This is a genomic window from Bacteroides sp. L10-4, from assembly GCF_013373675.1.
In the GTDB taxonomy this organism is placed as follows: domain Bacteria; phylum Bacteroidota; class Bacteroidia; order Bacteroidales; family Bacteroidaceae; genus Bacteroides; species Bacteroides muris.
On the sequence record NZ_JABXJH010000020.1, the window covers coordinates 1 to 52,413 of the forward strand.

Annotated in this window: 61 protein-coding genes; 34 read left to right on the plus strand and 27 right to left on the minus strand. The window is 44.2% G+C overall.

Annotated features, from left to right (window positions below; genetic code table 11):
* The first annotated feature begins 371 nt into the window (after window positions 1–371).
* The 5 genes from HU824_RS20020 (at window position 372) to HU824_RS08335 (ending at window position 2,432) form a co-directional block, all read left to right on the plus strand.
* Window positions 372–482, plus strand: a complete 111-nt coding sequence (locus tag HU824_RS20020; protein WP_118940807.1) for an HNH endonuclease — start codon at window positions 372–374, stop codon at window positions 480–482.
* Window positions 483–619: 137 nt separating this feature from the next.
* Complete coding sequence (locus tag HU824_RS08320; protein ID WP_176468603.1) at window positions 620–850, plus strand: hypothetical protein; 231 nt, start codon at window positions 620–622, stop codon at window positions 848–850.
* Window positions 847–1,395 carry an ASCH domain-containing protein gene (locus HU824_RS08325; RefSeq protein WP_118940809.1) on the plus strand — a complete coding sequence of 183 codons (549 nt, stop codon included), beginning with the start codon at window positions 847–849 and terminating at the stop codon, window positions 1,393–1,395. Before HU824_RS08320 ends, HU824_RS08325 begins: the two co-directional genes overlap by 4 nt.
* 330 nt (window positions 1,396–1,725) lie before the next feature.
* Window positions 1,726–1,905, plus strand: a complete 180-nt coding sequence (locus HU824_RS08330) for a hypothetical protein (RefSeq protein ID WP_118940810.1) — start codon at window positions 1,726–1,728, stop codon at window positions 1,903–1,905.
* An 89-nt stretch (window positions 1,906–1,994) separates the two neighbouring features.
* On the plus strand, window positions 1,995–2,432 hold the full coding sequence (locus tag HU824_RS08335; RefSeq protein ID WP_118940811.1) for a hypothetical protein: 438 nt from the start codon (window positions 1,995–1,997) through the stop codon (window positions 2,430–2,432).
* Between the two features lie 11 nt (window positions 2,433–2,443).
* Here the strand turns inward: HU824_RS08335 and HU824_RS08340 are convergent, their stop codons facing one another.
* The gene (locus HU824_RS08340; protein WP_118940812.1) at window positions 2,444–3,142 is read right to left on the minus strand and encodes a hypothetical protein; all 699 of its coding nucleotides are present in this window, start codon (window positions 3,140–3,142) and stop codon (window positions 2,444–2,446) included.
* Between the two features lie 2 nt (window positions 3,143–3,144).
* Window positions 3,145–3,510 carry a helix-turn-helix domain-containing protein gene (locus HU824_RS08345; RefSeq protein ID WP_243635067.1) on the minus strand — a complete coding sequence of 122 codons (366 nt, stop codon included), beginning with the start codon at window positions 3,508–3,510 and terminating at the stop codon, window positions 3,145–3,147.
* Window positions 3,511–3,578: 68 nt separating this feature from the next.
* Between HU824_RS08345 and HU824_RS08350 the strand changes: the two genes are divergently transcribed.
* From HU824_RS08350 to HU824_RS08480, 27 genes are all read left to right on the plus strand, one after another.
* A complete protein-coding gene (locus tag HU824_RS08350) occupies window positions 3,579–3,827 on the plus strand; it encodes a hypothetical protein (protein ID WP_061412738.1) in 249 nt (82 codons plus the stop codon).
* Between the two features lie 286 nt (window positions 3,828–4,113).
* Entirely contained in the window at window positions 4,114–4,311 is a 198-nt protein-coding gene (locus HU824_RS08355) for a hypothetical protein (protein ID WP_176468604.1), read from the plus strand.
* Between the two features lie 12 nt (window positions 4,312–4,323).
* A complete protein-coding gene (locus HU824_RS08360; RefSeq protein ID WP_176468605.1) occupies window positions 4,324–4,674 on the plus strand; it encodes a hypothetical protein in 351 nt (116 codons plus the stop codon).
* On the plus strand, window positions 4,671–4,853 hold the full coding sequence (locus tag HU824_RS08365; RefSeq protein ID WP_176468613.1) for a DUF3873 family protein: 183 nt from the start codon (window positions 4,671–4,673) through the stop codon (window positions 4,851–4,853). The genes HU824_RS08360 and HU824_RS08365 overlap by 4 nt, the downstream gene beginning before the upstream one ends.
* Before the next feature lie 108 nt (window positions 4,854–4,961).
* Window positions 4,962–5,414: a hypothetical protein gene (locus HU824_RS08370; RefSeq protein ID WP_117880698.1), complete on the plus strand. Its 453-nt coding sequence runs from the start codon at window positions 4,962–4,964 to the stop codon at window positions 5,412–5,414.
* 207 nt (window positions 5,415–5,621) lie between these two features.
* A complete protein-coding gene (locus HU824_RS08375) occupies window positions 5,622–6,314 on the plus strand; it encodes a phosphoadenosine phosphosulfate reductase family protein (protein WP_229095578.1) in 693 nt (230 codons plus the stop codon).
* Window positions 6,292–7,008: a ParB N-terminal domain-containing protein gene (locus tag HU824_RS08380; protein ID WP_117880694.1), complete on the plus strand. Its 717-nt coding sequence runs from the start codon at window positions 6,292–6,294 to the stop codon at window positions 7,006–7,008. Before HU824_RS08375 ends, HU824_RS08380 begins: the two co-directional genes overlap by 23 nt.
* 36 nt (window positions 7,009–7,044) lie before the next feature.
* Window positions 7,045–7,446 (plus strand): hypothetical protein, encoded by a 402-nt coding sequence (locus HU824_RS08385; RefSeq protein WP_117880693.1) that lies wholly within the window; start codon window positions 7,045–7,047, stop codon window positions 7,444–7,446.
* The gene (locus tag HU824_RS08390; RefSeq protein ID WP_176468606.1) at window positions 7,443–8,711 is read left to right on the plus strand and encodes a PBSX family phage terminase large subunit; all 1,269 of its coding nucleotides are present in this window, start codon (window positions 7,443–7,445) and stop codon (window positions 8,709–8,711) included. Before HU824_RS08385 ends, HU824_RS08390 begins: the two co-directional genes overlap by 4 nt.
* Before the next feature lie 11 nt (window positions 8,712–8,722).
* Window positions 8,723–10,216, plus strand: coding sequence for a phage portal protein (locus HU824_RS08395; protein ID WP_136010976.1), 1,494 nt, complete (start codon window positions 8,723–8,725; stop codon window positions 10,214–10,216).
* Between the two features lie 149 nt (window positions 10,217–10,365).
* Window positions 10,366–10,605, plus strand: coding sequence for a DUF4160 domain-containing protein (locus HU824_RS08400; RefSeq protein ID WP_005824559.1), 240 nt, complete (start codon window positions 10,366–10,368; stop codon window positions 10,603–10,605).
* A gap of 6 nt (window positions 10,606–10,611) precedes the next feature.
* Entirely contained in the window at window positions 10,612–11,025 is a 414-nt protein-coding gene (locus tag HU824_RS08405; protein WP_005837049.1) for a DUF2442 domain-containing protein, read from the plus strand.
* A 164-nt stretch (window positions 11,026–11,189) separates the two neighbouring features.
* On the plus strand, window positions 11,190–11,843 hold the full coding sequence (locus tag HU824_RS08410) for a hypothetical protein (RefSeq protein WP_005837051.1): 654 nt from the start codon (window positions 11,190–11,192) through the stop codon (window positions 11,841–11,843).
* Between the two features lie 2 nt (window positions 11,844–11,845).
* Window positions 11,846–12,442 carry a head fiber protein gene (locus tag HU824_RS08415; protein WP_176468607.1) on the plus strand — a complete coding sequence of 199 codons (597 nt, stop codon included), beginning with the start codon at window positions 11,846–11,848 and terminating at the stop codon, window positions 12,440–12,442.
* An 11-nt stretch (window positions 12,443–12,453) separates the two neighbouring features.
* Window positions 12,454–13,575 carry a hypothetical protein gene (locus HU824_RS08420; protein ID WP_176468608.1) on the plus strand — a complete coding sequence of 374 codons (1,122 nt, stop codon included), beginning with the start codon at window positions 12,454–12,456 and terminating at the stop codon, window positions 13,573–13,575.
* Window positions 13,576–13,589: 14 nt separating this feature from the next.
* Entirely contained in the window at window positions 13,590–13,940 is a 351-nt protein-coding gene (locus tag HU824_RS08425) for a hypothetical protein (RefSeq protein WP_118357982.1), read from the plus strand.
* A 57-nt stretch (window positions 13,941–13,997) separates the two neighbouring features.
* Window positions 13,998–14,222: a hypothetical protein gene (locus HU824_RS19730; protein ID WP_255260488.1), complete on the plus strand. Its 225-nt coding sequence runs from the start codon at window positions 13,998–14,000 to the stop codon at window positions 14,220–14,222.
* 140 nt (window positions 14,223–14,362) lie between these two features.
* Complete coding sequence (locus tag HU824_RS08435; RefSeq protein ID WP_176468609.1) at window positions 14,363–14,689, plus strand: DUF6706 family protein; 327 nt, start codon at window positions 14,363–14,365, stop codon at window positions 14,687–14,689.
* Complete coding sequence (locus HU824_RS08440; RefSeq protein ID WP_005837060.1) at window positions 14,686–15,015, plus strand: hypothetical protein; 330 nt, start codon at window positions 14,686–14,688, stop codon at window positions 15,013–15,015. The genes HU824_RS08435 and HU824_RS08440 overlap by 4 nt, the downstream gene beginning before the upstream one ends.
* On the plus strand, window positions 15,003–15,305 hold the full coding sequence (locus HU824_RS08445) for a hypothetical protein (protein ID WP_005837061.1): 303 nt from the start codon (window positions 15,003–15,005) through the stop codon (window positions 15,303–15,305). Before HU824_RS08440 ends, HU824_RS08445 begins: the two co-directional genes overlap by 13 nt.
* Window positions 15,302–15,694, plus strand: coding sequence for a hypothetical protein (locus HU824_RS08450; protein ID WP_005837063.1), 393 nt, complete (start codon window positions 15,302–15,304; stop codon window positions 15,692–15,694). The genes HU824_RS08445 and HU824_RS08450 overlap by 4 nt, the downstream gene beginning before the upstream one ends.
* A gap of 1 nt (window position 15,695) precedes the next feature.
* The gene (locus HU824_RS08455; protein WP_005837065.1) at window positions 15,696–16,238 is read left to right on the plus strand and encodes a hypothetical protein; all 543 of its coding nucleotides are present in this window, start codon (window positions 15,696–15,698) and stop codon (window positions 16,236–16,238) included.
* Between the two features lie 71 nt (window positions 16,239–16,309).
* Window positions 16,310–16,699: a hypothetical protein gene (locus tag HU824_RS08460; RefSeq protein ID WP_005837066.1), complete on the plus strand. Its 390-nt coding sequence runs from the start codon at window positions 16,310–16,312 to the stop codon at window positions 16,697–16,699.
* 196 nt (window positions 16,700–16,895) lie between these two features.
* The gene (locus tag HU824_RS08465; protein WP_176468610.1) at window positions 16,896–17,147 is read left to right on the plus strand and encodes a hypothetical protein; all 252 of its coding nucleotides are present in this window, start codon (window positions 16,896–16,898) and stop codon (window positions 17,145–17,147) included.
* Window positions 17,148–17,233: 86 nt separating this feature from the next.
* Window positions 17,234–21,919 carry a hypothetical protein gene (locus HU824_RS08470; RefSeq protein ID WP_176468611.1) on the plus strand — a complete coding sequence of 1,562 codons (4,686 nt, stop codon included), beginning with the start codon at window positions 17,234–17,236 and terminating at the stop codon, window positions 21,917–21,919.
* Window positions 21,920–22,301: 382 nt separating this feature from the next.
* Window positions 22,302–23,525: a site-specific integrase gene (locus tag HU824_RS08475; protein ID WP_008766703.1), complete on the plus strand. Its 1,224-nt coding sequence runs from the start codon at window positions 22,302–22,304 to the stop codon at window positions 23,523–23,525.
* 22 nt (window positions 23,526–23,547) lie between these two features.
* Window positions 23,548–24,855, plus strand: a complete 1,308-nt coding sequence (locus tag HU824_RS08480) for a site-specific integrase (RefSeq protein ID WP_008766702.1) — start codon at window positions 23,548–23,550, stop codon at window positions 24,853–24,855.
* A 59-nt stretch (window positions 24,856–24,914) separates the two neighbouring features.
* On the opposite strand, the gene HU824_RS08485 is transcribed toward HU824_RS08480, so the two are convergent.
* The 19 genes from HU824_RS08485 to HU824_RS08575 all read right to left on the minus strand — a co-directional run bounded on the left by HU824_RS08485 (window position 24,915) and on the right by HU824_RS08575 (window position 45,861).
* The gene (locus HU824_RS08485) at window positions 24,915–25,226 is read right to left on the minus strand and encodes a helix-turn-helix domain-containing protein (protein WP_008766701.1); all 312 of its coding nucleotides are present in this window, start codon (window positions 25,224–25,226) and stop codon (window positions 24,915–24,917) included.
* Window positions 25,223–25,516, minus strand: coding sequence for a helix-turn-helix domain-containing protein (locus tag HU824_RS08490; protein WP_008766700.1), 294 nt, complete (start codon window positions 25,514–25,516; stop codon window positions 25,223–25,225). The genes HU824_RS08485 and HU824_RS08490 overlap by 4 nt, the downstream gene beginning before the upstream one ends.
* Window positions 25,517–25,521: 5 nt before the next feature.
* A complete protein-coding gene (locus HU824_RS08495; protein ID WP_008766699.1) occupies window positions 25,522–25,851 on the minus strand; it encodes a helix-turn-helix domain-containing protein in 330 nt (109 codons plus the stop codon).
* A gap of 214 nt (window positions 25,852–26,065) precedes the next feature.
* Window positions 26,066–26,482 carry a hypothetical protein gene (locus HU824_RS08500; protein ID WP_008766698.1) on the minus strand — a complete coding sequence of 139 codons (417 nt, stop codon included), beginning with the start codon at window positions 26,480–26,482 and terminating at the stop codon, window positions 26,066–26,068.
* 304 nt (window positions 26,483–26,786) lie between these two features.
* Entirely contained in the window at window positions 26,787–28,103 is a 1,317-nt protein-coding gene (locus HU824_RS08505; protein WP_008766697.1) for a sigma-54 dependent transcriptional regulator, read from the minus strand.
* Window positions 28,078–30,402, minus strand: coding sequence for an ATP-binding protein (locus HU824_RS08510; protein WP_008766696.1), 2,325 nt, complete (start codon window positions 30,400–30,402; stop codon window positions 28,078–28,080). Before HU824_RS08510 ends, HU824_RS08505 begins: the two co-directional genes overlap by 26 nt.
* Before the next feature lie 121 nt (window positions 30,403–30,523).
* A complete protein-coding gene (locus tag HU824_RS08515; protein ID WP_005809240.1) occupies window positions 30,524–31,882 on the minus strand; it encodes an efflux transporter outer membrane subunit in 1,359 nt (452 codons plus the stop codon).
* A complete protein-coding gene (locus HU824_RS08520) occupies window positions 31,883–34,996 on the minus strand; it encodes an efflux RND transporter permease subunit (protein ID WP_122350854.1) in 3,114 nt (1,037 codons plus the stop codon).
* On the minus strand, window positions 34,993–36,114 hold the full coding sequence (locus HU824_RS08525; protein ID WP_005809248.1) for an efflux RND transporter periplasmic adaptor subunit: 1,122 nt from the start codon (window positions 36,112–36,114) through the stop codon (window positions 34,993–34,995). Before HU824_RS08525 ends, HU824_RS08520 begins: the two co-directional genes overlap by 4 nt.
* A gap of 43 nt (window positions 36,115–36,157) precedes the next feature.
* A complete protein-coding gene (locus HU824_RS08530) occupies window positions 36,158–36,697 on the minus strand; it encodes a GNAT family N-acetyltransferase (RefSeq protein ID WP_084081210.1) in 540 nt (179 codons plus the stop codon).
* A 261-nt stretch (window positions 36,698–36,958) separates the two neighbouring features.
* The gene (locus HU824_RS08535; RefSeq protein ID WP_032560190.1) at window positions 36,959–38,752 is read right to left on the minus strand and encodes an LTA synthase family protein; all 1,794 of its coding nucleotides are present in this window, start codon (window positions 38,750–38,752) and stop codon (window positions 36,959–36,961) included.
* A gap of 155 nt (window positions 38,753–38,907) precedes the next feature.
* The gene (locus HU824_RS08540; protein WP_065539544.1) at window positions 38,908–41,193 is read right to left on the minus strand and encodes an outer membrane beta-barrel family protein; all 2,286 of its coding nucleotides are present in this window, start codon (window positions 41,191–41,193) and stop codon (window positions 38,908–38,910) included.
* Between the two features lie 266 nt (window positions 41,194–41,459).
* Entirely contained in the window at window positions 41,460–41,735 is a 276-nt protein-coding gene (locus HU824_RS08545) for a hypothetical protein (RefSeq protein ID WP_007655485.1), read from the minus strand.
* Window positions 41,736–42,029: 294 nt separating this feature from the next.
* The gene (locus HU824_RS08550; protein WP_007655484.1) at window positions 42,030–42,602 is read right to left on the minus strand and encodes an Ig-like domain-containing protein; all 573 of its coding nucleotides are present in this window, start codon (window positions 42,600–42,602) and stop codon (window positions 42,030–42,032) included.
* Between the two features lie 205 nt (window positions 42,603–42,807).
* Complete coding sequence (locus HU824_RS08555; RefSeq protein ID WP_016270804.1) at window positions 42,808–42,960, minus strand: hypothetical protein; 153 nt, start codon at window positions 42,958–42,960, stop codon at window positions 42,808–42,810.
* Between the two features lie 5 nt (window positions 42,961–42,965).
* Window positions 42,966–43,784, minus strand: coding sequence for a hypothetical protein (locus tag HU824_RS08560; RefSeq protein ID WP_016270803.1), 819 nt, complete (start codon window positions 43,782–43,784; stop codon window positions 42,966–42,968).
* A 43-nt stretch (window positions 43,785–43,827) separates the two neighbouring features.
* Entirely contained in the window at window positions 43,828–44,493 is a 666-nt protein-coding gene (locus HU824_RS08565) for a DUF5034 domain-containing protein (RefSeq protein WP_032934843.1), read from the minus strand.
* 15 nt (window positions 44,494–44,508) lie between these two features.
* Complete coding sequence (locus HU824_RS08570; RefSeq protein WP_016270801.1) at window positions 44,509–45,183, minus strand: porin family protein; 675 nt, start codon at window positions 45,181–45,183, stop codon at window positions 44,509–44,511.
* A 30-nt stretch (window positions 45,184–45,213) separates the two neighbouring features.
* Window positions 45,214–45,861, minus strand: coding sequence for a hypothetical protein (locus tag HU824_RS08575; protein WP_032934842.1), 648 nt, complete (start codon window positions 45,859–45,861; stop codon window positions 45,214–45,216).
* A gap of 325 nt (window positions 45,862–46,186) precedes the next feature.
* On the opposite strand from HU824_RS08575, the gene HU824_RS08580 reads away from it, so the two are divergent.
* Both HU824_RS08580 and HU824_RS08585 read left to right on the plus strand, forming a co-directional pair.
* Window positions 46,187–47,278 (plus strand): sensor histidine kinase, encoded by a 1,092-nt coding sequence (locus HU824_RS08580; RefSeq protein ID WP_176468612.1) that lies wholly within the window; start codon window positions 46,187–46,189, stop codon window positions 47,276–47,278.
* Window positions 47,259–48,014: a LytTR family DNA-binding domain-containing protein gene (locus HU824_RS08585; RefSeq protein WP_008766690.1), complete on the plus strand. Its 756-nt coding sequence runs from the start codon at window positions 47,259–47,261 to the stop codon at window positions 48,012–48,014. Before HU824_RS08580 ends, HU824_RS08585 begins: the two co-directional genes overlap by 20 nt.
* A gap of 87 nt (window positions 48,015–48,101) precedes the next feature.
* Here HU824_RS08585 and HU824_RS08590 read toward each other — a convergent pair whose 3' ends face one another.
* From HU824_RS08590 to HU824_RS08615, 6 genes are read right to left on the minus strand one after another with little or no spacing between them, the layout of a single operon-like run.
* Window positions 48,102–48,890, minus strand: coding sequence for a PRTRC system ThiF family protein (locus HU824_RS08590; protein ID WP_008766689.1), 789 nt, complete (start codon window positions 48,888–48,890; stop codon window positions 48,102–48,104).
* Window positions 48,887–49,606, minus strand: a complete 720-nt coding sequence (locus HU824_RS08595; RefSeq protein WP_008766688.1) for a prokaryotic E2 ligase family D protein — start codon at window positions 49,604–49,606, stop codon at window positions 48,887–48,889. The genes HU824_RS08590 and HU824_RS08595 overlap by 4 nt, the downstream gene beginning before the upstream one ends.
* A 3-nt stretch (window positions 49,607–49,609) precedes the next feature.
* On the minus strand, window positions 49,610–50,698 hold the full coding sequence (locus tag HU824_RS08600) for a hypothetical protein (protein ID WP_008766687.1): 1,089 nt from the start codon (window positions 50,696–50,698) through the stop codon (window positions 49,610–49,612).
* A 49-nt stretch (window positions 50,699–50,747) separates the two neighbouring features.
* Window positions 50,748–50,969, minus strand: coding sequence for a PRTRC system protein C (locus HU824_RS08605; protein ID WP_008766686.1), 222 nt, complete (start codon window positions 50,967–50,969; stop codon window positions 50,748–50,750).
* Window positions 50,970–50,973: 4 nt separating this feature from the next.
* Complete coding sequence (locus HU824_RS08610; RefSeq protein ID WP_008766685.1) at window positions 50,974–51,954, minus strand: PRTRC system protein E; 981 nt, start codon at window positions 51,952–51,954, stop codon at window positions 50,974–50,976.
* A gap of 31 nt (window positions 51,955–51,985) precedes the next feature.
* Window positions 51,986–52,207 (minus strand): hypothetical protein, encoded by a 222-nt coding sequence (locus tag HU824_RS08615; protein WP_025076690.1) that lies wholly within the window; start codon window positions 52,205–52,207, stop codon window positions 51,986–51,988.
* Window positions 52,208–52,413 lie beyond the last annotated feature (206 nt).

Consider the following 52,413-nt stretch of genomic DNA (forward strand, 5'->3'; position numbering starts at 1 on the left):
CATAAGCGGCCTTCAATTTGACCGCTAAGCTACGAATTCAAATCCGTTTCATTCTAAAGGACTGCTTAAAAGACTGTATTTCAATAATTTCAAAGACCGATTAGCTAACTTTTATTGGACAGTAGTGTGTTAAAAGCATTATAGACCGATTTTATACGGACTATACAACACGCGATATAATCACTTATAAGAGGGATTATGCTTTGGAGCAGGTCAAGTTCTGCGAGCAGGCATTATCCGAATTTGATAAGGAGGGTAAAATATGATACTTACTACTGATAAGATGGTATTTGTTACCAATCAAGATAATTCAGACGAATACATTGAGAATCTTATAACTGAGTATGGGACTAATCAATATCGCATAAAGATTGACCGTACACTTAGTCCACCATATTATCAATTATTCCACGAATGGAAAGAGGGCAAGCGACAACTTAATAATTGCTTGTTTGCTTCAAGCAAGTTGGAAAAGATTGTGAATTACATAAATCAGAACATTCAATAAGGATAAATTATGAAACAGACAGTAGAAGAAGCAGCAAAACAATAACTTACGTCAAGTTATGCAATAATAGTTGAAGGTGAATTAGCCTATCAGAGACAAGCAATGTTGAATATGTTCAGAAAAGGTGCCGAATGGCAGGCAAAGCAATCCCCGTGGATAAGCGTAGAAATGGCTATTCCGAAAGATGATTCTCCCGGAGTAGTGCAAGTCATAACAGTAGACGGAAAAGAAGGTGAAATGGCGGCTCGTAGAGTGATGTATAATATTTATCCATACATCAAAACTGGATATGTCACACATTGGAGGCCGATACCAGCACTACCGAAAGGAGGCGAAGGATGAAAGCAATAACCATCAAACAGCCATGGGCCAGTCTGATAGTCCACGGCATCAAAGACATCGAGAATCGCACTTGGCCGTGTCCTAAGAAATACTTAGGGCAGAGGGTGCTGATTCATTCAAGCGCCGTCCCCATGGAAATGATTAATCCTAATAGTGTATTTACGAAAAGGCAATGGGATAGCTTTTCACTTGGATTCCAGAGTGAGATTATTTGCGGCAATGGATATGTAAATTCTGCTATCATTGGAAGTGTCGAAATTGTGGATTGTGTTGTGAATCACTCTTCCATCTGGGCAGAGAAAGGAGTTTATAACTGGGTACTGGCTAATCCTATCCTTTACTCCAAACCTATCGAGAACGTGAAAGGGAAACCGTCTTTCTGGGACTATTCCGGTATTAAAGAGGTAAAAATTGAGTGTCCGGAATGTGGCAGTATAGAAATTGCTGTCGAAGATTATACGACAGCTCCGTTTCCGACTTACCTGCATAGGTGTAATAAGTGTGAACATGTGATTATGGAAAGTGAGTGGAATGTAATAAAGTAGGATATGGAATTTGATTGGGGAGGGTTTGTTGTAACAGTTTTGATAATTTGCGTTACTGTATATAATTGTTTAAATAGCTATTGGAAGCATAAGTATAGGGACGAGAACAAAGGTGACTGATAGATACAAAAAAAGGCTATCTATCCCAGACAGCCAATCTTTTTTATTAACCTTAAATCTAATACTATGAAAAACACATTGCAAAGGTACGGATTTGTGGGAGTTATGCAAATTATGAGCCTTTGTTCAGCCATCTTATAACATGGTTTAGCAAGTGGATATATGTGTTAACCATTAACGTAATAGATTTATAAAATTAACAAATAGCCAATGAATAGAAATGAAAATGTCTGGACTGATGCGAAATGTGCAGCCCTTCGAGTTGAGTTCCTTACCAGTCGTGAGGAACTCTTTTTGTATGCAAAAGCCATCTATTCCGCTATGATATGGGGTAGGGAGGTGAACGAGAAAAATCGGGTTATTCAGGAAAAGGATAAGTCTGTTAAATAAAAGAAAGAGCCAACCCACGCACGACCATGAATCAGCTCCTCACACGATTATGATGCAAATATACTATTTACTTTTAAAATAATCGTGTTATGGAGCTGGATTTTAATAAAATCATTCGTCTTAAAAAGATTCGTATCGAGAAATCAGAACTTTCAGAGGAAGAAAATGCCTTGACCGCCCCGATTTTGAAAGACAAAAGCCTTATCCATGAAATCTACAAAATATTCGTTGAGTTGCTGAATGAGAGAGGATGTCCACCGAATATTGACAGTGTAACCCAGCGGAAGAAGTTCATTTTCATTATCCTGTATCTGTTTTCTCCAAGCTCGCTCGCCGGTGGGAAAATGACAGCAGGGTTACGACCTGAATTAGCAAGGGTTCTTGGAGTTCAATCAGAATGTACCATTTCCGACAATTGTGCTGATGTCGTGTTTCTCTATCAGAATTATGGGGACTTTAGTGGAGATATAGAGTATCTTTACACCGAAATCGTAAATCGGTTGAAATTCAAAGGGCTAATCAATTAATGAGCCGGAGTTTAGTGCTCCGGCTTTAAAATTTTATATATTTGCTCTTTGCTTTTTTCTCTAAATTCATTAATCATTGGGGCAATTGTAGTGTATTCTTCGAGCACTTTTTCTGAGATGTTTTCTAAAGCAGTTTTTCTTTCTTCTATTTTTCTTTGTAGTTTCTCTCTCTTTTCTTTTGATGGTGTTTCTGGTTTGATGTCATCTATTTCATTATTTATTTTAATTATTTCATGACATTTTAGTTGCTTTTCGGCTTGTATTTTAAGAAAAGCCAAAATTATCTTATGAAGAATATTGTGGATGTTATCGCTTTTGACAAATAGTCTTAATACTATTTCATCTTGTTGTACATTTTTATATAATTGATTCTGAGCATTAATATAATTATTTATTTGAATTGAATTATTGACATTTGGTATATTTAAAACAGAATCTATCCACATAAACAAGCTTTTGTTAACCTCAATAATAGCCTGACGTTCCATTGAAGTTATGTCAGTTTGCGCATTTGCCAAAATTGCTAATTTATTTTTAAGCTTCTCTGTTTCATTAATAAATTGACTTTCAACGGATTTTATTTCTTTAGTAATTTCACCTATGTCTTCTTTAGTTGCAAGATTCTTTCCTTTTTCCTTGAAGTAAGTGATGATGTATTGCACTAATCCTGCTATAATAGCAAATATTGTAAACTGTAACCAATAAGGCATAGTTATTCTCCTTTCTCTAATTTAATTTTCTTCCCACAATGAGGGCAAGTGATAGTGTTTTCCTCCTTGTCTTCATTCAGCAAATCAGTTATCCCTACACCTAAAGCCTTTGCTATTTCTCCTAACTTCCCAATGGTAGGGTTGCCGGACACAGCGGCATACAGGGCTTGATATGTCACTCCCATTCTTTTAGCAAGGTCTTGCATGGTAATACCCTGCTGTTTGCAGATTTCTTGTACTCTTAGCATGATATTCAAATTATAATTTGACGCAAAGATAGGAATAGTTTTCAAATTATACATAGAATACAGAAGAATAGTATCAAAAAATAATTTGAAAATTTTTCTATCAAAATTTGTTTTATTCAAAATAAAGTTTGATATTTGCAGTGTGACAATCAAAACATAGTTTGAATAATAATTTAAATATATAAGATATGGCAACAAAGAAAATTGATGAGAAGAAAACATTGAAGTATGCGGTAGCATTCTACTTCTGTACATCAGGTAAGATAAACTTCATGTTAGGCAATAAAATGTATCAGCATATAAATACTGTTTATGACCAAAGAGAAGATGGTAGAGGTTTCAATACCTGTGAAGTCGTTTATAATTACAAGGCTCAAAAGTACGAGGTTCTGAATGTAGATACAGAGATAGGCAACAAAGAGATTACGATATTATAAGTTTAACCAGCAGGGTAAAAGCCCTGCGCAATATATAAGATTATGAACGTAAATGAAGTTACAGTAGGTTTGAGATATAGAGTATCAGGTGATTTGTCTAATGGCTGTCATGCAGACGGTACGCCACGCATATCGCACGATGATGTAGTAAGAGTAATCAAACGAATTACAGATACACATGTGATTTTAGAGTGTGGACGTATGTTTATCATTAACGACAATCTCAAAATCGAGAAGTTCTAAGTTTTAATCCGGTAGCCTTCGGGCTACCACAATACACACGATTATGAAAGCGGATTTAGTTTTAGTTATCAGCCCCGAAGCCCCACTGATGAAACAACTGGGCAAGGTATTGGGTAAGTTATGTAGTATGTGCGATTTTACCACCATAGAAAGGGGTGAAAAGTACATCACCATACAGCATGATGAAACAGGGCTTGTAGTGGCTTATACGAGTGAAGAAAGATTGAATGTGAAACATTAAATATTGATTATTATGGGTGAAATAGCAGATAGTTTAATTAATGGTGAATTTGATTGCATCACAGGTGAATATTTAGGTGAAGAAGTTGGCTATCCAAGAACGCACGCTTATGACAGACATGAATACATGCCACCAGTTGAAAAGAAGCCTACCAGCAAGGCGAATGTCTGTATAACTAACATGTGCAAAGACAGAGGATTTAGTAACCGTGCAAAAATTGAGCTTGTAGCCAAATTCTTGTATAGCAAAGGTTACAAACAATTGCCTAACCTATCCCACCAGTATAAAATCATTCACAGCCAGTACAAGAATGATTTTAAAAAGTTTTTGGTTGAACAAGTAAAACAAAGAAAGGATGAATAATATATTCACAATATGCTATTCAGAACTATTGCACTTACACTACCAAATTGAAAGGTAAGAGAGTAAGAATGTACCAATATGACTATCGTACTGAAAGTGGCGAACTGTTTGCTTGTTGTGCGCCTACCTTAGAGGCATGCAGAGAAAGACGGGATAAATGGCTTAGTTCACGACAATAAGCCGATTGTCGTGTATAACGATTGAAGATATTTCGTTATCTTTGGTTGTGGTAGTACCTTTGGGGTACTATCTTTTTTATAGTATAAATTTAAAAATGATAGAATAGTATGAAGATTAATTATAAAGGTCAAGAGATAGAAGCGTATTCGCTTGTAATGAATAGAAACAACGCTTTAGATATTCTGAACGGTAAAAAGTGTATAGAAACTCGTATGCTCAGCTCTAAATATGAGAAAATGTTCACGGACTTCAATCAGATTGAGGAAAATGAAAAATTGAGAAAGGCTGGGCGTGAAGATGAATGTCAGTCTATTTTGAGAACGGATATAGAAGCTATTCATTTTTATAGTACCGGTGCACCGTGGACACTTGATGTAGCAATTGACGAGATAGGTATAGGTGAAGTGACAGAAGAAGGTATTAAGTTCATGCATGATGAATTTGATTTCCATGATTTTGATGAACAATTAAAAGAGTTCAAGAAGAATCCACCGAAAGAGTTGCCATTATTTTACTACTTACATATTTGTGAAATCATAAGCCATTCAGGTTTGAAATAATATAAGCCACTTGGGTGGCTTTGTTTATTTAGTAAAAGGATTGTTTAATTTAAAATTAAAGATTATGCCAGAAACGTATGCAACAGATGCAAGTGGTCAAAAGTATCGTACCCGAAAAGATTATGAAGCCGGACGATTTCAATCTATGGGGCGAAATGCAGCTCAGCGAGCAAGAATTAATCGTAGGGTAGGCGGTAGAGTTGTTTAATGATGGATAAAGCAATAGATATAATTAAAGAAGTTGCTTTAAAGGCTGATAGGGTTATATTGTTTCACTCGGCATCGGGCAAGGACAGTATAGCCCTTTTGGACCTAATATCACCTTATTTCAAAGAGGTCGTTTGCGCCTATATGTATGTTATAAAAGACTTGTCTCATATCAATCGTTATATAAATTATGCTTGCAGTAAATATCCAAACGTGAAGTACATTCAGATACCTCACTTTGCGGTCTATTCATTTAGGCGTATTGGTTACTTAGGATGTATTAAGAACGAGAAGCAGAAACTATACAATATGGCTCAACTTACGGATATTATAAGGGAGAAATATAATATCGAATGGGCCTTCTTTGGATTTAAGCAGTCTGATTCAATGAATAGACGTTTAATGTTACGTACATATAAGTTGAACGGTATTAACGAAGTGCAAAAGAAGTGTTATCCCTTATCTGAATATCGGAACAAAGATGTATTGGAGTACATTAGTCGAAAAGGTCTAATCAAACCCGAATCATATGGAGGAAAACATCAATCATCCGGCACTGACATAACGGATATTAATTACTTGTTATTTCTTCGTTCTAAATATCCATTTGATTTACAAAAAGTTATAAATGAATATCCATTGGTAGAACGGAAATTATTTGAATATGACTATGAAAGAGCTAAAACAAAGTGAAACAAGAATTATAAAACGCTCTCAAATAAATCTTAATCCGATTAACCCTAAAAGGCATTCGGACGAGAAAGTAAAGCTGCAAAAGAAAAATTTGCAGAAAATTGGTTTTCTTGGTGGTATTGTATGGAATGAAAAATCGAGGAATCTGATTGACGGGCATCGAAGGATTAAGGCAATGGACCTGCACTACAAATACGATGGTACATCTAAAACGGATTATGATGTAAAGGTTGAAGTCGTAGCTCTTGACGATAAGGCTGAGAAGGAACAGCTTACATATATGGCTGTAGGAAATACAAAGCCGGATATAGACCTTATAGCTGGCTACATTTCTGATATAGATTATACGAATGTCGGCTTGGACATTGGGGAATTGAATGATATTCTTTCCATAAACACAGAAATGCCATCTCAGTTAGATTTTGTGGATGATTTATTGTCCCCTCTGCCATCATTTGACGAAATTGAAACTCCCTCTGCGGATGAGAAGACTTATGATGAAAAGAAAGAGCACATGAAAGCCATTAAACAGCAAGTAAGAGAATTGTCAATAGAAAGACAGCAAAACGAAGAAGCTTATATTACATTGTCTTTTTCTTCTTACAACGCTAAAGAGGATTTTTGCGATTTGCTTGGTATCAGCACAGATGACAAGTTTGTAAAAGGGGAAGATGTATTAAAATTGATTAAGTGACGAAAGTAACAAATACGCGCGCACGTACACAAGGATATGGCTAAGAAACCTAATATAGAAGATTTTAGAAAGATTCTCCGCAAATCTGGTGGAAATCTGACTAAGGTTGCGGCTACGTTTAAAGTAGCTCGGAAAACTGTATATCAATGGGCGAAAGAAGATGTTGAATTTAAAGATGCTATATCAGATGAGCGCGGGGCGTTGGTTGATGAATGTTTGGTTTCTGCCCGTGTTCTTGCATTGGGTATTCCTGAAAAGGATAAAGATGGAAATTTCGTGGGTTGGCGTGAACGTCCAGACGGCTATATGATTCGTTATTTGCTTTCTACATTAGGGAAAAGCGAAGGTTTTGGGGAAGAATCAGAAGATGCTGATATTCCAACAGACATAGAGCACGGCATCAACATTGATTCCTGGATTAAAGACAAGCTGAAATGATAGTACCTCAAGAAATTTACCATCCATTATATGAGGATAAGGAAAAATTTATAATTCTTATCACCGGTGGGCGTGGTAGCGGAAAGTCTTTCAATGCTTCTACCTTTATTGAGCGGTTGACTTTTGAAATGACTCCCGTAGAGAAGATAGTTCATCAGATTCTTTACACCCGTTACACGATGGTTTCTGCCGGTATGTCTATCATCCCCGAAATGATGGAGAAGATAGATTTGGACGGTACCACGAAATATTTCAAGACCACAAAGACGGACATAGTCAATAAGATGACTAAGAGCCGTATCATGTTCCGGGGTATCAAGACTTCTTCCGGGAACCAGACAGCAAAACTGAAATCCATTCAAGGCATTACGACTTTCGTCTGCGATGAAGCGGAAGAGTGGACAAGCGAAGATGAGTTCGACAAGATAATGCTCTCCATCCGTAAGAAAGGGATTCAGAACCGGATTATCATCATTATGAATCCTTGCGATTCCAATCACTTCATCTACAAGAAATACATTGAGAAAACTCACAAGCTGGTAGAGATTGATGGTGTGCAGGTTCAGATTTCCACTCATCCGAATGTGCTCCACATTCATACGACTTACTTTGATAATTTGGAGAATCTTTCACCGGAGTTTCTAAAAGAGGTAGAGGATATAAAGGTGAGTAATCCTGAAAAGTATGGTCATGTGGTTATCGGCCGGTGGGCTGACGTTGCAGAAGGTGCTGTGTTCAAGAAGTGGGGAATTGTTGACGAGTTCCCGGCTTGGGCAAAGAAAGTTGCTTTCGGGCAAGACTTCGGTTATACGCATGACCCGTCTGCTTCCATTCGTTGTGGTATCGTTGATAACGCCCTTTACTTGGATGAAGTGGATTACCGTACTGGATTGCTTTCTTCTGACATCATCAAGACTCTTCGCCCGTGGGGATTGAAAGTCATTGCCGACAGCGCAGACCCACGTTTGATTCAAGAGATACACAACGGAGGAATCAAGATATATGCCGTAGAGAAAGGTGCAGGCTCTATCAATGCCGGAATTGACAAAATGAAAGATATGGAGATTTATATAACCAAACGCTCGTACAACTTGCAAAGCGAGTTCAGAAAGTATGTTTGGGCAAAGGATAAGGACGGGAGCTATATCAACGAACCGGAAGACCATGATAATCACGGAATAGATGCTGTACGTTACTATGTATTGGGTGAGCTTCTTGGTAAGATTCAGAAGCCGAAAGATTTAACTGGAATATTCACACACTAAAAATATAAGCTATGCCATTGAATTTAGAAGAAATATTAGCATTGCCCGATATCGGGCAGAAGATAAACTACCTGAAGAAAGGTAGGAAGACTGAACTTCCCGACTGTTGTAAACTTTGGGACGATTGGAATCCGGAACGCCATGAAATTATGGTTGACAAAAAGAAGTATCCGGACAGAAAGGTTCTTGAAAAAGAAGCTGAGAAGCACTTCGATGAAAAAACTGGTAAGACTTATGAAATCGAAGCAAAGTATAAGACTGAACCGGTGAACCGTATTTCCATTCCATTGGAACAGGATATAGTGAATATTCAAACTGCTTTCACGGTCGGCACAGAACCGTCTATGGATTGCACTCCGACTGATGATGATGAAAAGAAGCTGCTGGATGCGGTAAAGGCTGTATTTAAATCCAACAAAATCAAATACCAAAACAAGAAGATTGTCCGTGCCTGGCTCTCCGAACAAGAAGCGGCAGAATATTGGTATGTTACCGATGATGATTCGTTTTGGGCAAAGTTTTGGAAGAAAGTTAAGACTACGTTCGGTGGCAAGGTCAAGCCCACCAAGAAACTGAAAAGCGTGTTATGGTCTCCATTCAGAGGTGATAAACTATACCCGTTCTTTAACGATGAAGGTAAAATGATTGCTTTCTCACGTGAGTATAAAAAGAAGCTCATGGATGATTCGGAGGTCACCTGTTTTATGGCTATTACGGACAAAATGGTTTATCAATGGGATTTATCTAAAGGATATGAAGAAAGAACTCCTTTTGCTCATGGATTCCCCAAATTACCGGTTCTCTATGCCTACCGTCCTGAACCTTATTGCAAAAAGATAAAGGCTTTTCGGGTTCGGTTGGAGAAATTATTATCCAATTATGCAGATTGCATCGATTATCATTTCTTCCCTTTATTGAAACTTATCGGTGACGTGGAGGGTTTCATGGGTAAGGTTAAGGATAGAATGGTCAAACTTACAGGTGAAGGTGCGGATGCCCAGTATCTGACGTGGAACCAAGTTCCGGATACGGTACGTTTTGAAGCAGAAACACTCACCAATATGGCTTATGATATGTCAAACACTCCAAGAATATCCTTTGAGACGTTGAAGGGGGTAGGCAAAGCATCAGGAACCGCTTTCCGCTTTATGTTCATGGGTGCACACATGGCGGTAGAAAATCACGGTGAGGTTATCGGCGAGTTTTTACAGCGGAGAGTAAATTTCATTGTTTCCGCTTTAGGCTCTATCAATCCAACCGAGTTTAGCAAGGCATCGCAGACCATTGACATAGAAACAGAACTGGTTCCATATATGATTGATGATTTGAATGATAAGGTGACTACTGCCGTTTCCGCTGTCAGTGGTGGAATTTGGTCAACCCGTGAAGGTATCATGTTTGCCGGGAATGCTGATAGGGTAGAAGAGGAGCTTGCAGAAATCAAGGAGGAGCAAGCGGCAAAGAATGAGCAAATCGGAAATAAGGGACAGAAAAATGCCTCTTAGTCAGAAAAATTATAGGGATTATAATTTTAGTACAAGAAAAATAGAATATTTAGCGGCAACATCAAAGAATTGCCGCTAATTTTTTGCTTGAATAGTTGTAGGTAATTAAATAATTACCTATATTTGTAGGGTAATCAATAGAGAAAGGTATGCCAACGATATTTATTTTATTTGGTTTTCGTTTTATGTTTTACGCTAATGACCATGAGCCTATACATGTTCATGTAATCAAAGGGGATGTAAGTGCTAAATTCACTTTATTTCCAGTTACATTAATCAAAAATAATGGCTTGAAGTCATCTGAACTGAAACTTGTAGAATCAGTTATAGAAGAAAATCAAGAAGTAATAGCAGAGCATTGGAATAAATTTTTTAATAAATCAAAATAAGTGGTTATGGAAAATATCATAGTTGAAAAGGTATGGTTGACTGATACGGAGGTATGGATACGTACCACTGACGGGAAGGAGGCATGTGAGAAGTTTTCAGATTTCCAAAGGCTGAAATGGGCTACTCCTGCGCAGCGCGCAAATTTCACAACGAGCCATGACGGAATACATTGGAGAGAGCTTGATGAAGATTTGAGTTTTGAGGGATTCTTTCGGGAAAGGAAATCTAATCCTCTTTATGATTTATTTATAGCTCATCCTGAATTGAATGCTGCTGCCATAGCACGACGTTTAGGTATTTCTCAGAGTTTGTTTGCTCAATATGTAAGCGGAACAAAGAAGCCGTCTAAGAAACGTTTTGAAGATATTATAGAAACAATACGTTCAGTAGGGCGTGAATTAATGGCTGTACCGGCATAAGTTACAATACTTTATTTAGGCGTGATTCCATTCGGTTTCACGCCTTTTTTATACCATTTTACGACAATCGTTTCATTGTCGTGTATCACCTATCTGATTATTTCTCACCTTCTTTATTAATAACGAAATTTACCGTAGAAATTTATAAATCAAATTCATACGGTATGACAATCTTAGAACAAATCTTGGCAGGGCTGCAACAGAAGTTTACTGGGGTGGACACTGCTATCTTAACCCGAATTGCCACTAAGAAGGCAGAGGGTGTAACGGACGAGACAAAGGTAAACTCCATTGTTGAGGGTATCAGCTTCTCGGACGTGCTAAATTCCTATGGTGATTTCCGTGCCGGGGATGCTTCCAAGACCGCAGTTTCCAACTACGAGAAGAAACATAACCTTAAAGACGGTAAGTCAATTGAGAATCCTAATCCCAATCCTAACCCTAATCCGAAGCTGGAAGATAAGACGGACGACATGGCGGCTATTATTGCTAACGCAGTGAGTGCAGCCGTTAAACCTCTTTCTGATAAGCTCGCTCAATTCGAGACAGAGAAGTTACAAGCTACCCGGCAGGAGCAGATTATGGCAAAGGCAAAGGAGTATGGTATTCCCGAAAACTACGCCAAACGATGCGCCATCAAGGACGATGAGGACTTGGACGCATATTTCAAGGACTTGAAGCAGGAGTTCGCAAATGACGGCTTCAAGGGCGTAACCCCTCCCGAAACGGCAGAAGAGAAGATTGAGAAAGAATCTGAATCTATCGCTAAGATGATTGACGAGGGAACGAAAACTATTGTTGAACAAAACAAGAATTAATTATGTCAGCAGGATTTAAGTATGACTTGGTTCCGCCCGTTGAGCAAGAGGAACGCTACGATGTCCAGACCGGTATTCGTAGACGTGGTCCGTTCAAACTCGACACGCAGAACCTGGTCGTGGGAAGTTTTCTTCCCGGATTTACACCGATTTGTGCGGACTTGAAAAACAAGTTCGCTTATGCGGTAATCAATGTGGAAGTAGTGGAAGCATACGCAACCGGTGATACTGCATTGTCCATTAAGGTAGCCAAGAACTCTTTGGCTTATGTGGGTATGTTTGTCGGAAGTGGCAAGAAAGGTGCAGAAGTAACGGCAATTGATAAGTCTAATGCCGGTTATGATGTATTGACTATCAAGGCTGCTTTTGGTGAGAATATCGCCAAAGATGCCGTATTATTCAATGCGGTTGCAGTTGATGGTTTAAAGCAAAAGCATGTGGCTAATTCGGCTCTGTTTAACCGTACAAAGGTTGAGGACGGAATCACATTGGTTTCATTGCTTCGTACAGCCGCAGAAATTGAACCCTCAAAATTGGTTATGCCGTTCTCCGAGAACGATAAAGCCAACATGAAGGGATGGTTTGAATTTAACGAGTAAGGAGGTAGGATATGTTTTTAACGATTCAAACATTATTCGATGATGCGAATATTGTTTCCGCTATCATCAGACGTGTGAACCAGACACGCAAGGACACAATCTATTGGCAGCAGTATCTTACTTTCCGCAGAGTGACTACTCGTGTGTTCAAGGATTATATCGGTTCTGTAACCGGAGTTATGGCCGGCTCCATCAATTCGCGTTTTGGAGAGAAACCCATCCGTGAACGTCGGAACATCGGTTCCGGATATGGTGAGATTGCCTATTTGGGTGATGCTTATCAGATGTCTATTGACCGTCTTTCCGAATTGCAGGATTTGATTGACAAGTTCAATGCAGCTAAACCGGCAGACCAAAAGGCTGCAATGGAAGAGATTGTAAATTTCCTAGCGGATGATTACCGTCAGATTACCCTTGCTGCTCACAAGCGTATGGATATTATTCTTGGTGCATTGCTTATGACTGGTGAAGCTACAGTTTACAACAAGGATGCCGCAATCACTTCCGGTCAGACCAATAATAAACTGCTGGAGATTACCCTTCCGTTCAACTTTATCAAGCCGACAAGTGGAGATGTGGTTGTGGACGGAAAGAATATGTTCATCTCTTATTTGAGAGAGAAACTCCATTCCTTGGCACCGGACTATGGCGTTTATGCCAAGATGGTTATGACTCGTGCATCTTTCAACAAGTTCGTGCTTGGTTCATCCGAATTTGGTGAACAGTACAAGATGATTCTTGGTACTAATGAGATGAAGTTGAGTACGGGACTGGTTTCCTCTTCTTTGGCTTCCGAAGTGTTCACCGGCATCGGTTTGCCGCGTATTGAAATCAAGGAGGACTACGTGAAAGACCAGACGGGAAAGAATGTGCAGATTTACGCGGATAACCGTATTACTCTGTTACCTTCTGACAACATTGGTTATATGCGCCATCATACCCCGTATGAAGCGACAGACCCAGTACAAGGACGTACTTATATCCCGTCAGAGGGGCAGATGCTTATCTCTAACTACCGTGACAAAAACGGTCGCTACATGGAATATACGGCAGAGTGGATTCCGCAGATTTCCAATCCAGATTTGATAACCAATTTCGATTTGAGCGAAATTGCATCCATCCAATCAGCATAAGGGGGGGGTAGGATATGAAAGTAAAGGTTATATCAGTTTTCCGCGACAAGTTCACCGGAAAGTATTATACTCCCGGTGAAGTGATTGAAGTCGGTGAGGAAGCCCGTGTGCTGGATATGGAAAGCCGCAGACTTGCTGAACGGATTGAGGCAAAAAATACCGAAGTGAAACCCCCTGAAGAAAAGAAGGAGGTGAAAATCTCCCTCTTTGAAAAGGAGTTTGAGAAGAAGGCTTTGGTTGACGCTTTGAAGTCTATCGGTGCGCAGGCTTCCGGCAATATGAAAGAGGAAACTCTTTTGGCTAAGGTTGCAGAACTGGATGAAGAATCAACAGCCAAACTGAAAGAAGCATTAGGTATCGAGTAAAAGGATAGGGTAGTGCTTCTACCCTTCCATTGTCTAATTTTATAAATCAGAAAAGGAATGAAGAATTTTATTTTTGCCATGTGTGGCTTTTTAATGATGTCTTTGGTTTCGTTGAGCGTGCAGGCATCAAGTGTGGAATCTCCTAAGTGTGAATACGTGAATCCATCGGTTGATGTTGGTCTGCCGGATATTCAGTTTATCACTTTGGAAACGATTCCGGCTGATTGTGTTGTACTGACCATGACACCCCCGTCTTCTTGGTTGCAAATAACCCGGCTATGATGTGTTCGATGAAAGAGGAAGCGGCTATTCAAGGGATACGAATTAATGTTCCCAAATGTCCGTTCAGATACATCTATAAATCTAAACATTGTACGCATTATAGCTATACCGCATATAGTAAACTGATTACACCATATTGAATGATAGCAGCCATGAGTAACAAGGAGTTTGTACTAAGCGTATTTGATAAGAGCACCCCGTCTAATCTTGTAGTTGAAAATATACTTTCAAGAACGGGATTGGATGGTGAAGAACCTTTTGCCGAGGAAAATCGGGCAAGATTAGAGGTCGCTTGTGCAAAGCAAATTCCGTGGATGATACAAAATCCATCTTCGGTCAGCGAAAGCGGATTTTCTGTGTCTTGGTCTAATTATGTTGATAGCCTAATGAAATTGTACTCATGGCTGTGCAAACAGTACGGTTTGAAAGACGAACTGAGTAACAAACCTAAAGTGACTTTCTTATGATATTCGCTCCCCACATATTGCAGGTTAAGGTTATCACCCCGATGGATAAGGATGAGTTCGGCAGACCTATTCCCGGCACAGGTGGTGAGAGCTGGCAGGATATATGCAGATGCCGTTGTGATGATGTGAGTGCGGAAAAGAAAGTATCTATCAATGGTGCTTTGTATGATTTCAAGTACAAGGTAGTCTTTGACAAGCCGTCAAAGGTTGAAGCAGGTGCAGAGGTTCGTTGTTTGAATGCCGATGGAAGCATAAGAGGTGAAGGAGTTGCTAAAAGCCCTTTGGAAACAAACTATTTTTCCTATAGAGTAATATGGTTGGAATAGATGCAGACTTTTCGGATGTTGACCAGTTCTTTGAGGACGGAACAAGCGAAGTCGTTGCTGGCATGAAAGAAGAGGGAGAGGCATTTGTTGAAGATGCAAAAGCTACCGGAAACTATCAAGACCACACAAAACATTTGAGAGAATCGAATGATTATGAGGTTAATGAAGATGGCTTAATTCTGAAAAACGAAGCTGATTATGCTTCATTCGTGGAATCCAAAGGATTTGAAGTTGCAGGAAGTGCAGCGATAAGGACAGAAAAAAGATTGAAAGATAGATTTGAACGATGATAGTAACCACCGACATAGGAAACATCCTCTACCGGGACTGCAAGATTTTCGGAATAGACATAGTACCAGCAGGAGAAACGCTGACGGGTGAATTGAAGTCCGAAAGGATTGTCATCCACACGAAGAAACAACAGCCGGGAACTTATTGGAAGAAATCTTTCGCAGAAGTGAATCTATGTGTACCCAATTTAAGCGAGAATGAAGCGAACACAATCCGGCTTAACGAACTTGAAAGAAAGGCTGGCAAGCTGTTTGATGATGTAGTAAGCACCTATGATGGTATGACATATCGTTACTCTATTGATTCTATCGGTACAGAAGCGGACACAGCTTTGAAGTGTCATTATGTGAATGTGAGAATTTTGTTTAATGTATTAAATGTAAAATGATATGATTACAGCAGTAGAAATTGACGAACTGTATTATGCAGAACCGATTAAAACGGTTACTACTCCAGCTGCCGGATTAACAGGCGCAGAAGTAGCCACCATCTTGAAAAACGCAGCAACGAAGCGGGTCAAGAATGTGCATGGTGACACGTATCAATACGAAGAAGCAGAGGCAAGTGTAACTCGTTACAAAAACGCTTTGACTGGTGAGTACTACCGGGAAACGTCTGAACCGGGTGAGGTGAAAATCAACTTCACCATTGGTGAGTATGATTATGCTACAAAGGCTGATTTACAAGGTGGTAAAGCCACAGAAAAGAATTGGGAAAGAGGCAAGTATAAGCCTATTCATAAATGTGTGATTGGTAAAACCAAAGACGGAGTTTATGTTGTGTTTCCGAAAGCGGCTATCAATGCCCGTGGCTCTAATACCGATAAGGCTGTCGGATTGGCTGTTTCGGCCGTTCCCCTTTCCACAGGTGTAGATGGATTGGCTTCCGAAAAGTGGTTTGACGAATCGGAAGTTGTAGTGCCGGAAGGTTGATAATTTTTCAGTAAAAGGATTGTTTTCAGATGGCGGTGGGTGGTTGCTCACCGCCTTTTTAATTTAATGTTATGAATAATCAAGCAGCAAAAACGGTTTCTGATGCCCTATTAGGGCTGGATTTTAAAAATGTAGGGATAGGTGGAATCGTTTATACCATCAAACCGCCTACAATTAAAGTTATCTGTCGTGCCATTCATCATTTTTCCAATATCGCCCTGCGAGGAGATAATATCATGGAGGCTATTAAAGAGCTTCCTAAAGCTACTGAAGATATGCTGAAAGGTATTTCATGCTTCATCTGCGGGAATGATAGTTTGGTCAAAGAATTGGAGAACGGCACTTTTGAAGAAGTCAAAGATGCCTTGGAAGTCTGTTTCTCTATGATGGATATTTCGGCTTTTCAGTGTGTCAGCTCGATGAGGAACGTGTCGATGCTGGCAGCAAGACCGAAACAGTAGGAAACGCAACGTTCTTCGGGCAGATAGCCCATTTGATTGACACGCTTCATCTGAGTTATACAGAAGTGTTTGAGGTTATCCCTTATCGGAATTTGCTGATGATGCAACGGGATAAATTACACGCAGTATATGGTGGTCAAAAAGTGAATAGAATCAGTGGTAAGGAATTGGCTAATCGTAGGAAAAAGAAATAGATATGGCGAAATTATATTTTAAGGTAGGTAGTGACTGGGAAGAAGTTGTAAGACTTCGTAATGAAATTGCAAAATTAAAGCAGGAGTTAATGAGCATGGATGGCACGCAGTCTCCTGCTGCTTTCAAGGCTTTAAATGTTCAACTTGCTGCATCTAATCAAAGGTTGGATGAGTTGGTAACTAATGCCGCTAAAGCTGGAGCAGAGATGGAAACGGGATTCAAAAAAGTGTTGTTACCGTTAATGAAGGTGTAGGAGTCTCATTCAAGAAGACACTTGCTGCTATTGGTGGAATCGCAATGTTGAAACAAGTTGCTTCAAATGTAGTATCAACAGCTGGAATGTTTCAAAAGTATGAATCTGTATTAACTAATGCTCTGAATGGTAGTTCCGAAAAAGCAAAAGCATATCTATCTGACATAAATAGCTTTGCCGCAAAAACAAACTTCCAACTTGATGAACTGACGGATGATTTTATAAAATTCGTCAATCGTGGTATCACTCCTTCGATGGATGCCATGAAAAAAATGGGAGATTTTACCAATACAGTAGCAAAACCTTTCGACCAGCTAACAGAGGCGATACTTGATATAAATAATCCAGAGCGTTGGAAAGAGTTCGGTGTTCGTGTTCAAACAGAAGGGAATAAAGTTAAGCTTTCGTTCCGTGATATGACAGTTGAATGTGACCGAACAGTTGAATCTGTAATGAAAGCCGTTGAACAATTTGGCTCAATGAAAGGCGTTGAAGGCTCTACGGAAGCTATTGCAAAGACTATTGAGGGACAAATGTCAAACTTTGAAGATACAATAACTACTGCTTTGGCTGAGATAGGACTTGCTAATCAAAATTTGATTTCAGGAAGTATATCTGTTGCTGATACTGTAGTTAAGAACTACGAAGTTATAGGGCAAAGTGTATTGGCTCTCGTTTCAATATATGGTGTTTATAGAACTGGGCTATTGGTGAACTCCATTGTTGAGCAAGGATTTACAAAGGCTATATGGGGAAAGGTTGCAGCAACCAAAGCTGCTACTGTTGCTCAAGCTACATATAACAAAGTTCTCGCAATGAATCCTTATGTATTAGCTGGAACTGCCATAGTTTCTCTTGGGATTGCTATGTGGACATTGGCAGATAATACATCCATTGCTGAAAAGGCACAAGAGCGTTTCAACAAGAAACAAGAAGAGTCGGCAAAACAAGAGAAAGAACGTAAACAAAAAATAGAGGGTCTTATTCAAAGCTCTCGTGATATTGCTTTGGCTGATTTGCAACGTGGGCAAAGTTTGGCAGAATTACGCAAGGAATACCCGAAGATATTCTCCCAGTACGACATAGAGAGCATCAAGTTAGCGGATATTCTTGAACTTAAAAGGCAGATTGCCGAGGAAGATTCAAAACGAGCCGGAGAAAGAGTTGCAAAAGATTTTGAAGCAGCTAATAAAGCGGTTTCTGATTATGAAAACACACTTTCCGCAAAACAAATTAATGGTGGGAAACTAACCCAGCAGGAAATTAGCAAACTAAAGGAACTTCGTTTTTACAGAGACGAATTTCTTGTTGAGAGAGGAAAGGGTATATCAGAGCAATTCATATCAAGCTTGAAAGATGTTGATATTAGCAAGTTTGACGAATATATTTCTGAACTTGAAAAACGAATCAAAGGAAAAGATGGGAATGGAAAAGTAAAGATGAAACTTCCAATTGACGTGGAAGGTTCTTTGTCTGATGAAGCAATTTATGAGGTAAAAGACATTAAAAATCTTATAGATACGGCTAAATCAACAAAACAAACCCGTATTGAAACCGAAAAGAATAAGACTACTTACCAACAAGACCTTGCAGCAGCTAAAGCCGATTGGGAAAAGGCAAAGAAAGGTTATGAAGTATTACTTAAAGACCAAGAAGCTACATCGGAGCAGGTGAAAGATGCCAAAGGCAAGATGGAAGCTGCCGAAAAGAAATATAAAGACTTAGGAGGAATTACTGGAAGCTCGTTGACTAAGCAGGAAAATCAAGCCAAGAAAGAAGCCGCCAAGCAACTCAAACAGCAAGAACTGCTTGCCGAACAACTCCTTTCCATTCGTCGGAAAAACCAGCAGGATGAAATCAACCTCATGGAGGATGGTACTGAAAAGAAGCTGGCTCAGATTGACTTGGACTATCGAAAAGAACTGGATGCTATTAAAAAACAGCGCAAGGATTGGGAAACGGAGCAAGGTGGAAAACTGACAGATAAACAAGAGGAGAAACTTGGCACATGGGCTTCTAATGCCGCTAAAAAAAGAGAAAGCGATATTGATTCAACAAGTAAAGCCAAACTTGAAGCCGACAAAAAAGCATGGCAGGAGTATTTCATTGAGTTCGGCAACTACCAGGAAAAGCGCAAAAATCTTATTCAGAAGTACAATGACGAGATAGCCAAACTGCAAACCGACAGCCCGGAGTACGCTTCCAAGGTAGCCCAAAAGAACAAGGCTCTTGAACAGCTTGATGAACAGTTCGGTCACTCCACAAAGGCGATGGCAGACCTCTTTGAAGATGCCAGCAATAAGTCCGTTTCCGCTATTCAGTCCATCATTGACAAATACGAAACCCTTGTCAAGTACATGTCCGGTACTGATAAAGACATTTCTATTGCTGATTTGAAAGGAATGGGCTTTACCGATAAAGACATTGAAGGGATAGAAAAAGGGGAAATATCCATCAAGGATGTTACAGACGCAATCAAAGGGTTAAAGGATGAACTTAAAGGCAAATCACCGTGGCAGGCTTTCGTCTCTGACTTGGAGAAAGGGATAGAAGCCATAAAAAAGGGTGGCAACGATTCCAAGAAAATCGGTCAAGGAATCACCGATATAGGAAATACTGTGACGTCTTTTGCCCCTGCATTGAATGAGTTTGGCTCAAGTATCGCCGACATATTCGGATTTGACGACAGTAAGATAACAAGTGCCATTGATGCGCTTGGCGGCTTAGGACAAACGGCATCCGGGGTCGGGCAAATCATGTCGGGTGATATTGTCGGAGGCGCAATGAGTGCGGTTTCTGGAATTTCCTCTGTAGTGTCCGCATTGGACGGGATGTTCGGTGCCGATTATTCCCACTATAACGAGATGGTTGAGGAGTACACCAGGCTCAATGAGATATGGGATGAACTGATAGACAAGAAGCAGGAATACATCAGCATTTCCTACGGCATGGAGGCAGACAAGGTAGGAGAAGAGGCGCTTGGCCTTGTTGAAAAGCAGATTGAGGCATATCGCCTGCTGGGAAAAGAGCGCCTTAATTCCGGTGCATCTGCAGGTTCCCATTCCATTGGCAAGCGGATGGCAAAGAACACCTCGTCAAGCGACTGGCAGGACATTGCCGACGCACTCGACATGTCAGTCAATGCCGCCAAAGAGTTTATCGGGACCGGAAGAATGACCGGACTGTTTGACCTCACTGTTGAGCAATTGGAGAAACTTAAATCCGAAGCTCCTGCCTTCTGGGCGAAGATGGACGGTGACGTGCAAGAATATTTGAACGGCATTATAGATGGAGAGGAAAGGATTGAGGATATTCAGAACCAGATTAGTGAACAACTGACACAGACAACGTTCGATAGCGTTTTCGACAGTTTTGTGGATACCCTCATGGATATGGGCAGTTCCGCGAAAGACTTTTCTGACAGTTTCAGCGGATATATGCAGCGTGCCGTGCTTACCACAATGGTAGGCAACAAATTTACCGAGGACCTTCAAACGTGGTACGATGCCTTTGCCCAGGCCAATAAAGACCAAGGAGGCATTACGAAGGAGGAGATGGAGGCTCTTCGGAAGCAGTATGACGCAATTGCCGGTTCCGCACTTGCCGAACGTGACAAGCTTGCGGAAATTTTCGGATGGACCAAAGAGGATACCGACAGTAGCACGGATAACTATGAGGATTTCATCGGTAGTATGCAGAGTTCTCTTACTTCCCTTGATGTGACGGCCAAGGATGTTTCTGATAATATCTATGATTACTTCCGTCAGGCAATGATTAACGCTCTGTATGAAAAGGAGTACAAGAGCAAGATGGAAGAGTTGTACAAGACCTTTGAGGGGCTTTCCAAAGACGGATTGTCCGAGAGTGACATGGCACAACTCGGCTCTCAGATTGACCAATACATTGAGCAGATGATGAAGGGCGTAGAGGACGTTAATAGTTTGTTTGCTGACAAGCTGAAGAACGCCGAAGACTTGCAGTCGTTTGTTGATAGCGTCAAGTCTGCCATGTCCTCTGTCGAAGCCACTGCCGAGGATGTGACAGACAACATCTTTGAGTACATCCGTCAGCAGATGGTTGATAAGATGTTCACTGATAGCTTCCAACCGCAGATAGAGGAGTTATACAAGAAGGTTCAGGAAGCCATGTCTGACGGTGACATAACCGGCGCTGAAAAGGATGCGTTAAGAAACGAAGCGGAGAAGTTGGCTAACGACATTACGGCCGCTAAGGATATTCTGAGTGATACTCTTGGCATTACTGAGAGCAACCTAAAGAAAGAACTTGAGGAGGAATTCAAATCATTCTCCGATGGGATATTAAGTTCCTTGTATGATACGGAAGTTACTGCTGAGACTGTTGCCAAGAATATCTCCGATTCCATGCGGAAAGAGCTTATTGAGGCAATGTACCTTGAACAGTACGAACCGCGTATCAAGGCCATCTGGGAAAAATGGAAGGAATACTCAGAGGATGGACTTGTAACCGATGAAGAGCGTACAAACATCAAGAATGACATTGACGGGTTGAGCAAGGAGGTCGCCGATGCTGCCGGGGAAATCAGTGACGCGTGGAAAGACTCTGGAGAGGAGGTAAGGAAAGCGTTCAACTCTTTCTCCGACAGTATCAAGAGTGTGCTCTATGACGCAGAAGCTACCGCCGAGGACATAGCCGACAATATCTATCAATATATGCGCAATGCCTTGGTGGATTCCATGTTTACTGCCCAGCTCCAGCCTCAGATTCAGGCCTGGTATGACAAATATAAATAAACTCGCTCACATACGGATGGATTTCGCAGGAATAATGCAAACTATTGGAATAAAAGGGAGATATGTAGGTTTTACCTATATTCGTCCATTATATGGTTTTGCCCCGTTTTGGAGGAGTTAGGAAAATAAATTGCTACTTATCCGTTGCCTGTTCAAGGTCGAAAACAATATTGGAAAAAGGTCTATGCACTGCCACTGACATCACCGTAAAGAACGCTGTTTCACTCATATTTTGCGAGTACAAAGTTAATGCTTTTTTCGCTAAAGGGAAAAAATACGGGTTCTGAATGTTACGCATGGAGCTTCTTTCCATATTCCGCTATATTCGTCATGCCGTTCATTTGCTCGATATCCGGTAATTTTGCAAACAAAGTAAAAGGTTATGGAACAAGCGAATGTAAAGGTGTCGTTCTACCTCAAAAAGAGCGAGGCGGATGCCGATGGTATGTGTCCTGTAATGGCAAGGCTGAACATCGGCAAGTATTCTGAAGCGGCTTTCAGCCTGAAACTCCGTGTGCCGCAGGCAATATGGAGTTCGGGGCGTGCTTCAGGCAAAAGTGTGAAGGCGAAGGAAATCAACAATCGGCTGGATGAAATCCGTGCGATGGCATTGGGAATCTATGCTGAACTGTCGGTTGTTCGTGACAGTGTGACTGCGGATGATGTCAAAAGTCTGCTGTTGGGTATGGCTGGTGAACAGACAACGTTATTGAGCTACTTCCGCACGTTTATTGAGAACTTCGCGAAGCGCGTGGGTGTAAACCGGACCGAAGGCAGTTTGAGAAGCTATCGGAACGCCTACAACCATGTGGAAAGGTTCATGCGGGAAAAGTACAACTTGTCGGATATCCCGTTTTCGGCATTGACCCTCTCCTTCATACAGGATTACGATTCGCACCTTCGGACAGATTGTCGCCTCTCTCCGGGAACGATTATCAACCTGACCGTGCAGTTGAAAATCATCGTTGGTGAAGCCGTAGCGGACGGCATCATCACCACCTACCCGTTTACCGGCTATGAACCCGTGCGCCCGAAACAGAAACGGAGGTATCTCACATCCGAGGAACTGCAACGGCTTATGACCATGCCTCTTCACAGACCGAACCTTTATCTCACACGGGATTTGTTCCTCTTCTCATGCTACACCGGCATCCCGTACAGTGATATGCGGCTTCTGTCGAAAGAGCATCTGTCACTTGCCGATGACGGCACATGGTGGATCAGAAGCTCGCGCCGGAAAACCGGAGTCGAGTTTGAAATCCCCCTGCTGGACCTGCCGTTACATATCATGGAGAAATACAGGGACACAGCGCCGGACGGGAAACTGCTACCCATGTATTCCAACAGCACGATGAACCTTAACTTAAAACGTATCGCAAAACTCTGTGACATAGACTGTCCGCTGGTTTTTCATGCCGGCCGCCATACCTATGCGACCGAAATCACGCTCGGACATGGGGTTCCGCTTGAAACGGTCAGCAAGATGTTGGGACACGCCCGGATTGAGACGACCCAAATCTATGCCAAAGTGACTGACGACAAGATAAATGCCGACACCCGTGTGCTGAACGAGAGGATAGCGGAACGCTTCTCCGTGGTTATTTGACAAACGACTAAAACGCAATAAGATGAAAAAGAAAAGTGAACATGCAGACAAAACCATCAGACATCGCAGTACATTCGCGATACTGTTTTATATCAACCGCACCAAAATGCGCAAGGACGGAACCTGTCAATTATTGTGCAAGGTAAGCATTGATGCCGAATGGGAACAGATTGGCACGAAGGTATCCGTCAATCCCGACATCTGGAATCCGGAAAAAGGCCTTGCCAACGGACGCAGTGCGAATGCGGTGACAGTGAACCGTGCCATAGACGAATTGACGGAGGAGATTACCGGACATTACAACCGGATTAAGAACAGCCTGGGATTCATCACGGCGGAACTGGTGAAGAACGCCGTAATGGGTGTCGGGCTGAAACCGCTTACCCTGCTGGCTCTCTTCCGGGAACATAACGAAGATTTCAGAAGACGTGTTGGGCTGGACCGCATCAAGGAAACGCTTGATTCTTACTTGAGATCGTACAAGCACCTTTCCGCTTTCATCAAGGATAAGAAAGGCGTGGAAGATGTCACGCTACGTAGCCTTGACAAGAATTTCTATGATGATTTTGAACTGTTCCTTTGCAAGGACTGCCACATGATGCCCAAGACCGTGCATGAGCATCTGTACCGCCTGAAAAAGATGACCAAACTGGCAGTCAGCCAGGGAACGCTCCGCCGTGACCCGTACTGCCGTCTCCACCCTGCGTTGCCACGACGGAAGAGCCGCCACATGAAGCTGGAAGACCTCAAGAAACTTATGGAGACTCCCGTGGAGAAACCTCAACTGCAATTCGTGAGGGACATGTTCCTGTTTTCGACCTTTACCGGACTGGCTTACGCGGACTTGAAAAGGTTGAAGACAAGTGACATCACACAGTCCGAAGACGGCGCATGGTGGATTCACATACGCCGTCAAAAGACAGACACGCTTTCATCCGTCCGCCTGTTGGATATTCCCTTACGAATCATTGAAAAATACCGGAACCAGCGACAAGGGGATAATGTGTTCAATGTTTACCGCCGCGGCTATTTTATCCTGCTGACGCGGGAACTGGGAAAGGTGTACGGTTTCGATTTGACCTTCCACCAGGCCCGGCATAATTTCGGAACCCATGTCACACTCTCACTCGGAGTCCCGATAGAGACGGTTAGCCGCATGATGGGACACATGTCGATTTCTACAACGCAACTTTACGCGCAGGTGACGGACAAGAAAGTGGACGAGGACATGAAGGCTTTGAAAGCAAGCGGTTTCAGCAGCACGACTGAACTTTGCGAGGAGGATTTCACCGCTCGGAAAGGCAGAAAAAGGCCCCCCCGCGCTATCTGAAAATCAAGAACGGAGAAACGCATGTCCCTATGAACGGGCCGTTTCTCCGTTTTGTCATGTCACACCCACCGCATATCTTCCTTGCACCGCTTGTAGGAATCTTCCAATATTTTAAGGATGTCCGATTCCTTGTAGAGAGCCTTGCCCTGTACCAGATAGTAAGGGACAACACCAAGTGTGCGGTATTCCTGCAATGTCCGTCTGCTGACCCTCAGAATTTTGGATAGTTCCTCGTCCGTCAGGAAACGTTCGCCGTGGAATACGGATTTAGGGGTGTCCTCCATCGCTGCGATTAACCGCTCCATATTGTCAAGTCCCTGAAACAGGACATCGACACGCGGGTCTTTCCGTTCTAAAAAATGATAGCTCATAGTTCTCGTTTTAAGTGGTAGTAATTCGATTCCAATAGTTTGTGTACGTCTTCGGTTTTGAAGAAAATCTTGTGCTTGATGCGTGAGTAAGGCAGGATACCCTTGTCACGGTACACCTGAAGCGTCTTTTTGGATATGCGCAATATCTCGCACACCTCCTGGTTGTCAAGCCACTTTTTTAAGCCGAGGTCTTCCACCGGACGGCACATACCCATTACCTTTTCCTCCAGTTTGCCGAAACGTACCCGAAGTTCATCGAACGTCTGTTTGTCGATACATACTATTTCCATACCAGTCATTTTTTGAGTTGAACATCCATCCGATTTTTCAGTTTTGGGGGCAACACCTTCCCTTTTTGGTTGAGGAACGCTTCCACTTCGGAGGCCTTGTAGTAAGTCCGTCCGTCAATCATGTAATAGGTGACATACTTCTTCTGGCGGTAACGTGCCAGCGTGCGTTTGGTGATACCGAGCAATTGGCAAAGGTCATAGTTATCCAGAAGTGTGTCGCCTTCCAGACACTCTTTCAACTTGTTCATCCGCTCCAGGGTACGGTCGATCCTATCAAACCGTTCCATGATTTGCATGAGCATTATTTGGACACTTTCGCTGTTTATCTGTAGCATAATGCATTCTGTCTTTAGTGTAAATAATAGTTTTGCTTACACCTTGTCGCGCAACAGGTTATACTACATATAGGGCTAATGGCGTACCAATGACCATGTATTTCACTGAATGGCATTGGCATTCCATTGAAATACAGCGGAATAAAAATTTTTAGTATGAAAAGTGGAGATGAAAATGTTCTTGCAAAATGCAAGTTTTTTCGCAAAATGCAAGTTACATCTTGCAAGATTTGCGGTAGATCAGACGGCAGATGCCGTTGGAAAAAGAGGTGGTTTTATGCAGTTCCCAATGTTGTGGTCGGAATGTATTCAACACGGGAATCCCTTGTCCGGCAGAAAACGGCAGCTGGTAAACCACAAGTTCATCAACAAGATCATAGAGGAAAAGCCCGCGAAGCAGCTCCACCGATTCCGGTTCTATGATTTCAGCAAGGTAAATGAATGAATCGTCCCTGTTGTCTTTCTCGCAAAGCAAATCAAGGATGGAATGGGGCAATATAAGGGCCGAGCAGCGTTCACGCCAAAAGGGGAAACCCCGCCTGTCGTTTCTTACCCAGGACACAAGTGCTCCGGCCGGTTCCGGAAGGAAACCGTCCAATGTTATTGCCGTCACAACTTGAATCCTTGCCATAGCTTTAATTCTTTTTCAACCGGAAACTGTAAAAAAGAAGCGTGCAATCCACGCTATTTCTAATGGAGGCTCTGGAATGCCCTTAACAGGAATAGGTGAATGCACGCTATGCCAAGGCATAGCATAAGCAATCACGCAATAGTTCCTGTTAATGTTCATTTTCCAGATTCCCATTAGGACGCTTGCGGTCTTATGTCTATATATAAACGGCAACTGCCCATTAGACAGCACGCCGCATTTTTCGCTATTTAAATGCAAAAGTACACATATTCAGTGACATTTGCACTATTTTTAGTCGTCAAATTCATTTCAGCCCGTATTTCTTCATCTTCCTGTACAGTGTTGCCGGGTTGATGTTCAGCATTCCAGCCGCTTGTTCCCGGTGACCGTTGCAGGCTTTGAGAGCCCTGATAATGCTTTCTTTCTCAAATGCTTCACCTTTCAGAGGCAGGATTGCAAGTGTGTCTGTTTCTTCATTTCTACATACACAGACAGTTATTTCCAATCCATCCACGTCAAGCATCGGAGACTCAGAGACCAGTACGGCACGCTTGACACGGTTTCGGAGTTCACGCACGTTGCCCGGCCACCGGTAGGCAAGCATCCTCTGTTTGGTCTCTTCGGTAAATCCTTGCGTAGTCCTTTTCAGTTCTTTCGAGAAACGTTCACGGAAAAACTCCGCCAACGGAATGATATCTTCCGGGCATTCCTCCAGGGAGGGCTGCCGGATCTCAAACTCGTTCAGACGATGGTAAAGGTCTTCCCTGAACCGTCCCTCCTTGATGGCCTGTTCCATATTCTCGTTTGTCGCGGAAATGACCCTGACATCCGAAATCCGTTCCCTGCCGCTTCCTATCGGGGTATATACATTCTCCTGCAATACTCGTAACAGCATGGATTGGATTTCATGCGGCATCGTGCCTATCTCGTCAAGGAACAGTGTGCCGCCTTTCGCCAGGTCAAAATATCCGGTCTTTGCCGTGTCCGCCCCGGTGAACGCGCCTTTCTCATGCCCGAAGAACAGCGAGGCTGCCAGCTCACGGGGTAACGCGCCGCAGTTTACGGCGACAAAAGGCTTGCCGTATCGTTCGCTATTGTCATGGATGGTCTGCGCCACCGACTCCTTGCCGGTCCCGTTGGCCCCGAGTATCATCACGGACATATCGGACGGGGCGACCAGTCTGGCGAATTTCTCCACTTTCAGGATCATGGGACTTATACGGCGGAACAACTGCCGTTCCTGCTTTCTCACGGTGGCTACCGGGTGGAACACATCTTCCGCCAGTTCCAACAGATGTTCCCGGTGTACCGGTTTGGGCAGGTAGTCCCTGGCTCCCAGTTTGATGGTACGCACAACGTCCGGGACGGAAACGAATTCGGTCGTTATGATGAACGGGATGTCTTTCTTCTCCTTGCGCAACCATTCCAACAGGGAAATGCCGTCGCCTTCCGGCAACCGCACGTCCGACAATATAAGGTCGAACTGCGTTTTGCGTATCAACGAGCGGGCTATCGGCTCGCTCATGGCTGTCACAGCGTCATAACCGGCCCGGGAAAGCCAGTCTTTCTGTATTTGCGACAGCCCCACGTTGTCTTCAACTATCAGTATCTTCCGTTTCATTTGTCAGTCTTTTTATCTCGGCTTCCGCCGCCTTGATGAGCATGGCGGTGCTGTCTATTATCTGCCGGGTATATTCTTTTAACTCTTTGTCGCTTGTTTTACTGTCTTTCAACAAAGCACGGTAAGCCAGCAGGGGCTCTTCCATCCGTAGGAACTCCCACATCGGTTGCATACGGTGGGTGATTTCACGCAACTTATGCCTGTCGCCGTTTTTCATGGCGGCATCAAGTTCTTCTCGGTCTTTCTCTGATTGGGATATAAGAGAAAGCAGTGCCTTGTGCTTGTCATTGACCTCTGAAAGGACCAAACTGAAATCAACCTCCGGTTTTTTCTCCCGCCTGTCTGTCTTCATCCTCGAAAGCAGGCCGAGCAGTTCCGAGGATGAAAACGGTTTATAGATGTAGTCCGTAAATCCGGCATGGAGAAAAGCTTCCTTGTCCCTGTCTCCGCGTGCGGTCATGGCTACAATAGGGATGGTACGGGAGTTTCCGATGTTCGAGTTGCGCAATAGGGTTAATAAATCAATACCGTTGGTACCCGGCATTTGAATGTCGGAAAGCAGCAGGTCATAATCCTTGCCCCGCATCGCCTTGACCACGTCCTTGGAGGTTACGCAGGTAGTACAATTCATCCCGTTACGCTCCAGCATTTCCTTTATCACATTCAACAGCATCGTGTCGTCATCAATGACAAGTACATTCCGAGGCAAATGTGCCGGATGTGGAATTATCAAGTTCTCGCTCTCTACCGTTTCATCCGTGGTTTTCAATGGAAGTGTAACACGGAACGTGCTACCCTGGTCAATGCCGCTCGTCACGTCTATTGTCCCGCCAAGCAGGTTGACAAGACCTTTTGTTATCGGCAGGCCCAATCCGAAACCCTCCGCGTTTCTGACGGAACCCAATCGTTCAAACGGGCGGAAGATACGTAAAAGCGCATCTTCACTCATGCCAATGCCGGTATCCTTGATTTCCAACACCAACTCCCCTTTGTTATAACGAGCATTCAAGCTGATTGTGCCGGTTTCTGTAAATTTGACGGCATTGCTAAGCAGGTTGTCCAGAATCTGTTCGATACGGTCCACGTCACCGCAAAGCTTGACATCGGTACCGGTAAAATCGTGATTGAATAGGATGCCTTTGTTATTGATTACGTGGGAGAAGCCGAAGGCAATGCGTTCCAACAGGGCATTCAGGTTGAACGGCACATCGTTGCGGGTTTCCTTGGCCTCGTTCAGGCGGTACACGTCCAGCAGGTTGTTAAGCAGGTGTACAACGTGCCGGCACACGATCCTGATGTTGTTCAGGTGCGTGTTCCTGCGTTTCTTTTCACGGGTATCCACGGCAAGTTCCGCACTGCCGCTGATTACGTTCAGAGGGGCGCGGATGTCATGAGAGATTGTCAGGATGATATTCTTCCGCATTTCTAACAGCGCGATGTTCTGCTCTATCGTTTCTTCCAGATGCTTCCTGTTTTTTGCCTTGACCTTAATATCCCGTTGTATGACAAGATACGAAATGAACAACAGGATGATTGAGAATATAATCAAGCCGGTAATGACCAAAGTCGAATGTTCGTAGGAAGCTTTCAGACGCTCTTCCTTGCTCCTGAAGGCGTTCCATGTCTGCTCATCCAGACTTGTAATAAGTAAACGCAATTTCCGGTTGAGTTCCCTATTGCACAACCGCAGGCTGTCCGTATAAGTTTCTATGTCCCGTTTCCGTTTATTCAACAACGAGATCAGTTCCTTATCCGGTGCGGTTTGCCTGGTTGTAACAACCGGCATCTGTACGGTTTCCTTGCCACCGAAGAATCCGGCGATACCTTTCTTCTTTCGGGTAACGGTCCGGGTGGTTGTCTGTGTCGTTACAGTCGGTTTTTGATGAAATAGAAGGCTATCCGTTTTCTTTTGTTCTCGGGTCGCTTCCATTATTTGAAACAGATGGTCTTCTTTAGCTGCTAACAATGTACGAAGAGAATCTATCTGTTCGGGTTGTATGAAATCCTTACATTGTGTACGTAATGTTTGCAGCATGGAATCAGTCCGTACACGTCGTTCCCGGTAAGCCCCAGAATCCTCATCATTCCATACCATGACGGATTCACCATAAGTTACTAACGTGGTCACATAGCGGTGTGTGGTATTGATATTGTGCTGGGTTTGAAAAATAGCGATTGATTCATTCTCTATTTTCTGTACACGACTACGCTCGTGCAGAACAATAGCGACCATGCTGCCAATGATCGCCATTAAAAGAAAGTATCCTATAAATATTTTATGCTGCAAAAGTATTTTCATTGGCTTGATATTTTACAATCCAAATATTGCTTTCGTACAATATCTACATGCGGCAGAATCACGAAAAATATCCAAGATGAATAACACTAATAATAATTTCAAATTTTTCTATTTATTGCAGTTACATTCCTCCTCCCAACACATGATAAAGTTTGATTACACTTTGTATGCGTTCAAAACGAGTTTGTAGCTGTTGCACTTCCGCTTCGAGAAGAGACTGTTGGGCGGTCAACACTTCCAGATAGGTGGCATTGGAATGACGCATAAGCGATTCTGTCTTTCGCACAGCATCGCATAATGTTTCAACCTGTCGAGCATTGATTTCAATTTGCGATTTTGCCGTCTGCCATGCAGTCAGAGCATCGTTCACTTCTTTTCCAGCGTTCAGCAATGATTGCCGGAACAACAGTTTGGCTTCTTCCTGACGGCTTTTGGCTATCTTCAAGTTGGCGATGTTTGTGCCCCGGTTGAATAAGGGCTGTGTCAGGGAACCGATGGCATTGAGCAACCATTGTCCGGGATTTACGATTACGCCACCGCCGTTATTAGTCCATCCAAGAGTCCCCGAGAGGGTAATATTGGGATAGAAGGCGGCACGAGCCGCATTGGTGGCGTAGAACGCCTGCGCCAGTTCCATTTCAGCCTGACGCACGTCGGGACGGTTGGAAAGCAGTTGCAAAGGGACTCCAATCGAGACAGTATCGGGGAAAGCAGCCTCGGCCAGATTACTTCGTCCAATCGAGTGTGACGGCATGGCAAGTATCGCAGACAGGGCATTTTCTGTTTCGGAAATACTCTTGCGTATGGATAACAGGGATGCTTCGAGTCGCATCACGTTCGCCTTTGCCTGCAATACGCCGGCTTCGTTTGATTTCCCCACTTTTTTCAACGCTTCAAGAGTACGTACGGTAGTCCGCCAGTTCTCCAAAGTCCGGTTACTTATTGCCATTTGTGCGTCAAGCATGGCAAGGGTGTAGTAACTGTCTGCAATAGTGGCGACAAGCTGTGTCTGTACGGCCTGCCGGTAGGCACGGCTTCCTTGTAACGCGGCGGCTGCACCACGCTTTGCCGCCGTAAGTTTGCCGAAGATGTCCAGTTCCCAGCTTGCCGACGCTCCCACATTATATGTCTTTGCCGTTGCTCCGTCATGTTTATTGGCATTACCTTCGGCAGTCAGTCCCAGTGATGGAAGATATGATAGTCTGGCAGTCATCAGGACGGCTTCTGTCGCTTCCACGCGTAACCGTGCCACATTGAGGTCTGTGTTCCGTTCAAGTCCGGTTTCAATCAAGGACTGGAGTTTCGGGTCGGTAAACATTTCCCGCCACGACAGGGACGCGATGGTCGTTGTATCAATGTCCGCCGGTACGTCCCGATACAGATTCTCCGTTGAGAGGTCAGGACGATGATACCGGCTGTATGTGCCACAACCGGCAAACATCCATCCCGACAATATGATATATATTACTGTCTTCTTCATTTAATTATGCTTAACACGTTCTTGAATATATTGGAATACAATAAACAATGACGGCACAAGGAACAACAGAGCCAAAGTACCGACAATCATTCCACCGATTACACCTGTGGCAAGCGAACGGCTGCCGTTGGCACCCACTCCGTGCGCCATCATCAGCGGGACAAGACCGAACACCATGGACAGCACAGTCATCAATATAGGGCGCAGGCGGACTTTTGCCGCACTGTATGCTGCCTGTGCCAGCGTCATGCCTTCCGACCGCCGCTTGCCGGCGTATTCGGTAAGCAGGATGGCGGTCTTGGCAAGCAGGCCGATAATCATGATTAATCCGGTCTGCATGTAGATGTTGTTCTCCAGACCGAAGAGCCACGCAAACAGGAAACTGCCCATTAGTCCGCAAGGCACCGACAACAGAACCGCGAAGGGTATGAACACGCTCTCATACAAGGCGCACAGAATCAGATAGACCAGAACCATGCAGAGCAGGAATATAAGCGTGGCATTGTTGGTCGTCTTGCTTTCCTCACGCGAAATGCCGCCAAACTCGTATGTGTAATTTGACGGAAGCACTTCACGTGCCGTCTCGCCGATGGCTTCGAGCACCTGCCCTGAACTGTAACCCTGCGCCGGCGACCCGCTAATCGAGATGGCGTTGAACAGGTTGAAACGGGTGAGGTCTGACGGGCCGTTGGTCTTGGTCAGGCGCACGAACCGGCTCAAAGGCGACATGCCGCCATCGGAGGCGCGCACATACATGTGGTGCAGGGATTCCGCATTCACACGATATTCCGCCGGAGCCTGCATGGTCACATGGTAGAGCTTGGAGAACCGGTTAAAGTCGGAAACATATTGTCCGGTATAATAGCCCGACAATGTGGAAAGCACATCTGCGGGCGACACACCCGACTGCTCACATTTGGCGGCATCGATATCCACCCAGTATTGCGGATAGTCCGTGGCAAAGGAGGAATAGACTTCGCCGATTTCGGGTCGTTGCGACAAGGCTTCGACAAACTTGTCCGCCTCTTCCTTGAAAGCGGCGATGTTTCCGCCCGCCTTGTCCTGCAAATAAAGCTCGAAACCGTTTCCCATGCCGTACCCGGCAATCATCGGAGGCGACATGGCGAACACCGTGGCATCGGGAATATCTGAAGTGGCGGCATAAATCTTTCCGATGACATCATTCACCGACTGCCCCTCTCCCTTACGATCCTCCCAGTCTTTGAGTGTCACGAAATACATCGCCTGCGAGGGACCGGAACCGCTGAAAGAGAAACCGGCTACCGCACCGCTGTATTCAATCTCGCCGATGCTGTCGAGACGGCTGTTGATACGCTCCATCACCTTACTTGTCTGAGCCATGGATGTGCCGGGCTTCGTGTTCATGCTCACCATGACCGTCCCGGTGTCCTCTTCGGGAATAAGTCCCGTCTTTGTGACATTGACCAGCAGCACCAGCAACCCGAAAGAAATGCCTATGATGCTCCACAACAGCCATCGGCGATGGATAATGAACATCACTCCACGTACATAGCGTCGGCTCAGACTGTCGAAGACGGCATTGAACGCTTTACGGAAACGGGCTGCAAAATTGTTCTTAGTGTTGCCCTGCTCATCGATATAGGGTTTCAGCAGCAGCGCGCAAAGTGCCGGTGAGAGTGTGAAGGCATTGACTGCCGAGATTCCCACGGCAACAGCCATCGTGATACCGAACTGCGTGTAGAACGCTCCCGAAGTCCCGCCCATCATGGCTACGGGGAAAAACACTGCCATAAAGATTATGGTAGAGGTCAGGATAGCCGACGAAACGCCTTTCATGGCATCATCAGCCGCGAGAACTGCTGATTGATAGCCCTCATCGAACTTCGCCTGCACCGCTTCCACCACCACAATGGCATCATCGACCACGGTTCCGATGGCAAGCACAAGCGCGAACAGGGTGAGCAGGTTGATGGAGAATCCAATCATGGACATCACGGCAAATGTGCCGATGATGGAAACGAAGATGGATATGGTAGGGATAAGCGTTGACTTGATGTCCTGCAAGAACACATACACCACCACGATGACCAGAAGTATCGCTTCCAATAAGGTGCGGAGGACAGAGTGGATGGAGGCATACAGGAACTTGTTGGTATCGGTAAGCACCACGAATTCCGTCCCTTCGGGCAAGTCCCGGCTAAGGTCGTCAAGCACTTCGTGAATCTCCTTGATGGTGCTTGATGCATTGGACCCAGCTTTCTGGTTGATGAGCATCATAGCTGCCGGATGCCCGTTCACCTCGGAGGAATAGTTGTAGTATTCATCGCCCAGTTCCACATCGGCAACCTCTTTCAACCGAAGCACATTGCCGCCCGGCAGTGACTTGACGACCAGCTCACCGAACTCTTCCGCTCCGGACAAGCGTCCGCGGTATTTCATCGTGTATTCATTGGCGGTAGGATGATTGGCACCGAAGGAGCCGGTGGCGGCCTCGATGTTCTGTCGTGCAAGTACGGCAGAGATGTCATCGGGGATAAGCCCGTATTGCGCCATCTTGTCGGGACGCAGCCAAAGTCGCATGCTGTAGTTGGAACCGAACAACTGTGCCTTTCCCACGCCGCTGATACGTTTCAGCCTCGGCTCGACATTGATTTTCACGTAATTGTTCAGGAAGGTCTGGTCGAAGCGGTCATCGGGCGAATAGAGCGCGAAAGTCATCAGTTCGGCATTCTGCTGCTTTTCAGTGGTGACACCGGTCTTGGTGGCTTCCGCCGGAAGTTGGCTCAGTGCGCCGTTCACGCGGTTCTGCACGTTTACCGCCGCCATGTCCGCGTTGGTTCCCTGTTTGAAATAGATGTTGATGGAAGCATCTCCCGTATTCGATGCCGTGGAAGTCATATAGGTCATGTCTTCCACTCCGTTGATGGCTTCTTCCAGAGGGGTTATCACTGCCTTCTGCACGGTTTCAGCGTTTGCTCCCGGATAAGTTGCGAATACGTTGATGGTCGGAGGTGCGATGTCGGGGTATTGTTCCACCGGCAAGGAAAACATGGAAATCATGCCCAACAGTACAATCACCACCGAGATAACGCCCGAAAACACCGGGCGGTCTATAAAAAATCGCAGGTTCATTTCGTTTCGTTTTTAGGGGTTATGCTCATGCCTTCTCTCACCAGTCCCACGCCTTCGGCGACAATGGTGTCACCGACCGAAAGACCTTCTTTTACGATAAACCGGTTGCCGTCGTTCAGGCGGTCCACCGTGAGATAGGCGGCTTCCGCCTGTCCGTTTTTCAGACGGTAAGCGATAATCTTGTCCTGCAGTTCCACGGTGGCGGTCATGGGAATGGTTACGGCCTCCGTTTTCGGGTTTTGAAGGATGACATTGCCGATGCTGCCACTCAACAGTTCGCGGTCGGGATTGGGGAACAGGGCTTTGATTTGTACCGTTCCGGTAACAGGATCCACCACGCCGCTTACGGTTTCAATACGTCCTTTCGCCTTGTACAGGCTGCCGTCGTTGAGTTGCAGGCCCACTTCCGGCGTCCCGGCTATCATGCTGTCAATCGAGCCATAGCGAGCCGAATATCGCCGTAGCATATTCTCCGAAATGGAGAAATAGGCATACATCTCCGCATTGTCGGACACGACCGTGAAAGGCTGTGCCATATTGGGACCGACAAGCGCACCGATGCGATAGGGCAATGTGCCTACTACTCCGTTGCTCGGGCTTTTGATTTCCGTATAGGAGAGATTGTTGCGTGCATCCGATTCTTGTGCCTTTGCCTGTTCGAGTTCAGCACACGCCACTGCCAGTTGGTTCCGGGCGAGAGAAAGCTCGTAGTCGGATATGACCTTCTCGTCAAACAATGCCTGCTTGCCCCGCAGCTCGATTCTTGCCGTTTCCACTTTTGCCTGTGCCGCGCTGACATTGGCCTGCGCCGTGCGTAATGCCGCCCGATAGGGCACTTGGTCAATTACAGCCAATACTTGACCGGTCTTCACCCGTTCACCCTCTTTCACTTTCAGACGGATAATGCGCCCGGATATTTGCGGCAGGATGTCCACATCCTGCCGTCCGCGTATGGCGGCGGAATAGGACTCGGAGATTTCCACCGGACTTGCCGCGACCTTTATGACCCGATAACTCTGCACCGCATCCTGCTTGCCGTCCGCCTGCCTGCATCCGGTCGGCAGGAACAGCATGAGAGCAAATGCGGCGAAATTCGTGATAATGAATTGCTTGTTCATATTTTCTTCTTGTTTTGTATTAATTCATAATAGGTTTGGTGTGTCACCACTGACGGATGGTATTCCACTCTTTTTCGAGAATGGCATAAACACAGGTATCTTCATATTTTGGGGAGCCGTCAGGATTGTTTACGAATGTCACAAACTCTTTGAAACATCCTTCGCGGCGCATACCAAGACGTTCGCATAAGCGTTTGGAGTGGATATTGTCATCTTCCACAAATCCATAGATACGCCGTGCGCCCGCCTCCCGGAAAAGATAATCCAACAATCCGGCTGCCGCTTCACAAGCGAATCCTTTGCCTTCAAAACGTTTGTTGAAATGCCACCCCACATTATAAGTGTCCTCATTCTCACGCAAAGCAAACACGTCACCGATAATAAAGTCATCTTTTTTCAGACTCACCGCATAGCGCAGCATGTCTTTCGGGGAATACTGCATATATGCCCATGCCGCCTCTTCGGAACAAAGGCGGTCTCCGGCAAAGCAATTCACACGAGGATTAGAAAGATACTCCAACAATCCTTCGGCATCCTTCTGCTTGAAATTTCGAATGATAATTCGTTCGGTTTCGATATATATTTCCTTTTGCTCCATGTCCTGTGGGATTATTTGCAAAACGTACCAATCAAAAGCGACAAAGCGATTGCCGCAATGACAATTGCTTCAATCGCCATGATTGCAATGAACATATCTATTGACAGCCGTTTAATCGTTTCGATAATCATGTTATTCATTTTTTAGGTGCAAAATTATTTCGTATCCGAGGTCGTAGCAATCGGAATACAATCGAAACAGAGAAAAACACGCCTGAAACAACAAAAATGACTTCCGAAGTATCGGCTATCGTAGATCTTTCAATTTATCGAATCGTATTATCCGGTCAGAGATTACTTGAGATTGCTGCATCCGTAAAAGTTCATCCGCAGATATATGCAAGGTATCACCTTCTATTTTTCTTTTCGGACTGATGGCAATGCCCGGCTTTCGAGGGTCAAGAATGCTTTGACCAATACCGCTCCATCGGAATTTTTCCAGACCGAGTAAATTCAGAAGAGTAGGATATATGTCAATCTGTCCCATAACTTTGAGATAGTGCATCGGAACAGGAGAGTTCAATACTATGAATGGTGTGAACTCGTCTTCGGAAATTATTCCTTTCCCAGCCTTTGTATGGCACAGTTCTTTCCGGTGGTCTGCCAAGCCCTCGTGGTCACCGGTTATTACAACCATTGTACGTTCATATTCGGGACGGTTTTTCAGATATTCCACGAATTTCCCGATAGCTTCGTCTGTATAATGCGCCACTGTCATATAGTCTGCCATGATTTCGGGAACCCGATTAGAGAAATGAACGGTTTTAAGCGATTCGGGCATCTTGAACGGTGAATGACCGGAATAAGTGACCATCTGGATAAATACGTTTTCACCGGAGTGCCAAACTTCTCCTTTTTCAATCTTTTCCATGCATTGGGCAAAAAATGCCTTATCACCCAGTCGCTTCCGATTTCCGAATGTTTCTGTCATTCGGAAATCGGGATAAGAGATAATTGTGTCTATCCCGAAACTCCGTGCCACTGCTCCTTGGTTCCATGTCTTTGTCTTGTCCACCGTGAGAAGATAGTTACGTGCGCCTTTCAGCTCCTTCATAGCTTTGGGCAAAGTGTGGTATGTATTGAAAGGGAAACGGCAACTGTATGCGCCGGTCTGCAATGGCAACAGACCGGCAAGCATAAGCAACTGGGCGTCAATGGAACGCCCTCCGTTGACTTGTGTAAGCACATGGGGCGCATACAGCGTGGATGGCTCTTTGAGGAGCTTGTTAAGGTAAGGTGTGATTTCCTGATTTTCGACCGTAAGATTCAACACCCAACTTTCCAGTGATTCAGCCAAAATAAGGATGCAGTTGTCCCTGCATTCAATGTCCGGTACGGGAACAAGCGGCGGTCTTCCGGAGAGCCAGATATGAATCTCACGCTCCTGTTCTTCTGTAAGTTCGGGCAACTCCTCCGCATAATCAAAATAAAGTGTGCCGAACAGCGTGTAGAGTGGCGGGCCACTGGCGTGTTGATGTGCGGATGACCTCAATGCCCTGTATATCGCAATGAAACCTCCCCGGACGGATAAATTGATACTTAACAGGGCACATGAAAAAATCAGCAATACGAAATATGTCCGTCTGCTAAATCGCAATGTGATTTTCTGCCGGCAACCTATCCGAAATGTAAGGAATACGGTGACGACTGTCGAAATTGGGAACAATAAATCACACCATCGTAACGAAGCGGTCACGCTTGGCAGGAAGTCTGCAAGATTTCCCGCCAACATATAACTTGACAGAGGAATGGCTGAAAAATAGGTACGGTAATACATCAGGTTGGCAACCATCCATATATCCAGCACAGACATGACAAGCACGCCTGCCGCAATATGCCTTGTCAATATATAAGGGACAGACAACAGAAGGGTTGCCACAAAAGCAGTGGCATACGATTCCCAGCATGAAAAAGGTGTAAAGGTGGTGTAATAACACCATATTGCATTGAACAGGAGAAACTTGAAAAATATTCCTGCTACTGGAATGACGGACAGCATCTTGTTGTCCGTGACATCCCTTTCTTGTTTACCAACAGTCATTGGCTAATTCAGTTTAGCGATTCTTCCTAATTATTTTTCACTACACAGAGAACGATAATATCTTGTCTCATAAGATAAAATATATCACCATCAATTATTTTAATCTGGGTTGCTCTCAAAACAGTCCGGATAGTTGCATTCATGCTAAATACGATTCATAATTTTCCTCTTCGTTTTGTCTGCTGTTTTACGATACGACTGTCCCCCATTTCAAATGAATCCGATACGGTTTTTTCTGTATATTTCCTACTTTTTCCACCAAACGTATAAGTGATACCTATGGTGATGTCCTGCATGGGTTCAATGAATCGTGATATATTCGTGAAGTCCTTGGTGCGAGATACCGACTCCCAATACATTTTACCACCATGACCTAAACCGCTCATGCCACTGATAGCCACATCCAGTTTGTCATTGAGGAAGGAGCGTGCGAGTGTTGCGCTTATCATCATCATACCCGAATCGTAACCTTGGAGAGAGTACCGACGCGACATCCATTCCAGATTACTGCTCCATTTCAACTGCCAAGGCAGATTCTGTTGCCACCCCAGATTCAGGTTACCATGCCAACCATAGTTACGGGCATCAATCTCCCGGCTTCGCATGTCACTATAGCCCACCTCTCCATTCAGCATCAAGCGGGTTGAACGTGTCGCATTCCATGAGGCATAAGCATTCAGCGATGTCTTGCGATTTCTGGCTATATTGCCAAAGGTGGTATTTATACGCCCGTCCTTCATTGATGAATACCGGACAATACCATCGTTACTCCATGAATGATTGAGGCTGATTCGCATTGCTAACGTATTTGCCCTCAACGTATGTACAATAGCCAGATTATTTAGATGTTGTGCTTTCAGGTTGGGATTGCCATACGAAAGCTGGGTAGGGTCGGACTTATTGACATATGGGTCGAGTTCATTGATTCTTGGCCGACGTATACGCATGGTGTAGCTCACGCCAAATGTGCTGTTCTCCTTAGCTTTGGCAGTAAGAGAGACGGATGGTACGAGGTCGCCATAGTGAAGCGAGAATTTACTCCCTTCTCCCTTCAGATAGCGTGATTTCTGCCAGGTATGTTCATAGCGAAGGCCCTCCTTCAAGCCCAGCCATCCCCATTGAGCCTCCCATTCGGCATACAGGGCGGCTATGTTTTGAGATTGTCGGTAGTGCATGGCAGCCGCCTTTTGTTCCACGAAACCGCCATTCAAAAAGCGCATTTCGGTAGCCTGACTCTCTCCACGGTCGAAGGAGAACTTCACACCGGTGTTGAGTTGTTGATGCCGGGTAAGCGGAATGGTAAGGTCGGTGGATAGGTGGTGTTGTGTGGTGCGATCACAAATTTCTGTCCGGATGTCCTTCACAGTGGAAGTGATTTCGGGGTGCAAGGAGGTGTCAAGACCATCGTATCTGTTCTCTGTATCATTTCGGTTGGGAGCATGGCTTATCTGATAACTCGCAAACAGCCTGCCCCTGTCACCCCACTGACGTTGGTAATCGATGCCTCCATCTACCGAAATCTCGTTCATATTCATCTTCTGACTACCACTGAAAGCCATCTCCTGTCCCCACATACCGCCTGAGTAAAGATAGGAGGGACGGCTCTTTTCTTTTGTAGCAAACCAAGTCGTGGACATGGAAACATGGAGTGATTGGACGGAATCAATCTCGTATCCCACACCAACTTCGCCCATTGAGAATGGCATTTTCGATGAGGACTTTTGTCGCATCCATTGACGTGTCCCGTTGCCGGTCACCTCCGATTCTACAATGATACCCGTTGAATACATATATTCTCCGTTCAAATTTACGTCATACGACCATTTGCTTTGTTGACCGGAGAGACTGGCGTCAACTCCGTTGCTCAGAATACCTGTCAGAAGGTGTACGGAGCCACTTGTGGCTCCGTCATACCCGTCATCTTCTAATGCCAATGCTTGTTTGGCACCACCTTTCTTGGTGGTGATGCAAAGGACACCTCCAGTTCCCTCTGCATCATACTGGGCACCTGGATTGGTGATAACTTCAATGTTCTTCACGTGACTGGCAGGCATACTGCGTAACGTCTGTTTTGGATTGCGAGTGATGACAGTACTCAATCTTCCGTCCACATAAACCTTGAACTGTGCGGAGCCGTTTACCATGATATTGTTTCGTCCGTCCACGGTCACCATAGGAACCTTGCGCAGTATGTCCAATACACTGCGTGTCTTTGACTCCACATCATTACTCACCTGATAAGTCACCTTGTCGGTTTTTAGTTTGACTATCGGGATCTGATGCACGATGACAACCTCCTCAAGGTGCTGTGTCGGATAAACAACTATCGTATCTGCCTTTTCCTCGATTACCCCCTGTGCACTTACCCCCATAGGTAATCCTATAGCTGTTAGCAGGAATGCCTTTGCCGCCATGCCAATATTTGATTTCTTACTATGCATTTTTGCCAAAATATTTATGTTATCAAAATAACGAACCGTATCCGATTGTCAGCCATATTCTTTCCCCATTTGCTGCTGCCATTAATGTTTGCATTCCAGTAATTTATCCCCAGATAAAACGCAAGATTATCCCACTTCATAATAATTTTCAGAAAACATAAGGATGAAGTGAATACACCGAGCCCACATGTAAATGCAGTCATTAATAATTAATTGGGGGCAACATGATGATCTGAATAAAGACAACGCCTCACAGTATGTCAATATTACTTATTATCCTCTCCGTTTTTATTGACTTTATTTGCTTTTCCTTTGAGGATCTCAGGTTGGTTGGCAAGTATCCACAAAAAATGAGGGAAAGGCAATACCAATTTTACAGTGTTCCCATCTTTTGTTGTTTCCATCTTTTTCTTAAATATAATGTAACTATTATCTTTTGAAAATCGTCCTTTGGGAGAATGCGTTGATAAAACCAGAAGTTCCAACAGTTTTTCAAATAACTCTTGCTCTTCTATGAGTTTCAAAGGAAGTGGATTTTCCATTTTGAACTATTGACGTTATTTAATAGTATATCCAAAACTTAGGTAAGGATACAATAACGGGGTCTTATATAATCCATGTTTATCTCCAAAATTATTACTGACCCTTATCCGTAGCAGCATGAACGGCAATTTGTCATGCAAATAACTAATAAAAAGACAATTGTCAATACGACTCCTTTTTCGATATCCCATTACTCCATTCATTTTTGTTAGCAAACCATAATACATAACAATCCTATTGGAAAGAAAAAATACATGCGTTTCTTCTTCCTTCCCAATAGGATTTTTAACACTTTATTTTACTGTAACTGAAATAGTTCCAGCTTTCTTATCCTTATCAGTAACAGTCACTGAAGTGCTGCCAGCCTTGACACCTTTGATAATAATCTTTCCATCTTTGATTGTGACTGTGGCAATTTTCGTGTCCTTGGCGGTTGCTGTAAAAGGAGCGGAACCACCTTTTACAGTGACAGTCTCTTCCTTCCCGGCAGTTACGGATATAGACTTTTTATCGAAATCAAGTTCGGATGCCATATCTTTGACCATCACAGGAACCTTTCCTGTAAGTTTCTTTGAGTCGGAGATGAGTATGGTCGCTGTACCATTTTTGACACCGGTAATTGTAATAGTGTTCTTGTCTGCTTTAGCTGTTGCAATCTTGCTATCACTTGAGGTCACTGTAAATGGAGCCGTGCCACCGCTTACAGTCACCGTTGCTGTTTTACCGGGAGCCACTTCTACCTTAGAAGGGGTGCACTTGAGATCTGGAACTTTGGGGTCATCGTTCTTATCGCAGGAACCCATGGTTACTGCAAGAACACAGGCGAAAAACGCCATAGTGAATTTGATAAATTTTACTTTTTTCATTGTTCTTTTTTTTAAAACCTTGTTGTTTTGTTGAACGCTCTTTTATGCAATTGCAAAACAAAAGTAGTACTTCAGTGTAAGCTCTTCAATTACATTTTATCTAAAACGGCGAAAACAGCATCCGAAACGCCATATTCATTATTTGAAATAACTTTCTTACGGGTTTTGCAATCTTATTTTAGATTATCGCATAATCATATGAACTTTATTTTATGGGCTGTTTAATAGTCACTGTCACTTGTTCCGCCTTGTTGGACGGATTGTATAGCAGATGGCTACACGACTCCATACATACCACGCATCCGCATAGCAGAATCCATACTGCAATAATCGTTATTTTGCTTTTTTTCTGTTTCATACTTGTCAATGATTAAAGAATAAACCTTTCAGGATTTGCTGGAACATCCCACCAAAATCAGCGTTTATTTCGCTGCCGTTATGCTTATACGACGGACGTATAATCGGCACAGTCCATTGCTGGTGGAACAAGTTGTTTCCATAACGTCTCATGCCCACATCCATTGACCATCGTTCTGCCAAATCAAAAGACAGATAACCGCCATAATGATAGCCGTCTAAACACCTCTTCGGTTTCATATCCAACAGATAGTATGTACCAAAGAGATGAAGCGATGTTTTGGGATAGAATTTATAGGAAACATCGGCTCCCATTCCGAATGTATTGCTACTCGAACGAGGAATACTCAGTTTGTGCGCATAGAGGCTTATGCCCAATTTCCATCTCTCGTTTGGAGAATATGCCGTTTTAACTTCAGCATAGTTCGATACGCCAACTCCTATGATGTTCTCCTGTCTGCCACGACCCCAAACATTCACCTTGTCAAACCGATGAATAACTCCGCCAACGCGATATTCGCCTTTATGTAAGGATGAACGGTCAACAGGGATTCCTAACGTGTAATCAGGGCGAAAATTCAAAAGCATTTCAGGCTTCTTGTGAATGATACCAAAATGTGGAGACAGAAATGACTTTCCATATTCAAAAGACGGCAGTTTGGTGGTGTCAATGCCCGGTGCAATCCGTTTGGTATGTTCAGGGGACAACATTGGTTTTTCTTGCCCGTACAATCGGGAGCAAACGGACAACATAGCCATGATAATGAGAACCACAATATATGCCGCCAGATTAATACCGCAAATTTTCAATTTCTGTTTCCACATAATGATACTTTAAATCTTAAAGCTAAACTTGAATAGTTTTATATTAAAATTCATATTCAATGGAATCTTTTATTTCTTTTTCTTCCAAATGAAAGACTAAATTGAATTGGAATTTTCCTTTATTCTCTGGCTCTTTTTTGAATTTTAAAACAAGGGTTGGTGCAATAAGCTTCGTATTTCTATTATTTATTTTCGTAAGTTCATCTTTCAGCATCTTTGCTCCTTCAATTCCCCAATATTCTGTCATATCTATATATTGTCCAACATCTTTATCTTCTTTCTTATAACCACTTTGTATGTAATCATAATAAGAAATATACCTACATTCTATCAAATCTGAAATATCACTTCCAGCAGGATGCGATGCATCAAAATTCTCGACAGTGTAGACTTCAATCTTGTATATACTATCATTAATTGCCGTACGTGGTCCATCAATAGTATATCTATTATAAGATAAATCATTGTAATATATTGATAAAGCATCAAAACTCCTACCAGAAGTAATCAAATCCCCCTTAAACGTGATTTTAATTCCTGAATTCATTTTTGATATGACAATAGATTCGGGTGTCAAATAACCAGTAACAAATGTTTTATTGAATGTAGCACCTGTTGGTGCATCTTCTTTTTCTTTAGAGTAGCAGAACAAACAACAGAGTGCCCCAACCATCATGATATACGTGAAAACTTTCATGGCTTTTGTCATTTGCGAATACCTATTTCAGAACATATAAGCGCAAGATGCCACAAATGTCCTGTTCTTGTTGTCCACACCACTCTTGTTTATATTCTTCATCCCCCAATCATACCCAATGGAAAGCTGGATATGGCGGGCAATCTCCGTTCCGGCACGGAATCCCAGCCCCCAATCGAAGCGATTAAGCATCTTGTCACTGAACACATTGCCTACCATCTCTTTTGTCGTGGCAGTTCCCTTATCGGGAGTGATGGTTTCTTTTGCTTTACCAAACAGGCCGATGTTAAAATATGGTCCAGCGTTGATGAACAAACTGACGTTCCGTCCTACGGGAAACTTGTAACCGATATGGATGGGAATATTCAGGTAGTAAGGGGTACACTTATTGTCTGAAGTATAGCCAGATGATGGTTTGTCCGGTTTTTCGCCTGCAGAGGGGTTATAGTTACCGTCGTAATAGTATCCCGGACTCTTCCAGCCATGTGAAGAGAGCATCAATCCGAAGTCCATGTAAAGGCCTTTTGTCACTATAGGAAGACCAAGTTCTCCCTTTACACCGACATGAAAACCGGACTGAGATTTGTAACCACTTGGAGAACTGAGATTGTAACCTCCCGTTATTCCCACTCTGAAATCTTGTGCTTTCGCCACCATGCAGAATGGCAGGGCGAGAAGCAATGTCAATAGAATTTTCTTCATACAAAAATCATTTATAAAAAAACAAATAAGTTACTTTTCATGCCTCATGGTCTCATTATGTGCCAATATGTACATACAATATAACTGGCCGAATGTACGCTTGGACAAACGTAAATCATCTTCGTTCTCAACATCTAATTTATGGAAGCCTTGGCTATCTTTTACTATATGCTTTATAAAGCGTCGTTTTGCGATTTCCCATTTAAGGAACAGGCCATCGTCCAAAGAAGGGGGCAAACTCAATTTCTTCTCAATATTCCAAAAATCAATATCAATATAGATGCTATCATTCTTTCTGATACGTTCTTGGAAACTGTGATTATGTATAGCTATTGCTTTCTTCTCTTTCTCTTGTGACGTATGAGGATAATGTAAAGTTATGCTATCTCCTTTCTGGATAGAATACAGATCAAAATCATACCTGTCATCCAACAAATAAATTTTCACCTCATCATCACTAAAGCTGTATCCGACAATCGCAGACGTTGCAATGTTCCTCTCTTCATATTTTTTTTGCAAATCCGTTGTTAAATCGACATTTGCAATAGCTAACACATAGCAAGTATCTAAAGAATTGTTTTCAAACAATTCTTTAGATTCAGCTCTCTGATAGACAAGACACAAAAGTAAGCAGAATACTATATTGGCATGTCTTCTCAAAAAACTTAAATGTTTCATGCTACTTAAAAATTTGGTTGATTCAGACTTTATCATGCGGTATTTACCCTATATGGATGCAAAATTACCCGTGTTGCTTTGGCTGTAACAGTAAAATTCGGCTGAAACGGATAAATTTATATCTGAACCGCCCAAATAGGCGGTTTATTTTGAAAAACAGATTTTCTAAATGGTATTTCGGCAAACATAAAGTGCAACTCCATCCGTTTCAACATTCATTTTCATCACTTCAATGGTGATTTTATCCGTTTCAGTCGGTTTTATCCTATCAACTAAAGATGTAAATCCCTATTTTTGCGGAATATGAAGTAACTTTGTATCTGATATGGCCAACGAGAATATAAAAATAATGAATTGGAAGAACGGTCTGTTGTTATCAACCGTTTCCTATATGCTCTACCTCATTCTGTGGTTTATACTCGATGATGAAACCGCCGGCCAATTACCGGAGATGGCAATAGCCGATTATATCATCGATTATCTGTTGTGTATGCTGTTTACCTACATCTCTTTAGGATTTTCCTTTTTGGTCTTTAGGGTATTGCCATTTAGGACATCTTATGTGTGGGTGATTGTCTATGCTTCCTGCCTTTTTACCCTGAACAACGTTGTCGCATTCGGCATGATTTCTTTGTTCAACTTCTTATGGGGTGAAAACGGCAACGGGCTTCTTGACGAGCTCCTCAACATGAAAGGCGCATATACTTTTGCCATGATTTCCACATTCTTGTCAAACGTCTATGCCAACACGTTCTATCTTCAGTCTTACATCAAGGCACGCAACGAGAAACAGGCACTTGAAATGGCACTGATGAAAGAAAAGGAGATAGCCTTGCAGTCACAGCTCAATTCCCTGAAACTGCAAATCAATCCGCATTTCATGTTCAACAACTTCAACAATCTGCTGGAGCTGATTGAGGAGGATAGCGGACTTGCCGGAAAATTCCTGAGCAATCTGTCGAAAGTATACCGATACATCATCACCAACTTGGACCGAAACCTGATACCTGTCGCGGACGAAATCAAGTTTCTTGATTCATACTTGTACTTGATGAAAGTGCGCCACGACGAAGGTGTCATTGCAAAAGTAAGTCCGGGCGTCAGACAATGCAAAGGTTTTCTTCCACCGGCTGTATTGCAGCTTCTTGTGGAAAACGCAATAAAACATAACAGCTTTTCATCTGAACATCCGCTGGTCATCGACATAAAGCTGTCCGATGATTATATAACAGTCAGCAATCTTAAGTCACCTTTGATGTCCCCAATCGAATCAACCGGTTTAGGACTTAAAAATATCACAGAACGATACGCTTTGCTTTGTGATAAAAAGGTCAAGATAGAGAATGCCGAAAACTTCTATTCGGTAAGTCTGCCCATCATAAAAAACACCATCCCCTATGAACATACTGATTCTTGAAGACGAGCCACGCAATGCCAAACGCCTCATAAGGCTGCTGAACGACATTGACAGAACATTTATTGTCGAAGGCCCTCTTGCCAGCATCAAAGAGACGGTCGAATTCTTTCAATCCGGCAAAACCACAAACCTCATTCTGGCGGATATCCGTTTGACTGACGGTTTGAGTTTCGAAGCTCTAAAATATGCCCCGGCAACCATACCCATCATATTTACCACCGCATACGACGAATATGCGGTACAAGCATTCAAGTTCAACAGTTTCGACTATCTTCTGAAACCGTTGGATTCGGATGAACTTGAAGCGGCCATTGACAAGGCGGCCAAAGCCGGTAAGAATTACACCGACGAAAACCTACAGCAGCTTTTCGATGCCTTACAGAAGAACAAGTTCCGTTATCGGGAGCGTTTCTTGCTTCCTTACCGTGACGGATATAAGACCGTGCGCGTTTCGGACATCAACCACATCGAAACAGAAAACAAGATTGTATATCTCCGTCTTAACAACGGCACTTCCGAAGTGGTCAATGTGTCAATGGATGAACTTGAACACCAACTGAATCCCGACTATTTCTTCCGGGCAAACCGCCAATATATTATCAATGTAGAGCACGTTTTGTTCCTCGGTAATTATTTTGGAGGAAAGTTGATTGTCCGTTTGAAAGGTTATCCGAAAACGGAAATACAAGTGAGTAAGGAAAAGGCGCAGAGGCTTAAGGAATGGATTGACAGGTAATTATTAACATGTGCGTAAAGTGAAATTATGTTCGTTTAGATTTGATTCTTACAAAATTTGCATTTGGCTCATCCTCTTTTAAACAAGTTATATCATTATCGGATTCACTTTCATCGTTTCTAAATTAAGGAACAGCCCGTGATGTTCCAACATCCCGTTACGGAACATCTTCCAAAGGATATTGCATCCGAGTTGTGCCAGTGTGGAGTTGATGAACAAGTCCTGCTTTTCCAACGCCTCCGCCAAGGAGCAGCTCGGTCCTGAATCCGCCTCCTTCACCCTCGCGTATTTCACGAACCGGGTAATGACCTTCAACGAATCGACAGTCTTGTACAACTCGGAAGCGGGCTGTTTTATTTTCTTGGGTATGGTTCCCAACACAACCTGACCCGTACTTTGTGTGTTCCCGAAATCCATCCAGTAAAGCGGTGTTTCGTAATCACGGTAATTCGAGGTGGGCACGGCTTTCAATACGTTCCATAAGTCAAGCCGTGACTTGATGTTGTCGGTACAGGTGACGGTGATATTCGCCATGTCATCCCGTCTGGCATCTTTCAGCACGGTCGGGAAAATATCCGGTACCGCTTTCCAGTCATTGCCGAAGAAATTGTTCACTCGGGTAATCAGGCATTGCGCCTTGTTCAGTCCAAGGTCGGAACAGCCGAAAAGCTGGCGACCGATGTTGGCATCCGTCACTATGTCCGGGTCATAAAGTGTCACGAACAATCCCGGATGTCCGAGTGCCCGCAATGTCACGTCCAGCCGTGCCAGACAGGTCAATACCTGCGAGCCGGTTCCTCCCGCGCCGATCAGGTTCACCGTGACCGGGTGCTGCGGGTTCAGCAGATAGTTATCTATGTAGTGTACTCTTTTCATTTCAATATATCTTTCAATTTCAAGTTATTCAAAGGTTTCAGTTCGTCGAGGTTGAAAGGCTTGTCCTTTGCGGCCTTTGTCACCAATATCAGGTTTGATCTGGTCGGGTTGCCCCCTCCGCCCAGGTGTGAAAACTCCGTCAGCCAGAACTTCTTCTCCCAATACTCCAACAGGTTTTTGTAGGTCAAATCTCTCGGCTTGTCTATTTTAGCGGAACCCAGACAGACATTTGCCCCTGTCACGTTGAAGAACGGTGCGGCATAAAGCTCCGTCTTTTCCGTCAGTTTCTTGTCCTTGTAAGCATATATACTCAACGAACTGCCACCTGCCACGTAAATGACTCCCGGCAGGTTGTATTTTGCATTCTCTACTTGAAGGGATTCCTTGAAAAACATCATCCGTTTCTGTGGGGAGTTGTACCAGATATACCTCTCACTGCCCTTGCGCGGGTCGCACCACAGCATATTGGGCGGAATCCTTCCGTATGGCGTGGTGCTGTGGCTTTCGGAATAACCGCGCACCAGTTCGTTCATGAAATCCACCGTGACGGGCCGGCCTTCTCCCATCATTCCGTTATCGTCTATATCCCTTATCTCAACAAAATAGTTGTTGTCAGAGGCATAAGAGTTGTCTTTCTCGCCTGAATAGGCAATCAACGCCGCCCTCGGATGGAGCAGCGTCCTCAATTTTTGGGTAAGTTCATTCGTTTCCAACATAATTCAACTGATTAAAGATATGAATTCGTCCGCCCACCGAAAGAACCGTTCCGGGTAATCGTCCATGCTGAACAGTTCTTCGGTATCGGGCGACAGGTCAAGGGCAGTCACCGGAGTGATGTCGTAGGTCTCCCTGCTACAGGAATTGTAATAGTCAACGAGATAGTCGGATACAATGTCGTTGATGTCATACACGACCCTTATCTGCTGTTGCAGGTACATCGGGTGGAAGTCCGGATTCTCCGAGTAATAGGCGTCATAAGCGTATTGCATGATGCCCCGTGCAGGCGTCAGAAACGGGAGACCCCGTTTCATCGCATCGACCAAAGGCTGTTCAAACCCGTTTTGGGGTTCGTATGTATCCAGTGCTTTCGGCAGGTTCTTGTAGTAGGATTTCGATTCCACCCGTTTGAGCAGCCTGCCGATTTTCCCTTCCTGATAGGAGTCCAGCAGTTTCATGCGTTCTTTCCACTCCTCCGGGTCGCTGCCGTCATCCTCCGAAAGCATTTCAAACAAAAAGTCCGATTCTTCGTAATCCACGAATGTATCAATGCCGTTTGCTTTCATCAGTTTATGGATAAAGGTAATGGCAATCCTCCTTAAAATGGGATTGAGCGATTCCAGAAACTTCACCGGGAAGTAGTACAGCGTGAAACTTCCCCACTTGTGGTATTTCCACAGCCGGAAGAAAAGCCTGCCGGCTTCCTGCTCGATGTTGACATGCAGTTCGTCACCGACAAGCGTGTTCATTTCATCGTACAGATTGGCGATGCCTTCCCCGATACTGTTTCCTGGCATGTGTACGCCCTCCTTCTGCAATAGCAGGGAATACCTGAAATACGAATCACGCAGGAATTCGTAGTTATCCCGCGTGATTACGTTTATACTGTTGCATTCGCCGCTGTCGTAACAATCCACGGTAAGATTATTCTGTGCCAGCGGTATGAAGGCTGTGCTTAGAAAAGAATTACGGCCCCGCTTGGAGCCGCAATCCGTTCTTCCCTGTTCACGCCGTACCGTACATTCCTCCGCGTCTGGCCGATGATGAGCCTCGCCAGCTGCCTTGACTGTTGTTCGTCCAATGGTACACATGGTTTCCTTTTCTTGTTGTTCTTTTTCTTTCGTTCCTTCTTCATGCTTCCTATCCTTTGGTCCCGATGGTGGTCTTGAACTCGTACACGGCTTTGTCGTCCTTGATGACCGGTCCATGTACCGTTGCCGTTGTCAGCTCCGGGTAGAAGTTGGAGTAATAGCTCATGACCATTTCGGGGCTGTCCGACGGGTTGGGATCATCGAGCGTTACCATTCCGCTGCCTTTCTTGAATGTGAATGAGCGTGCCATTCCTGTTACTTCGAGTGCCATAATCTTATACTGCTTGATATTGTGAGACATGATTTTCTAACATGGACTGCGGAAAATCGGGATATTCCTCGTAATCCTCCGGACGGTAATTGGGTTCATCCTCTCCGGCGTGATAATGTGGGGAGAGTTCTTCAGGGTGCTGTACCGGCTCCTGCCAATGTGTCCCATGGTATCCCCCGTGTGCGGGTTGTGGAGCCTGTTGCGGTACTGGCTGCTGTCCCATATAGGGTTGCGGTTGTGGCTGGGCGTAATATTGTGCCGGTCCCTGCGGCGGTTGTTGCGGTGGCCACATTGTCTGCTGTTGCTGAGGATTGGCTGCCGGTCTCTGCTGTCCGCCAGGAGCCTGAGCCGCCATCGGTCTCTGTGCCTGCGGTTGCTGAGGATACTGTGGAGCCTGCCGCGGTTGTTGGACTGGTGCGGCTGCCGGTTGTGCCTGCGGCTGTTGTGGCTGCGGAGCCGGTTCTTCCATCAGTTCAAACAGACTGCCCTTGTTCATCGCCTTTGTCTGTTCCGCCACCATCTCGTCAATCTTCTTCTGGTCCTGCGGTTTGGCGTAAAGACGTGCCTGTCCGAGTGCGGTAACCGCCTCCTTGTGGTTCTTGGCAGCGATCAGTTCCTCCGCTTTCTTGAAATGTTTCTCGTACTTCTCCCGCTTCTCCTTTTCCTCCTTCGTCTCCTTCGCTTTGGTCTCCTTTGCCGCCTTGCTCTCGGACGCTGCCTTCTCAGCCTGCGCCTCGAACTGCGCCATGTTGGAAATCAGTCCGGTAGTCTTCTGTATAGGACGTGCTACGGCTTGTAGGAAGCCTGCGTCCAGTTCCTGCGGATGCCCGCTGACGGTCAGTGGTACGAGGTGGTTCTGGGCTTCGTCCTTCAGCCCGTTCGACTTCGGCAGTAAGGATACTGTCAGTTGTCCGTTCGCTTTGCGGATGACAAGCGTGAGATCCACGCCTTCGGTCATCATCTGGTGGATTGCTGTAAAAAACATAATTTGATGTATTAAAAGTTATTACTGGGTTTTATTCTTCACTGAACAGTTTGGCCAGCAGCCTGTTCCTGTCGGGATGGCGGCTGATTTCCAGAATCGGGTTCAACAGGGTGGAGATGTGTACCGGCCCTGTCGTCCCCCGTGGCGGGAACTTGACGGCAGGTTCGGGTTCCACCGTCCTTTTTCTTCTCGTTACCGGCATGGGCATCCTCATGGGAGCCGGCGGTGCGCTTGTTGCAAATGCTTGGTTCATGTCTCTTTATTTTTTTTAATTGTGAATATTCGGGCTTTGGCAGCCCGTGAACTACAAGGGCCCGACGGCAGATGCCTTCGGTAAGGCAAGGTTTTCGGGAAAAAGAATAGGATAAAATGAAGATTTGAGAAGAATTGAGCATTTCAACTGACTGTCAGTAGGTTTGGGCATAGGTTGGCACAAGGTGGCACAGATGGGGAAGACAG

Excerpts from the sequence above, each read along its gene's own strand:
- HU824_RS08595 (WP_008766688.1), bottom strand. The coding sequence starts at position 49,606 with ATGTTGGAAACGAATGAACTTACCCAAAAATTGAGGACGCTGCTCCAT.
- HU824_RS08350 (WP_061412738.1), top strand. The coding sequence starts at position 3,579 with ATGGCAACAAAGAAAATTGATGAGAAGAAAACATTGAAGTATGCGGTA.
- HU824_RS08325 (WP_118940809.1), top strand. The coding sequence starts at position 847 with ATGAAAGCAATAACCATCAAACAGCCATGGGCCAGTCTGATAGTCCAC.
- HU824_RS08400 (WP_005824559.1), top strand. The coding sequence starts at position 10,366 with ATGCCAACGATATTTATTTTATTTGGTTTTCGTTTTATGTTTTACGCT.
- HU824_RS08525 (WP_005809248.1), bottom strand. The coding sequence starts at position 36,114 with ATGAACAAGCAATTCATTATCACGAATTTCGCCGCATTTGCTCTCATG.
- HU824_RS08475 (WP_008766703.1), top strand. The coding sequence starts at position 22,302 with ATGGAACAAGCGAATGTAAAGGTGTCGTTCTACCTCAAAAAGAGCGAG.
- HU824_RS08410 (WP_005837051.1), top strand. The coding sequence starts at position 11,190 with ATGACAATCTTAGAACAAATCTTGGCAGGGCTGCAACAGAAGTTTACT.
- HU824_RS08320 (WP_176468603.1), top strand. The coding sequence starts at position 620 with ATGTTCAGAAAAGGTGCCGAATGGCAGGCAAAGCAATCCCCGTGGATA.
- HU824_RS08335 (WP_118940811.1), top strand. The coding sequence starts at position 1,995 with ATGGAGCTGGATTTTAATAAAATCATTCGTCTTAAAAAGATTCGTATC.
- HU824_RS08580 (WP_176468612.1), top strand. The coding sequence starts at position 46,187 with ATGGCCAACGAGAATATAAAAATAATGAATTGGAAGAACGGTCTGTTG.
- HU824_RS08450 (WP_005837063.1), top strand. The coding sequence starts at position 15,302 with ATGATAGTAACCACCGACATAGGAAACATCCTCTACCGGGACTGCAAG.
- HU824_RS08485 (WP_008766701.1), bottom strand. The coding sequence starts at position 25,226 with ATGAGCTATCATTTTTTAGAACGGAAAGACCCGCGTGTCGATGTCCTG.
- HU824_RS08570 (WP_016270801.1), bottom strand. The coding sequence starts at position 45,183 with ATGAAGAAAATTCTATTGACATTGCTTCTCGCCCTGCCATTCTGCATG.
- HU824_RS08605 (WP_008766686.1), bottom strand. The coding sequence starts at position 50,969 with ATGGCACTCGAAGTAACAGGAATGGCACGCTCATTCACATTCAAGAAA.
- HU824_RS08470 (WP_176468611.1), top strand. The coding sequence starts at position 17,234 with ATGTTTCAAAAGTATGAATCTGTATTAACTAATGCTCTGAATGGTAGT.
- HU824_RS08520 (WP_122350854.1), bottom strand. The coding sequence starts at position 34,996 with ATGAACCTGCGATTTTTTATAGACCGCCCGGTGTTTTCGGGCGTTATC.
- HU824_RS08460 (WP_005837066.1), top strand. The coding sequence starts at position 16,310 with ATGAATAATCAAGCAGCAAAAACGGTTTCTGATGCCCTATTAGGGCTG.
- HU824_RS08355 (WP_176468604.1), top strand. The coding sequence starts at position 4,114 with ATGAAAGCGGATTTAGTTTTAGTTATCAGCCCCGAAGCCCCACTGATG.
- HU824_RS08340 (WP_118940812.1), bottom strand. The coding sequence starts at position 3,142 with ATGCCTTATTGGTTACAGTTTACAATATTTGCTATTATAGCAGGATTA.
- HU824_RS08565 (WP_032934843.1), bottom strand. The coding sequence starts at position 44,493 with ATGACAAAAGCCATGAAAGTTTTCACGTATATCATGATGGTTGGGGCA.
- HU824_RS08495 (WP_008766699.1), bottom strand. The coding sequence starts at position 25,851 with ATGCTACAGATAAACAGCGAAAGTGTCCAAATAATGCTCATGCAAATC.
- HU824_RS08380 (WP_117880694.1), top strand. The coding sequence starts at position 6,292 with ATGAAAGAGCTAAAACAAAGTGAAACAAGAATTATAAAACGCTCTCAA.
- HU824_RS08415 (WP_176468607.1), top strand. The coding sequence starts at position 11,846 with ATGTCAGCAGGATTTAAGTATGACTTGGTTCCGCCCGTTGAGCAAGAG.
- HU824_RS08445 (WP_005837061.1), top strand. The coding sequence starts at position 15,003 with ATGGTTGGAATAGATGCAGACTTTTCGGATGTTGACCAGTTCTTTGAG.
- HU824_RS08440 (WP_005837060.1), top strand. The coding sequence starts at position 14,686 with ATGATATTCGCTCCCCACATATTGCAGGTTAAGGTTATCACCCCGATG.
- HU824_RS08550 (WP_007655484.1), bottom strand. The coding sequence starts at position 42,602 with ATGAAAAAAGTAAAATTTATCAAATTCACTATGGCGTTTTTCGCCTGT.
- HU824_RS08535 (WP_032560190.1), bottom strand. The coding sequence starts at position 38,752 with ATGACTGTTGGTAAACAAGAAAGGGATGTCACGGACAACAAGATGCTG.
- HU824_RS08330 (WP_118940810.1), top strand. The coding sequence starts at position 1,726 with ATGAATAGAAATGAAAATGTCTGGACTGATGCGAAATGTGCAGCCCTT.
- HU824_RS19730 (WP_255260488.1), top strand. The coding sequence starts at position 13,998 with ATGAAGAATTTTATTTTTGCCATGTGTGGCTTTTTAATGATGTCTTTG.
- HU824_RS08395 (WP_136010976.1), top strand. The coding sequence starts at position 8,723 with ATGCCATTGAATTTAGAAGAAATATTAGCATTGCCCGATATCGGGCAG.
- HU824_RS08545 (WP_007655485.1), bottom strand. The coding sequence starts at position 41,735 with ATGGAAAATCCACTTCCTTTGAAACTCATAGAAGAGCAAGAGTTATTT.
- HU824_RS08370 (WP_117880698.1), top strand. The coding sequence starts at position 4,962 with ATGAAGATTAATTATAAAGGTCAAGAGATAGAAGCGTATTCGCTTGTA.
- HU824_RS08590 (WP_008766689.1), bottom strand. The coding sequence starts at position 48,890 with ATGAAAAGAGTACACTACATAGATAACTATCTGCTGAACCCGCAGCAC.
- HU824_RS08435 (WP_176468609.1), top strand. The coding sequence starts at position 14,363 with ATGATAGCAGCCATGAGTAACAAGGAGTTTGTACTAAGCGTATTTGAT.
- HU824_RS08360 (WP_176468605.1), top strand. The coding sequence starts at position 4,324 with ATGGGTGAAATAGCAGATAGTTTAATTAATGGTGAATTTGATTGCATC.
- HU824_RS08390 (WP_176468606.1), top strand. The coding sequence starts at position 7,443 with ATGATAGTACCTCAAGAAATTTACCATCCATTATATGAGGATAAGGAA.
- HU824_RS08425 (WP_118357982.1), top strand. The coding sequence starts at position 13,590 with ATGAAAGTAAAGGTTATATCAGTTTTCCGCGACAAGTTCACCGGAAAG.
- HU824_RS08480 (WP_008766702.1), top strand. The coding sequence starts at position 23,548 with ATGAAAAAGAAAAGTGAACATGCAGACAAAACCATCAGACATCGCAGT.
- HU824_RS08615 (WP_025076690.1), bottom strand. The coding sequence starts at position 52,207 with ATGAACCAAGCATTTGCAACAAGCGCACCGCCGGCTCCCATGAGGATG.
- HU824_RS08585 (WP_008766690.1), top strand. The coding sequence starts at position 47,259 with ATGAACATACTGATTCTTGAAGACGAGCCACGCAATGCCAAACGCCTC.
- HU824_RS08555 (WP_016270804.1), bottom strand. The coding sequence starts at position 42,960 with ATGAAACAGAAAAAAAGCAAAATAACGATTATTGCAGTATGGATTCTG.
- HU824_RS08515 (WP_005809240.1), bottom strand. The coding sequence starts at position 31,882 with ATGAAGAAGACAGTAATATATATCATATTGTCGGGATGGATGTTTGCC.
- HU824_RS08455 (WP_005837065.1), top strand. The coding sequence starts at position 15,696 with ATGATTACAGCAGTAGAAATTGACGAACTGTATTATGCAGAACCGATT.
- HU824_RS08600 (WP_008766687.1), bottom strand. The coding sequence starts at position 50,698 with ATGTGTACCATTGGACGAACAACAGTCAAGGCAGCTGGCGAGGCTCAT.
- HU824_RS08420 (WP_176468608.1), top strand. The coding sequence starts at position 12,454 with ATGTTTTTAACGATTCAAACATTATTCGATGATGCGAATATTGTTTCC.
- HU824_RS08505 (WP_008766697.1), bottom strand. The coding sequence starts at position 28,103 with ATGAAACGGAAGATACTGATAGTTGAAGACAACGTGGGGCTGTCGCAA.
- HU824_RS08500 (WP_008766698.1), bottom strand. The coding sequence starts at position 26,482 with ATGGCAAGGATTCAAGTTGTGACGGCAATAACATTGGACGGTTTCCTT.
- HU824_RS08385 (WP_117880693.1), top strand. The coding sequence starts at position 7,045 with ATGGCTAAGAAACCTAATATAGAAGATTTTAGAAAGATTCTCCGCAAA.
- HU824_RS08610 (WP_008766685.1), bottom strand. The coding sequence starts at position 51,954 with ATGTTTTTTACAGCAATCCACCAGATGATGACCGAAGGCGTGGATCTC.
- HU824_RS08375 (WP_229095578.1), top strand. The coding sequence starts at position 5,622 with ATGATGGATAAAGCAATAGATATAATTAAAGAAGTTGCTTTAAAGGCT.
- HU824_RS08540 (WP_065539544.1), bottom strand. The coding sequence starts at position 41,193 with ATGCATAGTAAGAAATCAAATATTGGCATGGCGGCAAAGGCATTCCTG.
- HU824_RS08510 (WP_008766696.1), bottom strand. The coding sequence starts at position 30,402 with ATGAAAATACTTTTGCAGCATAAAATATTTATAGGATACTTTCTTTTA.
- HU824_RS08465 (WP_176468610.1), top strand. The coding sequence starts at position 16,896 with ATGGCGAAATTATATTTTAAGGTAGGTAGTGACTGGGAAGAAGTTGTA.
- HU824_RS08560 (WP_016270803.1), bottom strand. The coding sequence starts at position 43,784 with ATGTGGAAACAGAAATTGAAAATTTGCGGTATTAATCTGGCGGCATAT.
- HU824_RS08490 (WP_008766700.1), bottom strand. The coding sequence starts at position 25,516 with ATGGAAATAGTATGTATCGACAAACAGACGTTCGATGAACTTCGGGTA.
- HU824_RS08405 (WP_005837049.1), top strand. The coding sequence starts at position 10,612 with ATGGAAAATATCATAGTTGAAAAGGTATGGTTGACTGATACGGAGGTA.
- HU824_RS08575 (WP_032934842.1), bottom strand. The coding sequence starts at position 45,861 with ATGAAACATTTAAGTTTTTTGAGAAGACATGCCAATATAGTATTCTGC.